Annotated in this window: 40 protein-coding genes and 1 tRNA gene (2 of these 41 cut by a window edge); 40 read left to right on the top strand and 1 reads right to left on the bottom strand. The window is 45.2% G+C overall.

Annotated features, from left to right (window positions below; translation table 11 throughout):
- The 3 genes from BMW94_RS30540 to BMW94_RS15995 all read left to right on the top strand — a co-directional run.
- Positions 1-207: the 3' portion of a hypothetical protein gene (locus tag BMW94_RS30540; RefSeq protein WP_090999881.1), read on the top strand. It extends 87 nt beyond the left edge of the window; only the last 207 of its 294 coding nucleotides appear in the window; the start codon falls outside the window, past its left edge; the stop codon is at positions 205-207.
- Between the two features lie 937 nt (positions 208-1144).
- On the top strand, positions 1145-1717 hold the full coding sequence (locus BMW94_RS16000; RefSeq protein ID WP_090999879.1) for a hypothetical protein: 573 nt from the start codon (positions 1145-1147) through the stop codon (positions 1715-1717).
- 62 nt (positions 1718-1779) lie between these two features.
- On the top strand, positions 1780-3174 hold the full coding sequence (locus BMW94_RS15995) for an AlbA family DNA-binding domain-containing protein (protein WP_175480725.1): 1395 nt from the start codon (positions 1780-1782) through the stop codon (positions 3172-3174).
- A gap of 473 nt (positions 3175-3647) precedes the next feature.
- Here BMW94_RS15995 and BMW94_RS15990 read toward each other — a convergent pair.
- A tRNA-Pro gene (locus tag BMW94_RS15990) sits at positions 3648-3725 on the bottom strand.
- Positions 3726-4335: 610 nt separating this feature from the next.
- Here BMW94_RS15990 and BMW94_RS15980 point away from each other — a divergent pair.
- From BMW94_RS15980 to BMW94_RS15795, 37 genes are all read left to right on the top strand, one after another.
- The gene (locus tag BMW94_RS15980; protein WP_090999872.1) at positions 4336-4863 is read left to right on the top strand and encodes a hypothetical protein; all 528 of its coding nucleotides are present in this window, start codon (positions 4336-4338) and stop codon (positions 4861-4863) included.
- 244 nt (positions 4864-5107) lie between these two features.
- On the top strand, positions 5108-5260 hold the full coding sequence (locus BMW94_RS30535; protein ID WP_167434657.1) for a hypothetical protein: 153 nt from the start codon (positions 5108-5110) through the stop codon (positions 5258-5260).
- Positions 5261-6231: 971 nt separating this feature from the next.
- Positions 6232-6570: a hypothetical protein gene (locus BMW94_RS15970; protein ID WP_090999867.1), complete on the top strand. Its 339-nt coding sequence runs from the start codon at positions 6232-6234 to the stop codon at positions 6568-6570.
- 294 nt (positions 6571-6864) lie between these two features.
- Positions 6865-7326, top strand: coding sequence for a hypothetical protein (locus tag BMW94_RS15965; RefSeq protein ID WP_090999865.1), 462 nt, complete (start codon positions 6865-6867; stop codon positions 7324-7326).
- Positions 7327-8385 carry a hypothetical protein gene (locus BMW94_RS15960; RefSeq protein ID WP_090999863.1) on the top strand — a complete coding sequence of 353 codons (1059 nt, stop codon included), beginning with the start codon at positions 7327-7329 and terminating at the stop codon, positions 8383-8385.
- 159 nt (positions 8386-8544) lie between these two features.
- Entirely contained in the window at positions 8545-9003 is a 459-nt protein-coding gene (locus tag BMW94_RS15955; RefSeq protein WP_254790253.1) for a DNA polymerase III subunit gamma/tau, read from the top strand.
- Positions 8964-9332, top strand: a complete 369-nt coding sequence (locus tag BMW94_RS15950) for a hypothetical protein (RefSeq protein ID WP_090999861.1) — start codon at positions 8964-8966, stop codon at positions 9330-9332. Before BMW94_RS15955 ends, BMW94_RS15950 begins: the two co-directional genes overlap by 40 nt.
- A 64-nt stretch (positions 9333-9396) precedes the next feature.
- Positions 9397-14649, top strand: a complete 5253-nt coding sequence (locus tag BMW94_RS15945; RefSeq protein WP_090999859.1) for a coiled-coil domain-containing protein — start codon at positions 9397-9399, stop codon at positions 14647-14649.
- 57 nt (positions 14650-14706) lie between these two features.
- Positions 14707-15327: an S-layer homology domain-containing protein gene (locus BMW94_RS15940; protein ID WP_090999857.1), complete on the top strand. Its 621-nt coding sequence runs from the start codon at positions 14707-14709 to the stop codon at positions 15325-15327.
- A 3-nt stretch (positions 15328-15330) separates the two neighbouring features.
- Positions 15331-16374 carry an S-layer homology domain-containing protein gene (locus BMW94_RS15935; protein WP_090999855.1) on the top strand — a complete coding sequence of 348 codons (1044 nt, stop codon included), beginning with the start codon at positions 15331-15333 and terminating at the stop codon, positions 16372-16374.
- A 14-nt stretch (positions 16375-16388) separates the two neighbouring features.
- Positions 16389-19877, top strand: coding sequence for a peptidoglycan DD-metalloendopeptidase family protein (locus tag BMW94_RS15930; RefSeq protein WP_090999853.1), 3489 nt, complete (start codon positions 16389-16391; stop codon positions 19875-19877).
- Positions 19878-19962: 85 nt separating this feature from the next.
- Positions 19963-20379, top strand: a complete 417-nt coding sequence (locus tag BMW94_RS15925) for a hypothetical protein (protein ID WP_090999850.1) — start codon at positions 19963-19965, stop codon at positions 20377-20379.
- A gap of 3 nt (positions 20380-20382) precedes the next feature.
- Complete coding sequence (locus tag BMW94_RS15920; protein WP_090999847.1) at positions 20383-20769, top strand: Low copy number virion structural protein; 387 nt, start codon at positions 20383-20385, stop codon at positions 20767-20769.
- A 15-nt stretch (positions 20770-20784) separates the two neighbouring features.
- Positions 20785-23445, top strand: a complete 2661-nt coding sequence (locus BMW94_RS15915) for a PKD domain-containing protein (protein ID WP_090999844.1) — start codon at positions 20785-20787, stop codon at positions 23443-23445.
- A gap of 48 nt (positions 23446-23493) precedes the next feature.
- On the top strand, positions 23494-24972 hold the full coding sequence (locus BMW94_RS15910; RefSeq protein WP_090999841.1) for a hypothetical protein: 1479 nt from the start codon (positions 23494-23496) through the stop codon (positions 24970-24972).
- A gap of 88 nt (positions 24973-25060) precedes the next feature.
- A complete protein-coding gene (locus BMW94_RS15905) occupies positions 25061-26881 on the top strand; it encodes a hypothetical protein (RefSeq protein WP_090999839.1) in 1821 nt (606 codons plus the stop codon).
- A gap of 26 nt (positions 26882-26907) precedes the next feature.
- Positions 26908-30777: a hypothetical protein gene (locus BMW94_RS15900; RefSeq protein ID WP_090999837.1), complete on the top strand. Its 3870-nt coding sequence runs from the start codon at positions 26908-26910 to the stop codon at positions 30775-30777.
- 139 nt (positions 30778-30916) lie between these two features.
- Positions 30917-31870, top strand: a complete 954-nt coding sequence (locus BMW94_RS15895) for a cell adhesion protein (RefSeq protein ID WP_254790252.1) — start codon at positions 30917-30919, stop codon at positions 31868-31870.
- A 13-nt stretch (positions 31871-31883) separates the two neighbouring features.
- Positions 31884-32723, top strand: a complete 840-nt coding sequence (locus BMW94_RS15890; RefSeq protein WP_090999833.1) for a hypothetical protein — start codon at positions 31884-31886, stop codon at positions 32721-32723.
- Between the two features lie 103 nt (positions 32724-32826).
- A complete protein-coding gene (locus BMW94_RS15885; RefSeq protein ID WP_091000174.1) occupies positions 32827-34059 on the top strand; it encodes a hypothetical protein in 1233 nt (410 codons plus the stop codon).
- A gap of 174 nt (positions 34060-34233) precedes the next feature.
- Positions 34234-34707, top strand: coding sequence for a hypothetical protein (locus BMW94_RS15880; RefSeq protein WP_024630443.1), 474 nt, complete (start codon positions 34234-34236; stop codon positions 34705-34707).
- A gap of 38 nt (positions 34708-34745) precedes the next feature.
- On the top strand, positions 34746-35360 hold the full coding sequence (locus tag BMW94_RS15875; protein ID WP_254790251.1) for a hypothetical protein: 615 nt from the start codon (positions 34746-34748) through the stop codon (positions 35358-35360).
- 32 nt (positions 35361-35392) lie between these two features.
- Complete coding sequence (locus BMW94_RS15870) at positions 35393-37432, top strand: hypothetical protein (RefSeq protein WP_090999831.1); 2040 nt, start codon at positions 35393-35395, stop codon at positions 37430-37432.
- 17 nt (positions 37433-37449) lie between these two features.
- Positions 37450-40368 (top strand): LamG domain-containing protein, encoded by a 2919-nt coding sequence (locus tag BMW94_RS15865; RefSeq protein ID WP_090999829.1) that lies wholly within the window; start codon positions 37450-37452, stop codon positions 40366-40368.
- A 24-nt stretch (positions 40369-40392) separates the two neighbouring features.
- Positions 40393-42711, top strand: coding sequence for an RCC1 domain-containing protein (locus BMW94_RS15860; RefSeq protein WP_090999827.1), 2319 nt, complete (start codon positions 40393-40395; stop codon positions 42709-42711).
- Positions 42712-43125: 414 nt separating this feature from the next.
- On the top strand, positions 43126-43278 hold the full coding sequence (locus BMW94_RS30530) for a hypothetical protein (protein WP_175480724.1): 153 nt from the start codon (positions 43126-43128) through the stop codon (positions 43276-43278).
- A gap of 159 nt (positions 43279-43437) precedes the next feature.
- Complete coding sequence (locus BMW94_RS31150; protein WP_302848002.1) at positions 43438-43563, top strand: hypothetical protein; 126 nt, start codon at positions 43438-43440, stop codon at positions 43561-43563.
- A 707-nt stretch (positions 43564-44270) separates the two neighbouring features.
- Positions 44271-49496 (top strand): DNRLRE domain-containing protein, encoded by a 5226-nt coding sequence (locus BMW94_RS15850; protein WP_175480723.1) that lies wholly within the window; start codon positions 44271-44273, stop codon positions 49494-49496.
- A gap of 410 nt (positions 49497-49906) precedes the next feature.
- Complete coding sequence (locus BMW94_RS15840) at positions 49907-50218, top strand: hypothetical protein (RefSeq protein WP_090807185.1); 312 nt, start codon at positions 49907-49909, stop codon at positions 50216-50218.
- Position 50219: 1 nt separating this feature from the next.
- On the top strand, positions 50220-50561 hold the full coding sequence (locus BMW94_RS15835) for a hypothetical protein (protein ID WP_090999821.1): 342 nt from the start codon (positions 50220-50222) through the stop codon (positions 50559-50561).
- 17 nt (positions 50562-50578) lie between these two features.
- On the top strand, positions 50579-51358 hold the full coding sequence (locus BMW94_RS15830) for a peptidoglycan recognition protein family protein (RefSeq protein WP_090999819.1): 780 nt from the start codon (positions 50579-50581) through the stop codon (positions 51356-51358).
- Positions 51358-51660, top strand: coding sequence for a hypothetical protein (locus BMW94_RS15825; protein WP_175480722.1), 303 nt, complete (start codon positions 51358-51360; stop codon positions 51658-51660). Before BMW94_RS15830 ends, BMW94_RS15825 begins: the two co-directional genes overlap by 1 nt.
- A gap of 454 nt (positions 51661-52114) precedes the next feature.
- On the top strand, positions 52115-53197 hold the full coding sequence (locus BMW94_RS15820; RefSeq protein WP_175480721.1) for a helix-turn-helix domain-containing protein: 1083 nt from the start codon (positions 52115-52117) through the stop codon (positions 53195-53197).
- Positions 53197-53973, top strand: a complete 777-nt coding sequence (locus BMW94_RS15815; RefSeq protein WP_090999814.1) for an ATP-binding protein — start codon at positions 53197-53199, stop codon at positions 53971-53973. Before BMW94_RS15820 ends, BMW94_RS15815 begins: the two co-directional genes overlap by 1 nt.
- Positions 53974-54496: 523 nt before the next feature.
- The gene (locus tag BMW94_RS15810; protein ID WP_090999812.1) at positions 54497-55780 is read left to right on the top strand and encodes a DnaB-like helicase C-terminal domain-containing protein; all 1284 of its coding nucleotides are present in this window, start codon (positions 54497-54499) and stop codon (positions 55778-55780) included.
- A 191-nt stretch (positions 55781-55971) separates the two neighbouring features.
- Positions 55972-57060 carry a toprim domain-containing protein gene (locus BMW94_RS15800; protein ID WP_254790250.1) on the top strand — a complete coding sequence of 363 codons (1089 nt, stop codon included), beginning with the start codon at positions 55972-55974 and terminating at the stop codon, positions 57058-57060.
- 104 nt (positions 57061-57164) lie between these two features.
- Positions 57165-57671: the 5' portion of a sigma-70 family RNA polymerase sigma factor gene (locus BMW94_RS15795; protein ID WP_090999808.1), read on the top strand. It continues 24 nt past the right edge of the window; only the first 507 of its 531 coding nucleotides appear in the window; it begins with the start codon at positions 57165-57167; its stop codon lies beyond the right edge, outside the window.

Genomic DNA, 57671 nt, shown 5'->3' with positions numbered 1-57671 from the left:
ACGGTTAAGACAGGGAAGCTTAATCCAGATGTCATGGCTGCTTTAGACGCCCTTATTGCCGCCGAATACATATATTGGGATGACAAGTCAGACACATCTAACATCGCCATTCTTGAGGGTTGGGAGCGCGAATCTGAGAAACCACAACTTCCCAAGGTACAATCGACGCTTAAACCTGCGAACACGGATTACTGGACACAATATTGAGAAGAAACGAATTGTGACAAGCGAATTGACGGGGAACGGAGTTTTCGAGGGATCTCGAGTAATTCTTCCAGAACATCGTAAGGCGTATCTTCAGGCAATGAGTGTTAATCACGGCTATAACATCTTTCATCTCTTCACCTCAAACGAATTGAATACTGTTAACGTAACAAAGCAACGTTCCTGAGGCGATGAGGATTACTGTTGGATTTCATTATCTGAGGTTATAGCTGCGAATAACTGATGATATATAAACTGCGGATTTTCGTTTATAAAATTTGTGTTGTTGGGGTGAAGAAAAACTACTACGATCCTATAATTTTGATGGTCTTTGATGAATATCCAAATTGAGTTTCTTCATTAGAATAGGTAAAGAAGGTGTCGAGGGACAAGAACATAAGCCCATGAACCAACTAGCCTGTCATCATTACATCCGAACAGCGGCAATAATTTGAAATAATGAGGACTAGAGCGCTTCTGTGTTTTGGGACAAAAACTTTCATGAGGCACGGTAATTTTTAAAAAGGATAAACACAGGAATTGATCAAAATCTCTCGAATAATACAAAAAGAATTAGTTACAGTAGACCTAGAACTACTAACAACTACAGGAGCTATTCTCAGTAATGATGCATCGACTAGCACTTTTGTGGGATGGGATGTAGCTAGTTCCCAATTTGAAGCAACCACATCTGGTGAGAACAGAATCATGGGTATCCTTACACCACCAAGCGGATAATAATCCAACGGGGCATACACAAAAGGTAAAAGTTATCGTGCGCCTTGCCAACAATTATGGCAATTGATACGATAAAAGATCTTGAGGTAGCCAATGAAACGGCTACAGAGGATTTGAAATCAATGTGGAACGAGGGGGTGAAACTAAGTAGTGGTTTAACAGGTATCGTAAGTGTAGAATATATATTCATGGAGGAATAAATTTGGCAAAATTAATCGATATTTTAACAAGGGCATTAGCTAGGTCGACAGCAAGAGAGCTTGTAAGAGCATATGATAAAAATAAAAGAAACTCTCATCGACCTTCTTTAACTGAAAAGTTAAAGAATAAAAGTGAAGAACCGAAGTTAAAACAAATACTTCAGGAAAGAAGAGAGCGATACAGTGATAAGGTCAATATTGCTGATTGTTACTTGAGAAAAGATTGGAGTATAATTAGTATTTTTAGTGAACATGAACATGAGATATCTGAGTATTTTGAAAAGTTTTGGTGGAGTCGTACTCAACAAGAACGATGTCAATCTGCTATTAGATATTCAAGAATCTATATGACCACACCACAAAGGTTAGATTTGTACGGGAGATTAAATATCTCCTATTCTGAATATATATCGAGAGATGGTAGATCAAGACCTAGTTTAGCTGAAACAACCGAGTTTATAGTGATTAATACCGATACATTTAAAATTTTGAATGAGATGATGAATAGTAAGGGGTACATATTAGATTTTCATGCTAATACGCCTAATCCTTTTTTCTCTTTAGCTATTGAGTAGACAGGGGTAAATTGTAAACAATTATTAATAAAGAAAACTATATCTATAGGATGAGTGATAGCATGTATAATTCTCAAGATAAATTTTTTGAGTTGGTTGGATTAGGAACAGAGAATAATAAATGGGATTACAAAAGAGACATACATATAAGTCCTAATATTGCGTTTGCAAATATGCTGAAAGATATATTAGCCTTCTCAAATAGTGGAGGTGGCTGGCTAGTACTAGGTGTTGATGATAATTCTGGAATTGTAGGAGTAGATAAAAAAATTGATCCTACATCACTAGGTGAAAAAATTATAAGTGTGTTAGGTGAACAAATTATATTTGACTTGAACTATTATAGTATTCATGATGAGGGCGAAAAGGTTGTAGGTTTATTGTATGTACATGATTCTGACAAAGTAATGGTATCACCAATAAACTTATTTAACGAAAAAGGTAAAGCAATTATAAGTGAATATACCATTTATTTCCGTCGAAATGCTAGCTCTATAAAAGCTAACATTGATGATATTAATATGTTGATTCACAAAGTTAGCCTTATAGGAAAATACAATCTAAAAACTGAGGATATACAGTTCTTAAAAGATAAAAAATCAGAATGCTTTATGTTTAAAGAGGAAGATGAGTTCTACAGAGGTGAATTCCAGTTTACTGTTTCTAAATTTGCTGATAAGTTGAACACCATTTATCGATTCCATCAATCAAGATATACTAAGTATGAAATAGGAATCTTATTGGGCTTTGAAATCAGTGCTATTGATGATTATTTTGAAGGAAGAAGGTTTCCTAAAATTGAACACTTATTACGTGCAGTAGAAATTTTTGAACTCCCGCATGATTATTTTTTTCAAACCACTATGGGCATGGAAATGCCATTTATTAAAAATCCATTAATAACTTATATAATTTTAGATAAGACTGATCGTAAAGTTGACTTATATGAGTATGGATTCGGGAGTGCGTTCAACGTTATTATTAGTGATTTAGCTAGAAATTTCTCATATTTTAAGAAGTGGCTTTACAGTGATAGGGGAGAATATAAGCCTAATGAGCGAGATTTTGATAGTTTAATTAGCCAAAATGTCAGAATTTATGAAACTTATGAAAAATATCTTTTAGATTTAAATGATTTTCAATATAATAAATTTAAGCAACATTTGAAGATTCAATACTATAAAGAAATAGAGAAAACCCCAGATGAAAGTGAAAAATTTCTCAATGAAAAAATTAAAACTAGACTTATTTATAGTGATACCGAATTTGTATGTAAATTCATTTCAGAATTAATTAAGAACATTAGAATCTCAGAGAGTAAATTACACATTGAATATAACTTTATATTTGAAGTACAAAATAGGATAATTCGTTATAGAGATTATGATCGTCAAAATATGAAGGTAGCCTTTTGTAACCAAGAAACATTTGACGAATTTATAGGCAACGAGAAATAGATATACTAAACTCAAACAGACTTTTTTTATTTGTACAAAATGGGTTTAGATAATATTTGAAAATGGTATGGGCGCCCACAAAAGCGCCCACAAAATGCCCACAAAACTATAATAAAATAAGAAATCCTTTGAAAAATGAACAGGAGAAAAAGCTGATTTACACGGATTTGGTACAGTAAATGATTCCATTTGAAAGCTAGGAACATAAACCGTACACAAGTCCACCAATGGGAACGCGATCAATATATCACGTTGTACTAATCCCCAAATCCCTTGCGCCACATGGCGTGAGGGATTTTTCTTTATGCACTAATCTTTACTTCACAAAATAAATGAAGTTAAGATTAGTGCATAACTTAAAAATGAACATAAAATTCCATTAAATTAAGAGAGCATACGGTCGAAAAGGTTGGTAACGCACCAATATCTACGGTATTTCACACCGCCGCTAATCTATTTCAGCTACTTCCCGATGGTCGGAATGGCAGGACTTGAACCTGCGTTCTCTTGCTTCCAAGGCAAGCGAGAACTCCAAACTTTTCCACATCCCGATATGCTGGTCTTGACGGGAATTGAACCCTTGAGAAGCGGCGTATGAGACCGCTCTGAGAATCAACACGCGCCCCCGCATTGGCACGGGTCCGTCTGTTCTCACCGCATATTTAACTCTAGCAACCCCCACACAAGTTTACTATTTCGCCACGAACACCAAGTCTTTCACACTAGTCAATTTCGAGAATGGTCAGTTGGCTTGCACATGATTGATATGTACGTCTAGGATTGTACTTTCTAGTTAATAAAACTTTTTCAATTATCTCACTAGGTTGCTCTATACATTTTCAGCAGTCGAGCCATCTACGTGAAAGGTTGCGTCTAGTACGTACAAAAAGTTTAAGTACGAACAAACCTACCTATATTGGTAAATGAGGTGGTCATATTGAAATGCGGTTGCGGAAGGTTTATTACGCAGAATGCAAAGGCTCTAGCCACTATCTATGAGACGGAAGGCAGTAAATGTATCCACTGTCTATCGGATACCTTGAATGTTCCTTATCAAGAGTTAGTGGATAGGTACATGGGAATTTACGAGTGCCGACCTTGTGCTAAAGATAAGAAGAAAGCGGAGATACGGAGAAAATTACTTGGACTAGGAGGATAACAATGAAATACCTGAAATCAGGTTTTAACGCCCCATTGGTGAAGAACTTGAATGTACTATTACTTAATGATTCGCATATCGGGCCTGAAGCCGCTGATATTAGGTTGCTTGATAGAGCGATTGACTTCGCCAAGACTAATGAACATAACATTCGTAATCTACTGAACGGTGACTATATTGAAGGAGTCATAAAACTCGGTAAAGGTGGAATATATATACAATATATGTATCCAAGAGAACCAATTTATTTTGTAATGGACAAGCTTGAGCCTGTAAAACCTTTAAACGTTACATATTGTAGGCATTGGCACAAGGAATTTAGTAAGCCAATCAAGAGATCCGCTATTGACACGTACAATGGATTGTTGGTTCGAGAAGAGAAGCCTTGGCTGGTTTGCCGAAATACGATTGTTAACACTGCGGAGTACGCGGAGCGTGATGGCTTTGAAGAATCGTTCCCATCTCAAGCACACTTGACTCTTTCCGGTAAGAAGTCGAACAAAGGGATTGACGTAAAGTGGATAAGCTAGTCAAGTGCATTAAGTGCGAGTTCAGGTACGTCACAGATAAAGCAAGGGAGAACTTTGTTGCCGAAGGGCTTCAAGGAGAACCCCTGCTTTGTCTCCATTGTATCGGTAAAATTACAGGAAAAGTCATGAACCGATATGGCTACTTGGTCTTGCCTGAAGAGTTAGATGATTCTAACCAGCGGATGCAAGTTCTGCCAAAAACACTCACTGGCTGTAGACCGTGTATGAAGGAGAGAGGGTTATCGTGATGAAAACAGAGAGGATCTACTTGAGAACAACTCCAGAGAATAAAAAGTATTTGCAGGAGGTAGCTGACCACTATTTTGAGGGAAACCTGTCTGCCGTTTTCGAGTTTATGATTGAACGTTTTGATATGCACTTAGAAGGGATGGATTGATATAGCTGAATTTGCCGATTCGGAAGAGATGTACAAGTACAAGCAGGGACAAGACCCTGAGTTTCCAGAGATAATGTCATCGGGCATCGAGGGAAATCAACCCGAACATCAAATGGGAAGACTTGAACATGGACTTTGCAAAAGACCCTGAAGAACTGGAACACTGGCCAATGCCTTCCCTCATGGGGGGGATCCAGAAACTAAAGACAAAGCCACAGGCAACTTACGCCGTGGCTCTGTTTCTTTTGGTATAAACGTAGACCAGTAGTCCGCAATCCTCCAAAGCCTGTAACGATATGACAACTGTTTTCCTGCTCAGTTTAGTCAGCTTTACGATTTCATCTTGCAACGGGAACTCCTTCCTACCATCGCTCAGAAGCTTAGTCACCCAAGGTATGTGGTAATAGCCGAAGCATTCAACCCTCTCTCGAATAGGTCAGCCGCCAGATACTTACTGCATGTTATGTCTGAAGTGTACAGTTTACCATTCAGGTCTGAAGTGTATGTTTTACCATACAGACCCCTATGAAGTGTAAAAAGTGCATTTGTTGTGAGTTCTGTATTGTAAAGTTTACACCGTATAAAGAGATATAAAAGATTAAGAGATATAAAAGAAAGATATATAGAATAATAAAACATAGGCAAGGGGTAGTGAAAATACTCACTGAGTAAAACTATGGCAAAGCTTGGCGTTACCCTGCGGGTCACGCTATTTGTTTTTAAAAGCTTTCGGTTAAAGCGAGACTCCACCTACCTATAATGTACTTACAGCAGGTAAATACGACCTACTTTAAGTTAACGAAAGGTCTACACCCTATAATGACTTGTGACAAAGATAGAAAGGTGTAAGGAGTTTGGGATGCTGAAAGAACATGTTTACCCGTCTGAACACAAGTCTGGTCAGAAATTAGTGGACGACTTTTTACTTGGTTTGAATTATTACATATCACAATGAGGGGAGCGTTTTAAAAATGGCAGGAACAACAAACAAACGGAAGAGGACTTCTAAAGCCCCTGAGAAAGAGACTGAAACGGTTAGCCTAGATGGATTGAAGGGCGACGTAGTAGCAGAGTTTACCCAACAACTTTCTATCATGGGTCAGTTCATTTATAACGCTCAAGAAGAAGATACCACCTTGATTGTCGAGAACTTGGGCTTCGGAGATATCTATGTCAGTGACAAACCGAATCTCCGAGTGGGCAATGAAGATCAACGTTTGCTTTTCAAGGAGCAAAAGGCGTTCAAGGCTCGGAAGCTATTTATGACTTCGGGTAGCCAGCCTGTGGCATCCATTATCGAAATCAAGTAAAGAAGTACGCTTGGGATGGAAGGTCCTCGATAGAACACACACCAGCCACTTAGCTTCTAAAAACCCTATGGGCAGTGGGTAGACTTGGCGACAACATCCATGAGTTCAACGTCAGGAGCCCTCCTAATAGAATGAAAAAGAACCATTTAGGTAGAGATTCCACCGTCTCACTGTTCGAATATAGCCTTAATGAATTCATTTCAATGGTGGACAACGCAGTACGCAGGGCGGTTAGAAATATACCCATTTCAACTTATATTGGTATACGAAGCATTCATAAGAGGATGTGATGATGTGGGAAAGATCAGCGTCTCTGATGTTTACGCCTGTATTCATTCCAAGCTTCGTCAAGATCCTGAGATTTTTGCCATGCTAGGGCTTGCGGCAGACGCATCTCTGGAGGAATTGGGAACGAAGATTCAGAAGAGAAAGAAGCCGCAGAACTTCGTTCAGCACAACTTGCCCTTGATGACGTTCTACAAAAATCCCGGCGCAAGAGGCGAGAATCACCTTGAGTATAGGTTCATCGTTGACTTCGATATCTATACACAGGATGACGTGGAACTGGCAGTGAACATCGCTGACCGTATTTGCCAGATTTTCGACGATCATTACTTCTGGATGCCGAAAGGAAGTGTGTTCAAAGGTGAGTATGTCACTAGTGCTGAAGATGACATCGATCTAGAGAACACCTACAAGTATTTCACCCAAATATGCTTCACCATTGGGATAGATGAATATAAGGAGGTTTTCTGAATGAGTAAGGTTACTAAGAACAAAAAAATGTTGATTAAGGGCGCTGGTAAGTTCATGGCGAAAATCCCGAACTGTGACGACCTCGTTACAATCGGTACGCTGAACAACATGCGTCTGGATATTCAGCTGGACATGCAGGACATTGAGGGCGGCGACTCTAGCGTAGCACTGGATACGTTGCTTCGTAAGAAGACAATTGATATCACAGCGGAATCCGCTAAGTTCGACCTTAACCTTGTACGTTTGGCTACTGGCTCGAAACTCCGTGAAGGTATTTCTGGTTCGGCCTACAGCATGGTCACTGAGACCTTTGTAGTCCCTTCCGCTTCTCCGTATCAAGCGAAACTTACCCAAGTCGCTCTCGCTTCTCCAAAACCTAAGTCTTTCGAGGGTGCTGTGGGCGGCGCTGACCTGAGTGCAGACGTTACGGTAACGGGTCAGGATGTCGTATTCGATATGGCGCTGGCAGGTAAAACGGTTGTTATCGTTTATGCTGCGGCACTGGCTGGGATTACACCAGACCCTGACGGCTTCGTGTGGGTGCTGGAAGAAAAGCACACGGTTAAACAGAACGGCTCAGACTTTACTGTTGATCTTGTGTACGGAGCATCCTTGAACGTTGACCCTCAGATTTCTGTTCGTACTCTGCAAGGTAACAAATTGCTGAAGAAAACGACTAGCTCTACGCCTACTGAAGACCAGTACGTAGTAAGTGGCGGCATTCTGAAGTTCAACTCGGCCCTCAAGGACGTAAACATTTACGTCAACTACAAGCGGAACGAAGTTGTTGATATCCTCGATATCACAAACAAGGACATGCCGTTGACAGTACACGTTGTTCACGATGGTCAGTTCGAGCAGAAGGACGGTACAATCCAAGGTTATCAAACCGAATTGTTCCAATGCCGTGTGAAGTCCAACTTCACGCTTGACGCACAACGTCAACAAGCGTCCACGCATAGCGTAACGCTAACTGTAATCGACCCTGAACGTCCGGACGGTAAGCTTGGTTCTATCAAGCGCTACGAAGTTGGTTCTGTTTCTGCGGAAGATTGCTAATCACTAGACTCCCTTCGGGGAGTCTTTTTACATACCTAATGTTAGAGTCTAGGTTTACTTCCTTAGAATGTTCTGTGAGTTGATTGCAGGGACTTCCCCCGCTCTGTGGTCAATTCGATTCACTTTTCTTGGGGGAGAATTATAAAGGGGGCTATTAAAATGAGTGAACGAGATTTAGTTATTCCAAAAGCTGGTGGCATCGCTGAAGAAGTGGCCAGTCAAGTAGAAGAGCAGACTCCACAGGTAACAGCTGAAGAAGAGAAGAAGCCACTGACCCAAGAGGAAGCTGACATTCGTGAGAAAGTATTCTTCGAGACAGATGAACAGGTTCGCTTACGTGACGGTAAGACCTATTACATCCCACCACTAGGGTTGCTTGATGCTCGAAGATTGATGAAGAGACTTAATACGATTGATTCCGGTGTAATCATCGCTAACCTTATCCCTGAAGATGAGGAAGATAGATTTGAAGAATTGCTTGAAGTGCTCCTTATGGCATTTAAGCCATATTACAAACACATGACGGTCGAGCATCTTGGAGAGTACGTTGATTTGGAGACGGCTAAACAGATTATCGATTGCATGATTGGTCTCAATGGGCTAAAAAAGTCCATGTAACCACTCTGGAAGAGGAAGAAGACTATGACAGTCAGCCGCCTGTCGATTGGGCTAACATCTTCTTCAAACTTGCCCACTACTGCCACTTGAAAAAGCATGATGTGTGGCAGTTAACCTTACCTCAGTTAGGTTACTACTTGGAACAATGCAACGAACACATTCAGTTTACGATCAAGGTTTCTACCATGTCGCTTGGCGGCCTGTTCGGCGGAAGCGTTCCTGCTGGTGATTCAACCAGTGAAGAGGAAGTAACAACTGACGGTAAATACGTGAATGGTTATAAAGTAGCCGATGCGGAAGATATGAATTACCTTGCACAGCTATTATAAATCCTCCTGCTCTGCTTCCTTCTAGGGAGGGGCAGGAGTTTTATTTTATGAGGGTGGTGAGACTATGAACAACAAAATCCAAACTGACGTGATTTTAGAGTTGCAGAAATCCATAGATCATATGGCTCGATATGGGCAGGAGATGGAAACTCTCGATTCTCGTTTTGGTAGATTGGAGCAGCGGATTGACGCAATGCGTTCGTCTCTGTCCGGTTTGCAATCGCAGGTATCACGTGGGGCTGGAAGCAATCTCCGTCAGTCGTTGACAAATGAACTCAACAATTTCATCACAGGGAACGGGATTGTTCTTGAGCAGTTAGGTTCTGCTGGGCTCACGGTTAAACCTGAGACTTTTCAAGGTATCTTGGGCAAAGTTGAAAATGAAATTAATGAAGAGTTGCGGACGTACGTTCGTAACATGCACATTGAGATCGACCCTAACTACGCCGGCGGGCAACAGCTTCCTATCAGTAAAGATGGATTTAACGAGATTAATAAAGAAGTAGCCAAGGTCATCAATCTACAAATTCGAAACCTTGTCAGTGCTATCCAGAAGCAAAAATCCAATCTGATGAAATCGGAAACTCTTGACCGTTTACAGATTACGATTGGCAAGGAAACGGTCATCGCTTTCGTCAATAAAATCAAACAAAAGATTGTGAGTATGCTTCAGAACCTTGACGTAGCCGATGCCAGCGACATGAAAATTTCCAAGGCAGACTTGAACAAGGTAATCAAGGAAGCTAAGGAAAAATTGTTGAAGGCAATAGATGTTGAAGTTCCTGACATGAGCGGAATGGAAGTTGCGGACAAGGTAAAGAGAATCCCTAACGAACTTGAACAAAGCCTGAATGAATACGTCAACAAAACCGTTGCAGGAATTAACACTGCAATGGCGGGCAAGATGCAGATTCCGTTAGGCGACCTGAGCAAGAAGGTCAAGAAGATTCTTGCTCAGGAACTTGACACTACGGTGGACAAGCTGGAAGCGCTCGGCACGGTCGATTTAGGCTCTATTCGTGGCGCTGGATTGAAGGCTCAACTTGAACGAGTGGCAAAGACTCTTGACAAGAAATTGAGCAACAATGTTCAGGAAGAGATTGACCAATTAATAACGGCAATAAATGATGTGCAAATCACCCCTGAAACTAAGCTGAAGCATCACCTCGTGAATCAGATTAACCGCCTCAACAAAGCGTTAATTAACAAAATCCGTGAGCAGGTAAACGTTCAGGTGCAGTCGATCATCCAAGAGATTAATAAGGTTCAATCCGGACCAGGTGGACTTAACAGTGATACTCAGATTCGGAATGCAGGAGGACTTGGCCTTTCTACTCCTCGTTCTGGTTCGTCTTCTTCTGACAGTCACAGCGACGGTGGAGGAACTGCATCCAAAGGAAGCAGTAACAGTGAAAAGGATAGTGGATCGGGAGCGGTTAACGCCGAAGCTGTACAAGGGGCAATCATCAACATCATGCGTCAAAGAATTTCGGGAGCCTTCGATAATGCTCTAATGATGGCGATGTCTAAAGCGGTTGAGGCGTTTAAGAATATTCAGCCTGAAAAGCTTAAAATGATGCAGAACTTGAAGCAGAAGGACGAATATAACCAAGACAAAGACGGCAACTCTCTTGAAAAGACGAACATGGCTGGCGTGGAGAGTACGGTCAGCGATCTGCAAAACTTTATCAGACAGCAGTCTATGTTTTATGGCACGGATTACAAACAGCTTTATCAAGTAGGGGGCATGGCTTCTGGTTTGCTTGATGACCCTGTAGAGATGAAGGAGTTTGTCCGCGTAACTGCACAGTTGAATGCACTAGCCCCTGGAAGTAGCCCTGGCAATATTGCCAATGGTCTTGCCTCAACGAAGGCTCAGTTTGGACTTGGGGTGGCTGACCTGGAGGATAGAATCGCACAACCTTTGGCGGTTGTATCTGACGTGACTAAAACAAGTATTGAGCAAATTATTGATGCACTGAAAAGTTCAAGTTCCAAAGTTGACCCTGAAACGGCAATCGTTATGGCGGGTACGACTCTCCAAGCAAAATCACTTGAAGGGGCGAATGTCAGTAACTTCTACAACTCCATTCTGAGCAGGTTACGGTCTCCTAATGCACTGAACAAAATGGATAAATCACAGGTTGATCCATACTACGGCGACGACGGTGCAGAAGTAGCCAACAGACTTCAATCTCCTGAGGCTATGAAAAAATTGCAGGAACTTGGTCTAGCGAAAGTTGATGACACAGGAGCAAAGATTCTTGTTCCAGAGGAAGAACTGTTTAAGGCCATTGCTCAGAAGTTGTCCGGTGCAGACAGCCCTACCGTTCGCGATACCAATGATGCTTTGTTTGGCACGTATCAATCTTCCAAAGGTGCGGCTACGATGCACGAAATTATGAACACGTTCGTTAAGGTCATGGAAGTTAGTGGAAACTTTGATAAATCTAAATATGAGAACATGGTTAAGTCATCTGTAGACAACCCACTCGTCAACACTAAACGGGCAGGGCAAAGCATAACGATTGCCTTTGATGCTCTTGTTCAGGAGATGACCCCTACCATCAATAAAGTGTCCTACGCACTTATGAACATGGCAGAAAACGTGACAAAGAATGCCCAATTGTTCGTCAAGTTAGGAGACGTGCTAACTAACGTATTGATTGGGATGATGCTGCTTAAGGGAGTTAAGTGGGGCGCTGGGAAGATTGGTGCAAACTTCGAGAGGGAGTCTGCACGTACTTCATTTCTGGAGAACGTATCGGGCATGAATGTTGATAATTCTATCAAGAACATGACGCGTAAAGAGGTCGGGGAGATGCAGAAAGACCCATTACTTGGTGGTTATTTACGTGATTTGAACGGATTGACGGAAAAGCAACGCAAGCACTATGAGAACTACCTGGATTCTAATAAGGTAGAGGTTAAAGACTTGCCGACTCTATTTAGCACGATGGACGAAGCTAAAAATTGGAATCCGGGCAAGGAGTTGACGGATGATGAAAAATTCGACCGGACGAAGCAGTACAACAGCCGCCTAAGTACCCGAACTGAATTGGCTTCCGTCCTTACCCCTAGCCTCCTGACCACCCTGAACAGCAGTACCGCTAATCAAGGAGTGTTTAATACACATAGAGCAAGCGATAGCAATTACTCTAAATTGTCCGATAGGATGTCCCAAATGTCTCAAGGAGATTTCCAGGGATTTGAAGACCACTTGGTGGACAGACAGCGAAACGGCTTACCTCCGATTGACGATATCCAAAAACTGAGTACTGCGATGGATGATTACGAGAAGACCCAGCGGGAAGCCGCTGCTTCTGCTCGACAAGCCTCCCCTGCCTTCGGAGATCTGTCCAATGCTGTACGAGGCATGAACTCTGGAATGTCTTCTACGGCATCCCTCAAGAATGGGTTCAAACAGTTCTTGAAGGATATTCCAGACTTAAGCAAGGGGGCTCTGGTTTCTGTTAAAAACTTGGCGGGAGGTTTCGCTAAGATGGCTATGGAGATTGCTGGGGCAATCGGTCTCGCTCAAGCGGCTAAAGGATTGACAGAGTCCTACCTGTCAACAGATGACGAAAGGTTACTTGCTCAGGCTGACGACCGTGACAACGACCTGAAAGGCATGGCTAACACGTTTAACGCGCTTGCTGAAGGCGGTTGGGCTAAGAATCGGAATAACTTGATGGGGCTTTTCTACTCTGCAAAGAACGGAATATCATCCTTTTTCGGTGGAACTCCATCCGACCTCGGTGTCTTTGAAGCCCAAGGTGGACCTTCCAATCCTTTCAAGACTAAAGGATACAAACCGGAGGAACTTGGCATTATGGGCGAGATAATGAATTATTACAATTTCTCAGGAACTGGTGAAGAATTTTCAAAATGGCTCAAACAACGGGAAGCCAGCGGTGGACAGACAGTAGAGGAAGCCGTTGCTGAGTTCAATGCAAAGTCTGGGCGTGCTGCAGAAACAGAAAAGATGCGACAGAAAGCCATAAACAAGCAGTACGAAGCAACAAAACTTAAAGAGGCAGAGGACAAGAGACTCCAAGAGAATGCGGAGAAGGAATATGACGAGAAGTACAAGGAAGGTGCAGCCGAGTTCTCTTCCATCGACTCTGGCTCTGTTCTAAGCCGTGTCTCTGACCGTATCAATGAGATTAAGGACACCAGTCAAATTGACACGCTTCGTGCCCTAATGAGCGGAATGAAGACTGATTCCGACGAGTACATTGCACTTCGTAAGAATCAGACCGAATCCATGCGACAGGTATTGAATGAAGAACTGGATATCATTGACAAGTATATCGCCAACGCCAAGGCGGTCATGGACAGCGCTGACCCTGAGTCGCAAGAGTACGCCGATGCCAAAACTGCTTATGATAACCTTACTTCGACAAGAGATAAAGTGGCATCCGAAGGGGAAGTTGACATTCTTCAGCAAGAGTGGAACACAAAACAAGAAACGTATCAAGGTCAGGTCCGTAAGGTTAACAACAGCTTGTCTCGCATTGACCTTATTGCTCAAGCAAAAGAATTGGCGGCTGCGTACAACATGGACACTCAGTCTCAAGAATACTTGGACACCATGAAGAAGATTACACTGAATAAGCTATCTCAGATGAAAAATGAGCTGGCAAACCTTCAAGCAATCCAAGCCATCGGAGACCTTTCCGAAGACCAGGCAACGCAGGTTTTACAGCTACAGAATACAATTGCCAATGAGCAAGCCCTGATTAAAGAGTACAACCTTGCTTCCATCGGAATTGGCAGGGCTAAGATTCAGGACAACAGTTCTGACCGTGAGAATGAGTTGCTGGAACTCAAGCTACGAACTGGAAACCCTGATGACTCCTCGCCGATCCTTCGTAACAAGCGGATTGCCAATGCCAAGGAAGAGGTATCTGAAATCAACCAGGTCATTGCCGATCTGAGAGCTAAACTTCCTGCAGCGGGAGCGGACGAAACAACTAAGATTAACGCCGAAATCCGTGACTTGCAAAAGCAATCTTTACAGGCTCAGTTGGGCATCTTGGATGAAATGAAATCCACAGCGGGAACGTTCAACATGCCTAATGGAGTAAGTGCTATGAGCCGCTACGAGTACCTTACCCGTGGCAACACTCATAACACGACAACGATCGGTACAGGAGATGTCACCGTCAACATCACTCTTCCTAACATCACCAACGGCATGACAAACCGCCAGTTGCAACAAGTCGGACAGTCCATTGGACAAGGCTTGTCTGTAGGGCGGGTAGGAAGCCTTCGTAGCCAACAGGCGATGAATCCTAGCAACTACCGAAGTTAGTGAAACCACTCCCCGTCTTATAATGAGATGGGGAGTTATTTTATAGGAGGTAAGGTCATGACACAACAAAATAACCTCTTGTCAGAGGATTCGGTGTATAAGAAGAAACTGTTTTACGACAACGGAGTCCAGTTTAATCAGGTCAAGGCAAAGCTGATTACGGAGTACAAACCGCCAACGCCTTACCTGAAGACCCATGTCAACCAGACCTTGGCCTCTTCGGCCGGGCTTGTGCAAAACGGAACGTCTCATTATAACGCTACCCTAACCATGCTGTTTTATTCTAAGAAGGAATATGCCGACTGGCTTCAGTTCATCGGCTCTCAACATAAGTATTACGACGAGAAAGGTACAGTTTACATCGGCATCGTAACTGGAGAACCCGATATTAAAACCGCTGAGATGGAAACGAAGTACATCGTAACCATCGGCATGTCTCTCGTCCGCAAGCAAGATTTTGAGTACAAGTACATGACAGAGTTCATTGATATCGAAAATCATTGGGCAAACAAGTATATCGACAATATGCAGCAGCTTGGACTTATCGCCACGAACTGGGAAGCAGACGGGGAGTCTGTGGTTTACTTCCGTCCGGACGAAGCGGCTACAAGAGCAGAATCCATTACGTTTCTTATGCGGACGTACCGACACGTAGACAAGTTGCTGAGGGGGTACTAAGAAATGAAAAGATGGATTGACGTAGATCCGCTGGATTGGTATTACCGTGACACACTTGAGATTACCCGTATGAGAACGGATTTGACAGGTGACGTAGAAGTCTTAAGCGGCATGACGTACAACGTGTTCAAAGAAGGGTACGAGCGAATGGTCAAGCGCTTCGTGACCGTAAGCGGACAGCAAGAGTTTCTTGTACCTGATTACAAATACCACTTGAGTAATCCGGTGTTCGTTATCGTGAACGGAGTGGAGGTTCTTCCTGAGAAGGTAGAGAACGGAAAAGTAACCATGACCAACCCGCTGTCGGCGGGCATCGAAGTCGTGGTCATTGCTTATGGCATCCCTGACCGGAAAGATATCGGGTGTGTCAATACCCCTTACAATGGAGTAGGCGACTACCGGATGCCACACGCAACCCTGAAGTATGCTTCAACATACCATTTCAGCTACAGCAACCAACCGGAGTCTTGTACAGTCCTTGGGGTGAAGCTGAAGAGACTTCTCGTCACCGTTGGCGCAGGAAGTGATGCAGGCGTGGTCATCCGGAACACGATCGGATTTCAGCGTGACGTGTTTGTCATTCATAAGGGTGAAGTTTACTTGCCATACATGTACAATGGCTTCCCTGCTGTCATAGGGTATAACGCCGTAATTAAAGGGGTGAGTAGACGTACAAGTGAAACGGTCGTCGTGGAATCAGGGCGAGTGACGTACAACGACAGATTTTTCGGAGACGTTCGTATTCGTCGCGGAGACTTCTTCTCACTTATGAGCCGTATTTACGAGAATCTGCATAATCGGTACACCGATCGTGCGTTCACATACAATGATACGCCGCTGAGACCGATTCTGGATAAGGATGTTATCCTTTCCAGATGGTACTCGAACGACGTACTGACCCTGTTGGATGAAAAATTCCATGACGGGTGTTATGTGTTCCCGCTTTATGAAGATGGTCAGTTTGAACCGGAAGCGTGTATTACAAGAGCGGAAGCCGTAACCTTCCTCAACAGATTTATAGAGTGGATTACGGAGAAATATAGATAAGGCAGGTGGCTGAAGTGGTTTATGTATCTAACGTTAACTACCCTTCAAGGCAGTTGCTACAAGGCATCATGGAGCGTGTAAACGCGCTAGGGAACGAGCCGAAGGTAATCGTAGAGTTGGACAAAACATCATACGTGCGGGGCTTCCGTAGAAAATACGATGCAGTCCAGTATGTGGTAGACAGTGCAGTGAATGATATGCTATCCATCGACAAAGCGGAGAAGATTACGAACTACGTTGACGGTACGCTGATTGATACCAGCACCGACCTGAGAAACGCAGACTTCTCCATGCCAATAAAAGCAAGTTCAACGATGCACGGGAAGGAGAATGGGGAGCGAACCATCAACGGGATGTATATCACCGATTGGTTCGAGACAGACCCTCGCTGTTCCCGTAAAAAGCATAAAGGGATTGACCTTGACCTTGCGATGAACGACCCTGTTTACGCTGTGTGGGCAGGTACAGTAGCCATCGCCAGCACCTTAAGAGGGTACGGTAAAGTCGTCTACGTTAATCACGGAAACGGGTGGCAGACAAGGTATGCCCACTTAAACAAAATCAGTGTCAGTGTGGGGGATAAGGTTAACGCAGGTGGTATTGTAGGTCTTGGAGGTAATACCGGACACTCCATCTCCAGCGGTGGTGGTGACGGAACACACTTGCACTTTGAAGTACGATTTAACGACGTAGCACAGAATCCTGAACCGTACCTTCGGGGCAAGAAAACTATTCAGACAGCAAGCAAGAAAATTGACCCAAGGAACATTCAGGATGCTTCTGTTCTAATGGACGCTCCAGAAGTAATGGCAGACTCGACCTCCTACGTGGAATACAACATGGAAGCAACGGCATATGTAGCAGACTGCCCTGGCTGTATTGGAATCACACGGGGCGGTACAGACGTACGGACATGGAAGAACTGGAAGATTATTGCGGTAGATCCCTCTGTCATCCCTTTGAAGAGCAAAGTGGAACTGATTGTGAATGGAACGAGTTGGGGAGAGTATCTTGCGGATGACACGGGCGGGGATATCAAAGGCAACCGAATTGACATTCTTTATGATACGAAGGCGAATGCCCTCAAGTTTGGAAGGCAGCCCGTTGTTGTACGAGTCAAGTCTTGGGGCGATGGTAAACCAAGAACGGCAGACTCGACTGGAGATGCCAGCATCGACAAGGAAATCGTCACGTACCAATACAACAGGACAACCACTAAACAAACTTACTTCAAGGAATTTACAACCAAGAAGACTGCACTTGATGTCAAGAAGTACACAGAGACAAACGGTGCAGTGCAAATGACTGTTGTTGATGACAAGACTTCGATGAACGTCCTCGGATTTAACGGAACGGGCGGGGCGGGCCAGGCAAAGACGCTGATTTTCGAGCACGATTGGTTTAAGGCAGGAAACCTTGGCTGGGCATACTTCTCTGACCTTGAACTGGATGACACGATTATCGTCACAGTTAATGATTACGAAGTAGTGCGTATCAACGGGGTGAGCGCTAAAAACGGAGTGGCATACCCACCTTCCATACCGATGCCAAAAGGACATAACGTGGTGAAATTCACTTTCGCCAATTCCTCGAAAGCGTCGAGAGGAAAGTTCGGTATCTTGTGGCTCAGAGCGAAAGAGTTTGATGTAGAAACCGTTGAATCGAAGGCAATGTGGGACTTTGAAGATGGAATGAATAGTGCCAACAACTGGACTCCGTACAGCACGGTTGTACAGAAGGACAAAGGAGATTACCAAGCAATCTCGACCAGCGGAGGTGAAGCAGGTATCGAGCGGCTAGGTAAAATCAAGAAGTTTCCGTTTACGATTAACTTTAGCCTGAAGACAGCGGCGGGTACCAGCGGTAAGTTAGTTATTAGTGATGGAACGAAGGGGTTTCTTCTGAACATCAAGGATGACCAAATTTATACATCTGGTGGCGGCACGTTTAAGCTAAACACGACTTCTGATTTTATCGAGTACACTGTAGTCTGCCATGACCAAACGGATATCGATGTATATGTGAAGATAAATGATGTCTGGGTTAACACCGGAATTCGTGGGGCGGCATTCGACTATCCGTACCAAAGCAGAATTCTGTTTGCAGTGACGGATGGAACGATGTATCTCGACAGTGTGAAGTACGCTGCCAACGACTATGCCATCGAGCAACTAGCTACTGCCATCGGTGACACGTATGACGAGAAGTGGTATGAAGTTGGGGACTTCGTTTATGAAGACATGTACACCATTGAGAAAGATGTAATGAGTTGGGAAATCAACACCCACCTTGATACGACTATTAGTACCGCACGGCTAACGCTGGACAACTCTTCGGGTATTTATTCTCCATCTTGGGAGCGTAGACCAGAGTTCCCTGACTCATTTAAGACGGACAAGTCTCCGTTGAGCTATTACGAAGAAGGAGAACTGCGACATGTTATTAGCGAGTACACTCCAATCAGGATTTATGCGGGATATGGGGAAGAAGTTGTCCGTGTATTCACTGGAATGATTAAAGGGGAGATTACGGAGAACTCCGAAGAGAAAACCGTCTCGTTTAGTTGCGTGGACAGGTACGACATGCTTGAGGAATTTATCTTCTACAAGCCTATGCAGTACCCACCGGAAGAAGCTTATGCAGGAGATAGCGGGGCGTTCTCCTGGATTAAATCAAGCATTGTAGAAGACATTGTTGTCCATGCAGGCATGAGCACTTGGAAATTTCATTCGGAGGATATGAGCAATCCTGACTACGTAATCGAGGATACAGTTTACATTGACGTGAACAAAGGGAAGAACACCTTCATGAAATTCAACAAGGAGAGCGGAGAACTTGAAGCCGTGACTCAACAAAATATTATGGAAGTGGGCGGCTGGCAGAATCCGTTCGTGGCAAGTGTATCCTTCTCAATAGGTACAAACGCTTCAGATGCCGTACAGTCCATTATTCAAGATATTCCTTACCGTGCCTACTGCGACAGGTATGGGACGTTCCGAATGGAGAAGATGGACTTCCTCGATTCACCAGACTGGGCTATGGTAGCGGGTATGAAGTGGGAGTTCATTGATGGAGAGAATCTACTGGAAGTTACTTCTTCTACGGATTACTCTCGTGTCAGAAACCACTTGATGATTTCCGGTACAGCGGGTATCGTGGAACACTTCTTCGACAAGTCTCTGATTATCGCAACCAAGGGGAATATCCGCACGGCGGGTGCTCAGTTGGATTGGATTGAAGAGATCGACGGAAACTCCATGAGAGACTTGAAGGAGGATGTAGCCAATAAGATTTTCTTCGATTACAAACGTCAGGCAAGAACGAAGAACGTCGTAGTCAAAGGTAATCCGTTAATCGAACTGCTGGACTCTGTCTACGTATACGATTCCAAGACGTTCACTGCCAATTACTTCTTGGTTAAAGGGAACAGAATCGTCGGTAACAGCGATGGCATCGTCAACTACCTAGAGTTGACGTGGCAGTCTATATCAGAAGTAGGATAACCACATAGGCAGGGAGCACTTACGCTTAAGGCGCTAATTGTTCCCTGCTTTTTCTTATAATGCTATGGAAGGTGAGGTGTATGCTATGGACACTAGGAACTTTGTAAACGCGAATGAAATCTATCCCATACTCGATTTAATCCGTAGGGAGATGAAGAAGTCCGGTCTGTACACTGGCGGCGATGATTTAACTGTCATGGATGCACTTGAAGAACCGAATGTAATTAACGTGGAAGCCCGCAGAGAATTGGCAGGTTATACTGCTCTTGTAACCTCTGTGGTATACACATACGATAACGGTGTAATCGAAGTTCTGACCCTTGAGAGGGATGCAAATTTAATTGTGGAAGGCTTCCTGATAGAGATTACATATCCTGCCTTGGTCAATGAGGAATTAGAAGAGGAAACGGATATCGCATCTTTCAGCACAGTTAGAGCGACTATTATTAGAGAGAACGGATTATTTAAGAATCTGGAGCTCGAATATATTAAGGCGGTGTAGTGAATGTCTAGCGGAGCAAATTTTGCAAGTTATTTGGTAGGCGGTAGACTCGACCCTCCTTTTATGCCTACCAAAACGAACCCGTACATTGAAGGGATTATGATAGAGTCCCAAATGTCGGGCAAAGTTGAACACAAGCTGACCATTCAAGAGGATTGTGAGCTGCTTTCCGTTGCAGTCGGCGTATCCAACTATGAAGCAAGAGACTATTGGAATTTGTACGTAGGGGAACGGCTGGTATGTAAGAACATTTACACGAAGGATTTACCGGAGGGTATGTACCTGACGGCGATTATCCCGTGTAAACAGGGAACGCAACTTCACTTTGAGTTCTTTAATGAAGGCGGCAAGCCTAAGGTAGTATGGGCAAACTACCAAACTCTCAAATAGAAAGGAGGTGATGAAATGGCAGATACGTCATATCAGCCAACGCCGTGGCTCGACACGACCATAAACGAAGAGTTCCTGCTAGAAGGACTTGCTGGAATTATGACAACCAACGGCTGGTCAAAGGTAACAGAGTTTACTAAAGTAGCCTACTCTAACAAGCTGACCAAGCCAACAATCAAGCGTTTCTACCTTCCGTTGGCTAACCCTGAAATAGACTTGCCGAAGGTACTTAACGATGATTACTACATCTACCTTGATGGGGAGATTGCTCCAACATCCTATTACACGGCGGTCAAGAACACTGATGAAACCACCACGATTACTTTTGAAGCAGGGGTATCCGGCCAGGTAGCGATTTACTACAGTACAGTCGGGTCAGCGGACACCTTCGACTTTTATGTGACCAAGCACATCGTCGTCAAAAATATATCCGGAAACCTGTTCGGCATGGCGATGCTGGCTCACATTAATGAGCAGATCGGACGGACGGACTGTAAAGTACCATTCGCAATCTATGACAAAAATGCCGATTACGGTACTCAGTTGACACCGCAGGACAGCGGCGTATTTTCTTGGGCAATTCAGAAAGCTAACGAAGAGGCCCTCTTTGAGCGGCATACGCTTTACTTCTACCAGCTTGAGAAGTGGATTGGAAACGGGAAGATGTTGGTTGGGTGGGAGAACGTCAATGAATTGAAACGGGTGGCTTTGGATGTTGAGGTTCAGACAAGCATGTGGGGTCTGGACGACAATACAAACGCTCTTCAGTCACGGATTACTGATTCTTTCCCTCAGATGTATCAGTCGCCAATAGTCACGTCCCGTACAAGAATCCCTCAGCTTGAGCACACAGAGAAAATTGCCTTCGTTGACGTAAAATTTACGAACTGGTGGGACGACAGTAAGGTGTTCGTCAAAGGATTCGTGGACGGTAAGTCGCTCATGCTGATTATCGTTGCGGACACTGCTCCTGTCTGGGATGACAACGCCGTACCTGCGATTCCTCTTTACATGGGAGACTTCGATGTGAACGGTTTGACTGAAGAGGTTATTAATCGGGATATCACGTTTGACTTCTACCGGAAACAAACGAAAACGTCCACCATTATCTCAGGTAAACCGATGGTCAATGCAGGGTCGTATGTAAAGGTATGGCTAATGGGTGACACGGATGGCGACATGCCTGACGAAGCTGTCACACTGACCATCGCAGGACAGGAAATTGGGAAATTCAATACCATCGGGGCGGTAGAGCCGACAAGTAACAGGAACGATGCTCAGTTGATGGGGCAGTTCAATATCACTGGAATTGAGGGCATGTCCTCTGTGACCATTGAAGCAGTGAGTGGAGATGGAGTGAGTGGCTACACTCCGGTATCCGGTCGGATGTTCCTTGAAATTCATATCGAGACCAATCGGAACGCAGAAGGCACACCGTCTGCCTTATTCTCAGGGACCGCATACAACAAGAACGGGGCTACCGTAGAAGCCGCTCTCAAGCAGTCCGGTCAATTCGATTATGACGATGCAAGCATCAAGCAAGAGGTTCTACTTCCTGTTATGAAGGAGTATCCGTACTACCCAAGTAACGGTATTGACTCCATTATGGTCAAGCGAAATAAGTTCGGTGCAAGGTATCAAGCGCATTATCTGTCTTGGAATGTCCCTTCTAATTCTATGCCACCGCTAAGGGAAGATGATGACAATCATAAGCACCCAAGGGCCTGGAAAGATTACATGAACGAGCAATACAAGTACCAGTTTAGTCCATCAAGGTACAGCGGGAAAGCTCATTCATCCCGTGCGCTTCTAGTTCATCCTGAAGATGGTACGTTCGGAACACTGCGCAACGTTATTTTAACCTCGCCCTTAACTATAATGAATGGTGACGAGTTAAAGGCTGTGAGAGATTACTGTGACGACGAGAACAGGTATGAGGTTTACTCTTACTACTTGGTCGAAGGGATTTCGCCACTGACAAAGAGACCTGCAACGCCATACAGACCTGCCGCTCTCGGCATTCTAAAGGCGGGGTACACTCTCCCTGAGATTCCTCCTTCACCGCCTGAACCTCCTGCTCTTATTCTGTCAATCGACCCTGCTTACTCAAGCATAGAAGAGGACACGTCGATCAAGTTCACATCGCTGTACAGCAAGCACTCCCCTATTACGAATTACAAGTGGGAAGTGGCGAGTGACGTGAAAAAGGGCTTGTATACAGTCGATAATGCAACGTTTACATTCAGCAATGTCGGCACGTATTCGGTCAAGCTTACGGTGTGGAATGAAGTAGGTCAGCAGGCAACGGCCACGGCAACCATAATGGTAACTGCCAAGTACGTGCCCCCACCACCTCCACCACCCCCACCGGCTAATACATTGCAGTGCGGTAAGCTGAACGATTCTGGCGGCGGGGCTTATACGGAGAAACTGCATGAGATGGGCAATTCGTCTGGACGAGTCGTTATCACCTACAACATGTATGGGGTAGCTGACCGTATGGATGTTTACTATCAGAACCAGTTGCTTGCCAGCACCAACATGGAAGTATCTAACGGAGGTTCACTCCAATTCCAATACAGTCCTGTTGGCGGCGTAACACAAATAAAGGTGGTCATGTCCTCCAGTTCGGGGTCGGGTTCGTCTTGGGAATACCTGGTAAACTGTCCTGTGTAACAGCAGGACTTGCTATATAAAGCTAATAAGTGAAGGGGTGCTATTTAAATGCCATTTATCGACACAACTCCTGCTTCGTTTACCCCGAAAGTAACGGAACAGGATATTCAACCTCGGTTAGGAGACCTACTTGCTACTCAAGGATGGGAAACAGTCGCTAACTTTAAGAAAGTGGTTTTTGACGCAGGTATTATGCGAAGCACGTACACTGGTCAAGATACGGTCGACATTCCAATCTACGTGGCGGAGCACTTCATTTACAAGAACACTACGGATAAGATGTTTGGCGTTGCTGTTCTTGGTACATGGAATCAGAACCTTGGTCAACTTCGGAAGCTAAACAAGTCACCTGATTCTAAAGCTCCGGCTCCTGCAACACTTGCGGTGTTCTCAGAATGGGCTACAAACGAGTTCCGTAAGTATCGTTCCCCTCAGACTCTGTACTTCTATATGGTCGAGAATTTGGCGGGACTTATGCCTAACTACTCTGACGTAACACTGCCTTGGATTAACTCGGGCGACCTTAAACGGGCGGCTCTGGATATCGAAGTAGAAGCTGCAGGTTGGGTAGGCACAGGCTCGACGGCTACCTTCACTGTATCTAAAGCTGAAGGGAATCGGATGCAATCTCCAATCATGCAAGCTGGTCTTCGCACCAACCTTTTGGAAAAATACCACGACGACGATATCAACTATGCGATTCAAAATACGAACTGGTGGGCTGACTCAGAAATCTCTATTAAAGGTCACTTGAACGGAGATAGTCTGTTTTTCATCATCCAATGTGACAACGTACCTGCACCGGAAGGAAACCTTGTTCCAATCATTCCTCTCTACTTCGGTAAGCTGGATGCCATTGAAGAAGGTGATGATGCCTACGCAATGTTCGCAGGTAGTGTACCTATCGTGACACAGACAGGTTCAGCGGGGTTGACTGCTATCGCTGAGTACGACTTCGATGATACGACGAAGAGACAACCGAACATCATGCCGCTGATGAAAACCTACCCTAAGAATCCTGCGAACGGATTGGACAACGTTATGGTCAGCCGTGGTAAACTCGGTGCTCGATATCAGGCGTACTACCTGTCTTGGAACGCACCAGCCAATGCCATCCCTCCAATGCGTACTTCGCAGGATGGCAAGCGAGACTATCCGCGGGCTTGGAACAACGCTGAGAATCCTCTTTACAAGTATTCCTTTAACCCTTCCCGATACAGCGGTAAGGTTCACACTTCCAAGCTGTACGTGGTTCATCCAGAAGAAGGGGTGCGGGGAGCACTGAAAGACACCATCGCATTATCGGCGCTGTCCTTTAACGCAAACAAACTGCGTGTGAAGAAGGATCACTGCCCAGATGAATTCGATGTATTCCGTTACTTCTTGGTTGAGGGTGTGTCCCCACTGACAAGTAAGCCGGGAACTCAGTACCGTCCAGCGGGTATTGGATTGTACTTAAATACTGTAGATGATGAAGGCGTGGAGGTCACTCCGACACCTACACCGACACAGCCTACAACCCCATAACAATATAGCCCTGGCATTAATTCCTATTAAATAAGTATATTTAGTCAGGATAACCAGCAGGGTAATTCCAAACGAGAGGTGATTTATCGTGAGTTGGTTTGATGGAGATTCCACGATTCAGCTATTCCCTAAAGACCTTGAAGCACTGTTTAACTCCAAGGGATGGGATACATTCATAAAGTACCGCTCCGTATCTCAAGACGGTCAGAAGTTCGCAGATGTCCGCTTGTTCCGGTCTCTCGGCTCGGACAACCAAATGCGGAACTTCGGCATGGTTTACGGATACGGCAAGAAAAGCAATCCAACCTTGGGCGAGCAAGAGTTTATTTCTCAGAACTCCGTACTTGGTGCGTTGATTGAAAACGAGACATTAAACACGAAGTTCCACTTCCAAGTGTTCCCTGTACTCAGAGATTCTGTCATCGTCTATAAGAACGGTAACGCTGTTGCTTCGACAGACTACGTTCTTGATGAAACGAACGGTATCATCACATTCACGTCCGCACCATTGCCGACTGACGCAATTACAGCAAACTACTCCCCATCTCCAATTGCACCTCAGCCAGTGAAGCGCATGTACTTCTTCACATTCGATGATGTGCGGGGCGAACGAATCGTACAAGGTGTTAGCGGTTCTGTAGTCGTTGGAGACCCTGAATCCATTTTACCGGATGGTGATGGAACTCGTAAGTTGTTCCAAATCCCAACGGTGGCGACGATTAAAGCGGATACTGTAAGGGTTTATGTGAATCAGGTTGAACAGGATTCAACGTTATACACAGTTGACTACACTAATAATAGTGTAACGTTCGTTGGCAAAGCACCAGACGCAGGAGCAGAATTACATGCATCCTACATCAGAATTCTGAATGCCACTGGAAACCAAACGCTGAATTACGGTGACATCACAGTCAAGAACTTTGACCCCGATAAACCGAATGATCTAATGAATGCTGTTTACTCATCCATTTATTACATCTATCCATCCCTGCCAACGGCTCTGTCCTTCACTCCGTTGCAGAACTTTGATAGAGGATGGCAACGTGATAGTACGATGTACTACTGGGGGAATGTAACCAAAGACCGAATCGTAATGTTTTTCCGTCCAGATCCTACTCCGGGCGCTGAGAATACTTACTTCGCTCCATTGTACATCGGGCGGCTAACGACTCTTGGTAAGTCCCCTCGCAAAAACAATGTCATTATCTCTGGTTGTCGGGAAGCAGACGAAGTTGTATGGAAGAAAGACATGAAGTTGGGTGCGATTTACGTCGACTACGGTAACAACACATCCAACGGAAACCGTGGTGTACAGCTTCAACAGTCCATCGGTGGTACATACTACCAACAGCATTACCTCGCGTTCATAACGCACGATAAGAACGTTGATGCGGGTGAGTCCCGATTTAATCCATCGGTTTATAGTGGTAAGTATCACATCTCCCCGATGTACATTGTTCACCCGAATGATGGTTTTGTAGGTAAGCTGGATGAATGTTACGCCGTACACCCTAAGAACATTTCCCAACTCGATGAACTTGAAGTAGTGGAGACATCCGACCATGAAGAAGTGGGCAAGGGCACAGGCGTAAACAAAGTCTTCCATATGGCGCACTCGCCTTCTCTGAAGGATGACGGAACTCCGTTTAAGTTGGAAGTTCAGGTGGATTGCGTAGACCAAGTGCTCGGCACAGACTACACAGTTGATATCGAGACGAAGACAATCAACTTCCTTGACGGAAAAGAACCTGTGTCTGAATCGGAAGTCCTTGCTACTTACGAGTACAAGCAACTTTACCGCTACACGTTGGCAGACACACCTGTCAGTCCGTTCACATTGGCTAACATGTCGCCGTTTGCCCCAATTGGTCTCGGCATCCTGAAAGAAACGTTGAAGAAGAACTCTTAATAAATAGCAAGGGAGGTTGGCGGTGAATGATGAACGGTAAGAAATCTTACCTGATCAGCTTCACCGCCCTTTTTTCTAAAAAGGGCTATGAACTGACAATTGGGTTTGAGCAGATTATCAATGCAAACAATCAATATCACCTGACCGCTCCCGTTAACAGTACCTATCGAACACTGATTGAAGATACCATGAAGGGCGCAAATAAAGTGCCTCACTCGGCTACTGGATTATTCGGGCGGCTAGAGAGTGCTGAGTACGTCACTCAGTATGACGGTTTTGAGGTGGAGACTGTAGTCGCATCTATCGTATCGTATTTGTCGGGCATACATAAGTATTTTAACGGCGAAACAGTCACGGACGTAACAACTGGAGAGCAACAGAGCGTACGCAGGCTAGAGCAGGTACTTGATGCTGAAGGTGCGGCGGTGAGAGAAGGCAGTAGAACAGACCATCTGGCACTTCTTGACGAATTATCCTCCGGTGATCTTTATGACGTGAAGGTCTCCATTGAGGAAGGGAACAGAGTATCCATTTCACTATCTAACAAGCAGAGTGTTATTCATGCCTTGGAGTCCAATACCTCAGGAATATCAGCGGACGCTCAAATGTCAGGCTTCGACACGGCTGAGAATGGGGTTCGCCTTAATGCGGAAAAAGGTCGGGCGGTTTTGTCGAACATTGTAAGAAACATCTTGGACGGGGAGATTGCTTTACTGAGCACTGCTACCCATGACCCTTACATCACGATGCAAGGAGAAACTGCCCGTTTCAAGTCAGCAGAGGTTGGTATGTACAGGGCAGACGGGGAATCCTATCCGGTTGAGTATGCAATCATTGTGAGTGAAAGTAAGGAGTTCGGTTACGAACTTGCTGAGATTAGTACCAAGGATTCTTCCCTTAAAGGGTACGAATTGGCTGATACAAGGCATGAGGGACCTCTTGAAAATATCGAAGAAGCACGGCGGCTGGAAGTCACGGAGGACGCATTTCTGTCACAGACAGAGAACGCAGTATCCGACATGGCTTTTGATGCACAAGACGTAGCGTATATTTATGCAGAGAAGCAGAATGAAGCAGACCTGACGCTAACTACGCTGACAGATACTTACGGCGGCGGGGATGCAGAGGTAAACGAGAGCATTGTAGCAGAAACGGTTTACCATGACCCGACGATGCTGAGTGAATTTATCATAGTAGATACATGTAAGGATACTCACCTTGAGACTTTTACCCAAGTGTACACCTATCAGAATGTTGACGTGCAGGAGTTCGTGCAGACAGATACGATCATGCAAGCCAGCCAGCAGGATACGATGACAGGCGACCTCATTCACCCCGTACATGAAGGGGGTATTGATGGGGTGCTCACTCAAGGCGAGACCGTACACGATTCTAATTTACATGAGAGCATTGCCTACGAGACGTTGGTTCATGAGCCTGCACACCTTGACTTGTATACCGAATCGACAACCCGTGAGGATGTTTACATCATTGCGTCATCCAGTCAAGCTACCAAGCATGTCAAGGATGCTAGAATCGAAACCACGCGGACCGTGGACAAAAGGGTAACAGCAGAACTTCAGGAGTTCCTTACGTATGAGACAAGGCGGGACGGGCAGTTTGAGACCATTGAAGTAACTTACAGCCAGCCAGGTTCGTTTCTGACAATTGACCGGACAAGCACTGCTGACACTCGGCAGGAAGGCGGAGTCATCCCCGCATTGGAGAGTGGCAAGGTAGAGATGGACTACGATGCAAGAATAGATGGATTAGAGCAATCTTATTACTTCAACAAGGGCGGTATAATCTCTTTCTTTACAGGGGTAGAGAGCATTTCAAACGGCGCTGAGAATCGTCTTGAGTCGGCAGAGTACACTTCGGACGCTTGGGGAAATGAGAGTCTTACAGACGCTTCTAGCGACTCTGAAGCGAAAGGTAGAATAGAGTTCTCTTCACAGGCAGTAGTCAATCAGGAGTACGCCGCTGACGTAGGGAAAGCATCAGATGCCGAATACTTTATAAGTAGCAATAGTGATATCCAGATTGTGACCAACGCTGAGATTTATGTGGGCGGCGACCCGCTGGTAGATAGATTCATGGGCGCAGATAATATCAGCGATCGGACGGATGCAGAAGTAGAAGAGATGACGGAAGCAGAAGTCACGGAGCATATGCAAGCCGAAGTCCAATCCTTGGTTACGTTCGAGCAGATACAGGGCGTGATTGCAGAATCTCCTGAGATTCTTAAGGCTGTACGTCTCATGGAGATTATGTATGGCTCGAAAGCTGTCGATTTAATCGAAGCTGGCATGGAGAACATCATCCAAGACAGCATCACTCAAGGCTTTACTCAAGCCGACTTCCCTGCCATCACACAAGCTGTGATTGAAAGAATGAAACAGGCGGGCGCAGGTGTGACAGTCGTCGCCATCAATCAGGATGAAGTACAGGCAGAGCATAACAAAGGGGCAGAACTTGCTGTAGAAAATCCTTCTACTGGACTGTACATCAACGAACCGGAAGGAACGATGCCGCAGGAAATGTCAGGAGCATCTTTATTCGACTTCCACCGGACAGCAGACGTGTCTGAGATTGGTCGGGCTATCTCTGAAGCGAACAAGCTCATCGGCATTATGCAGACGATTGAATCGGCAGAGCAGACCACATTCGGAGAAGGGCTGAGACCGAACACGTTGACTGCCGCAGAGTCCGACATTACCAAGGACGGCGTAGTACATTTCCCTGAGACAGCAGTATCCGACCCAACCGCTGAAGGCGTAGTCGTAGGGATTGAGACAGGTTCGGTGGGCATGAAGTATGACGGGGTGATGGAAAGACCGGAAACGGCTGACCATATGACCAATGCTGAAGGTGTCATGCAGGAGACGGTGACAGCAGAGCAGTCAGATGCCAAGCAGGTCGGCTATGAGCACAAACCGGAGACTGCAGTCAATGAAACAGGCAGAGACGGAGTATGGTTCGGCATTGAGTTAGCTGAACAGCGGGCGGACAAAGAAGGCGTGACCCATGAAATCGAAGGCGCTCGAATTAGTGACGGAAACTCTCCATCGATCCTCCATGAAATTGAAGGTGCTTGGCAGAGCGATGCGCCAAGAGAGTCCGTTTTACACGAACTGGAATTAGTAACCTACGGTGACAGAGAGTACGAGATGGAAGAGACCAAACTGGAAGGGGCAACGCAGAACAAGTCTGCAGATGCAGTGCTGTCTGAGATTGAAGGGGCAACATCCTTTACTTCAGAGGAAGCTGTCGTTCTGGGGTTAGAATCCGCAGATTACTTTGACGGCTCTACAGAAGGGGTTATTTCTGGGGGGGAGTCGGCTTATCTTGATGATAGCAGTAAAGTCGGAACGATCTCCGAAATGGAGACAGCAACGTTAACAACCAATGCTGAAGCCATCGTCCATGGATCTGAGCAAGCTACGAGCGGCAAGGAGATAAACCCAGTTGTTCAGGAAGAAGAACTCGCTGACTACAGTTCGTATCAAAACGAATCGGTCATTGATGAACTCGATTCTGCCACACGGAAGAGGAAACGGCTTGTGACCGATATTCATGACGACACTGAATCTGTGAATAACCGTGAACCTATCGAGACACACATCGCTGAACCTGAAGACGCCACTAGACCAACCAGGGCTGTGGAGGTAGGTATTGAGATGTCAGAAGAAGCCGACAGACCTAAGCGTGTCTTTGAAGTCGATATTAATCAAGCGGAAGGCGCAACACGACCTAAACGTGAAATTGAGACGACGATTGAGAGAGCGGAGGGCGGCATCCTGAAGACTCCGGAAGAACCGAAAAAACCTCGCATTTGGCTCATTCTCGGAAAGATCGCTTCGTGGAGTATCTGGAACTGGAAGAAAACAAGGTAGGTGATAATAATTGGGAATCTATAAAAAGTCGAGTGGCTTGATCTTCGATGATAGGTTCGATAGCGGGAGTATTCATTCCCGCTATACCCTTTCACCTAGTGATGCTATTTCAATCGACAATACTTTGGGTCAGGTCATTATGCCGCACACAGACAACGACACTTCTATCATGTTTGACGTTCCTGAAGAGCAGACCGTTTTAATGGAAGTGACAGCAGACTATGTACCCACGGAACTTCTCGATGAAGGCGGTATTATCATCTGGCAGGATGGATACCACCGCTTGGAGTTTCTTGAAAGTATAGACACGACCACCAGAGAGTACAGCAAATGGCGGGCACTGAAAAAAGGGAATAAATGGACGTTCTATGCAGACCGAGGTAGTGGGTGGGAGATATTCGACACCGCTCCTATGGTAGCTGAGAAGATGGGAGTAATCCTAAAGAACCGTGAAGAGACGAACTTTGATACCCTGAACCTCGATAGAGTCATAGTTTGCAAGAGTGACAAGATTACAGTAGGTAATCTACCAATGGGGTACTCCGTTTACCTCTGTGACCCTGATGGTAATTCGGTGGCTTCGGCTGTAGTCGAACCCAACTGGACGGGGTGCGAGATTGAACTACCCACTGTCCCGTACAACGGCATTATTAGAGTCTATGATACGCAAGGGACGCTCCTGTCCAGCCTTGGTGCTTTTGATATCTATGGTGGCGACATTTACCTGTTCGGTACAGAACTGAAGGTCGTCTGGAATGGTAAAGAACTTAACAAGGAGAACGATACGTATCTTGGAACTATGTACGACAATCAGATTCTTGTTCAGATGGTACTACAGAACCCTTCCAAGGAGAAGCCTGCACATACTATATCCCTTGGCATCCTAAAGTATATGGAGACGTTTGGATACGAGTGGGCAGATATTTGCCATGATGATGGAGCAGATATTCCGACAGGGGATTTCTCAAAGCTTCTGGACATGGACAGTTTGCCACCTCTTGGGGAACGAAAGTTCTGGATGAAAGTCGAGAAGATGGAAGACCGTTTCCAGATTAAACCTCTACACTTTATTCTGGACATTAACCATACGTAAGGAGGTGACGTGAATGGCAGGAACTAAGATGACCCTTCGGCGCTATGGTGGTGGGGAGTTTCAGTATTGGGACGAACAGGAAATCATTGTAGACGAGCAGTACCTTGCGTTAGAGCGTGGGCTGTTTCTTCACCTTGACCATGAATACCGGATGGGTACAAAGCAGTTGGATGTTTACTTTAACGGCGCACACTTGCTGGAAGGCGGCGGCTACGAAGAGATTGACTCGACAACTATCCGCCTGGATCTAGGCAAGTATCAAGTAGACACGCCGTATGCTGGACAGACTGTACAGCTACAGGTTGGCGATGAAATCCTTATTAGGACTTGGAAATCGGAATACCGCCAAGGAAATGACAACATTGATGGACTCAGGTTCTTGGATCTGGAAAAAGAGGTACATAAGGCTAGGCAATACAAGGACGGACATAGTCCCTTCAATAGCCTTGACGAGCGTCTCGATTCTATTGAGCAGCGGGCAGAATCAAAGACCATGGTGTTCGTCCTAAGTCGGGTATTCGATGGCATAGCCAAGCTGGTCATGAGATTCCCGTATGAGGGAGATATCACTGAGGTTTATGCTTCTACATCACGTGAAGGTATAGCGGACACGGCATTCCAGATTGAAAAGTGTTCTCAGGAAAGCTACGACAGCGCAACCCCTGTGTGGGAGACAATTTTCCATACCAACCTTGTTGTGGATGGGGATGAGCGTTCTAGTCGCACCTCAAGTAGACCTTATGCTGTATCCGTTCCTCGAATTAACAAGGATGACCATTTTCGCGTTAACGTGGTCGAACGGGGCGAAGGCATTGAAGGCGTCACTATAGAACTAGTGATTCGGCTGAGGTAGTACCTTAGTCTACCATCTATCAATAAAATGTGGGATTACTTGCTTATAATGTATCTGCGGTAAAGGAAGACACCGCAAAATGATAATAAGAGAGGTGAAAGATATGGCAGGAACTAGAGGTATTGCAAGATTCCGTGGAGAGCAGTTGAACAACAAGTTGATGCGTAACAACCACTTCGATGTTGCCAACAAAATCAATGAGAAGTACTTGGATATTGATTTCCACGCTCACCGTGAATCCCTTGAAGATACCAAAATCGACGTGTTCGTTCAAAAGAATGATGTTACAGTAGGTGCGGGTCTCAACTCCATCACAATCACGTCTGACATTCTGAACACTGTCGTAGCGGTAGATTCCAACACCGAAGGAACTGTGATCGGTAGGGAACTCCAAATACGTAAGAATGGGACGCAAGACTTCCCGTTCATTGATGAGGACGGCGATCGCGTTTACGCTAAAGTTCGTGAGGATGCAGGAGAGTTCTACCTCGACTTCTTCAGTGAGGTCGCAGGAGCAGAAGCCCCTTACACGTTCGTTGAAGCTGTAACAATCGATTACAAGTACATCACTCGTACTAACTTGTCTGTAATCCCTGTTGACGCTATTGTTAGCGGCGGAGCAGGTCTTGTAGCCGATGCTGTTGACGCTAAAGCCTACATGAACCTTAACCAGTTGATGAAGGATATTTACGGCGGCTCTGGAACACTGGACAATGATGGTAATGCTAATCTTGCGACTAACATCGTACAACAAATTGCCAACGAGATTCAAGCACGTAACGATGCTGATACAGCTATCCGTAACGACTTGGCATCCACAGCGGCGACTAAAGGCGCAAGCCTTGTCGGTGTAGTCGTTGACCCTAACTACGATGGCGCTAATGTACAAGCTGTCCTAGCTGACCTTGCACAGCGTGTGGTTGACGTTGAATCACTGACTGCTGGTATTGCTGACCGTGACGCTGACTCGTCTAATGGTTACTTTAAAGCAGGAGACTTCGGCACTGCTGAGGGGCGTATTGTTAACCTTGAGACTGTCGCTGATGCTGAGTTTAAGGCTCAAAACGACCGCTTGGTGAAACTTGAAACTGAGGATGAAGAAGAAGTGTTTGAAGCGACGGGTGGCGAGACTGAGTACGTTTTCGTAAACGGTTTGGCTAAACCCAAGACTGTCCTTCTGTTCATTAACGGTCAAGTACAAGCACCTAGCATCAACTTTGATTACCTTTTAGACGGTAACGGAGCAGTCCGTGGTGTCAACTTCGCACCTGAAACTCTCAAGGTTACTGACGGAATCCCTGATGTTCTGTACGTCAAGTACAGGAAAATTCTCTAGTATTTAGACCCCCTTAATCGGGGTCTTTTTATTTGCATCATACTTGGCTATAAAACGACCAATATAGAAGTGATACTTTACAAGGCAATTGTTAAGGTTTCACCTGCCCAACTTATATTGTTTATAGCTTGATAAGAACAATTCTAAAACTAAGCAATTAAGGGAGGAAATACAATGCCAGCACCAATAGTTTCTTGGTATACATCCGATAACTCTTCGCAAGTAACTCAGTGGGATATCGGTACGGTTGACGCAGGTTCGTTGTCCACTACCTTTACGGTACTGATTTGGAATAACCGTGGCGGTTCGACGGCAGTCTCCGACATGCAGAACTGCACACTTACAACTAAGGATAGTTCGGGCGGTAACACAGGCGAACTTGTTACCAACACTTGGATTGAGGTTAAAGTTGACTCGCTATCCGAATCATCGTTTACGGCTGTAGGTGGGACGGTTACAAAAGATATCCGTGCTACGAAGTCCGACACTCCTGCGAAAACAATCAAAGGGCCAGCTAATGACGGAAACGTTAATACAGCTAACACAACCGCAAATTTTTCGAAGGTCACTCTTCGTGCAAACGTACCACCAACGGCTACAGCAGGTTTGGTAACATTCCTGACACGTGTGTCCTACCAGTACGTGTAAGAAATTGACTTCAATACAATGAAGGAGGAAATTGTATCATGCTTTCGATTTTCAATGAGCACAACGGGGTCTCTCCTGTAGGACAAGACTTTATATGGGTGGGTGAGTACGATGACGGTACTTACCTATCCGAATTTAACTTTGACACAAAAGAAGAAAACAGCTTCTACGATATTCAACGGGACAGGCTGGTTCGATTTGGTGTCATGGGTCATGGTAGCAAGTTTTTCTTCGAGAGGGACGGGGTATTCAACCTTGGCGGCATCGGCATAGAAGTTATTTACAAGGACGGAGACAAGGGGTATAACCTTACGGGTCACTCAGGAAAGTTTAGTGATGTCATCACCTACAAAGATGCTGAATCAACTGTAAACTTTGCAAGTGGTCGGGGCGGCACAATCGCTGATACTACTATAACTCAATATAACTTCGGGTATAAGTCTGTTATTGAAATTGACGGAGTAACATTCCAGTTCAAGGCTACTTGTAAAATCCCATTCGGTCAGCCAATACACATTAACTTCTGGCTAGTCGCAGACCAAAAGATGGACGGTGTGCTCCTGATTAAGAAGAATAATCGCATTGCTACAGAACTCAAAGCACCACTCAGAAAAGGTGTGGGCGGCGAAGTCAATTTCGGACTGTCTTCCTAAGACAGTCTTTTTTTATATAAGGAGGAACGTTCATGCCATATCAAATTGGTGACTTAGCTTTTACAGGTCAGGCTGATTCCCAAACACTTGTGGGGAACATTGCTGACGTTATGGTTGGAGATAAATACATATACGTTGCATACCAAAACTTGAACACTGTATATGTTTACAATAAAAACTCTGACGGGACTATCGGTTCATATGTCAGAAGCCGAAATTGGGTCAGCGATGACAGTTATATTTCGTACATCTGTAGAAATGGAAGTTCTGTCCCTTACGGATACGCCGTATTCACCGAGGTTGGTCAGGACTACATTGTTGGGTGGTCGAGTAGCCACAACCTTTTGTTTATGTGGACTATTAGACAGAGTGACCAAACAGTTGTTAACCGTGTTCAGTACAACGCCCCCACATCTATGGCTAGTTATGGTCGTGGTGGTTGGGATGGCGGGCAGTACGTATGGTTCTGGAACAGGAACGATTATGGTCTTTATAAGTGGGACTTAAACAACAAGACAGCGGCTATGGTAAGAACATGCACCATCGCAGGTAGCGGTTACTCGTTAGACTCAAGCTATACAGGGAGCGGTCTGTACGTTGCGGGAGACAAGGCTTATTGGGGTTCAGGCTCAAACGAAACCGATGGTCTCCTTGGTTGCTTTGATGTGAATACAGGGGCACTCGTAGGAAGCAAGATGACATACTCCAACCTACCCTCGTTCGGAGTAACAGCAATAAACGGGGCTGTGGGATGTATTCAGCCTAACCCTACACAACCCGGCATAGCTTACTACTTTACCTTCGGGACTACACTCAAGACACTATTCCTCACGACTCTAGACGTGGCTAATACACTCATCCCTACTACGGCTCACGCGAACGACCTTGCCATAATGTTCGATATTACTAGTGACTCAAGGGGAAGTACCACTTCTGCGACGTTCCGTGCCTTAATAAACGGGACTGAGCTAAATCCCTTTGCACCTTTACTACCACTTCCAGTGACTAATAATAGTGTGACAGTTCCAATCTCACTCATGAACATTGGGGGGAACCCATTCACCTTAGAGTTGAAGGATAACTACGGCGGCATAAACAGAAAGGTATTTACTATCACCGTAACCAATGACCAGCCTAGTATAGTGACTTCCGTATCCAGTGCCACTACCCACAAAGAGAACGTTGTTTTTGAAGCCATAGTGACGGATGAACCAACAGACTTAATGACTTACAGGGTTCTATTGAACGACGTTCCTCTGGACGATTGGACAGTATCGGGGTACAACTCCCCGCTTATTGTCAGACGTTCGTTCAGGTCTGACCAATTAAACATGGGTGCTAACGAAGTCAAGATTGAAGTGAAAGATAACTTTAAGACCAACACTACCGTAGTGTCCGGTCAAAGCACAATCACAAAACTTAACAAGAAGCCAGTAGTCGATGTAGTCATGAAAGGTAACACGCTATACATGGACTTTAATGACCCTGACGGAGACCAAGTAAGATTCAGAGTGTTACTGAATGGGAAGCAGGTGCTTCCAGAATCAGGGTACTCCATTCCCTTCCCTTCTCCAACGTCAATTATGTACACATTACCCAAGAAAGAAGTAATCACTAATCAATCCAACACGGTTGTTGTGGAGGTGGTTGATTCGGCGGGCGACACAGACATGTGGGCAAGCACAGGAGCACTAGGGTACAGCGGATTGATGTTTAAAGACACGGAAAGTAACTTCTACACGACCGACTTCGGTACTCTTCTTAAGTACCTGAACGTTGGAGTTCTTTACGCAAGAGAGCAGTCAGGAATCTATGAAATTACTGTAGAGAACACCTTGGGATATCCTGTGAAGAACATTAAGCTGACACCCATTCAAGGAGACCTTGATCCTGTATCAGAGAAAGTTGAAATAAGCCGAAGTAATGCACCGTTTTCTCCTGAGAGTGAGCTTCTTTACCCTGACTCATACGACACAGGAGACACACTGAAGTTTTACGTTCGATTGACTATGAACGATGATGCGGTTGGCGGCGGCAACTTCAAGATTAAAGTGACAGGCAATGCCCTGTAGGAAGAGAGGTCAATATAATGGCTAATCTAAAAGGTCAACGTGTCCAGATTGATGCGACAGGGGTTAACCTGGCGGCGGGGGCGCAAAACACAGTTGAATTTTGGATGTACTGGCGTGGAGTAGAAGGCGTTATGCCGTTTGGCTGGAGTAACTATGACCTCTATTTTTCTGGTGGCGGTTTTGGATTTAACACAAACAACAGCGATGTATTGGGAATCCCTAGCGCTTCCCTGGCCAACAGATGGGTACACGTAGCGGGAGTATTCTACAATGGAGTACCCGACCCAACGAACGTGGAACTATACATCGACGGAGTGAAGCAAGTCATATCCAACCGAAACGCATCCAACGCTAACCGTTCAGTCACTAATGTTGCTTGGATTGGTGGCTTTGGGGCAAGTGGTGGTTACTTGTTTAATGGCTATATACGCAATTTTCGTATTTGGAACAGAAAGTTATCTGCGGCAGAAGTCTCGTTAGCAATGACCACGCCAGAAGGACTGCCCGCAGGTAATGGAATTATCGGGCAATGGTACACGGATTCTATTGAGAATGTTGCCCCTCAGTACGACTATGCATTTGCCAGTGGGTACAGTGGGTGGAATCCTACCGCTTTAATGACTGGAAGTACCTCTTACCCGTTTGACGACAACGGAGACCTGTACGCAGGTTTCATGTTCCAGTGGGACACGCCAATTAGGTTTACTCAACTGAAGTTCAGGTCTCACGTAAACTTCCCTATGTATAATACTTCCATATATATAGATAACCTCAGGGTAGCGGACAACATCACTATTACAGGGACTTACACTACGTTAAATGGTAATTGGTATGGAAAGAGTGTAACCCTTGTTAGGAAGGGGGCAAGTAAAGACCAAACGATTCAGCAAGTGGAGTTCTACGGAGACGTTCTAAGCAAGGGGTTTGACAGCTCTATAAAAAGTGTGGGGAGTATCCCTGCTTGGTATACGTACAATATGCAATTGGTTCAGATTGACAATACGCTGGACGTGATCGGGGATACGGGTCACGGCGGTAATGATATCTGGCATATGACTAGGGCTACCAACATCCGTGGCGCTGTTCAGAGCGTAAGGTCTTACCAAGTAACGGGGTGGCAACAAACCACATCTCACCCTGACTGCTTTGATTACAATCCCTTTAATGGACACATCTACGCCGTCCATAATGAAGACCCGTTCACGATGCACAAGTACCTAATCAATAAGAGCGGCATGTCTTGGAGTGTTTCCCTTGTTAAGTCGTATACCATCGCTAATAAGGTAGCTAGTGGCGATACGTTAAATAGTTGGGCGGGCGTAAAGTTTGCCTTCAATAAGCAGACAAATGACGGGTACGCATACGTATTAGCTAACTACCAATCTGCGGGGAGTATCGCCAAGCTGTACAGGATTAAACTCGATATGAACAATGTTGTACCTGAGTTCGTTACAGATATTCCTTGGTATTACCCAAACAATCTAGGTAGCTTTGCGGTGACAGATGACTATGTGTTTCTTCCTACCTCAACAGGGGCGCACGTAGGAGCATTTGGTGTTAGAGATGGGCATTTAGCTAATGCCTACCCGATTGCAAATAACGTTAACAGCTACTTCAACGCTTCAAGTTATAACTATGACGGGGAAACGTTTGTAACGGCTAACGGCTACCAGTACGCTCTGACCCAACTGAAAATTGGAAACAGGAAGCCATATTTCAACGACATGAAGGTAACTCCTGCTACTGTGGCTAGGCAAGACTATACTCTTACAGGTAGTATATCCCATATCGACAATAAGCCAATGTCTTATAAAGTCTTCGTGAATGGTGTGGAAAAGGTATCGGTAACTACACTGCCTTCTCCAATCGCAGTAAATCATCTACTAATGAACAAAGATTTAGAAATCGGAATCAACACCGTGACCGTAGAAGCACTTGATTCTAGCGGGAGCATTTCTGTTTTTGTATTAAACATCGCCAAGGTAAACACAGATACTAACCTTAACCTGACGGCTTCGACTCTGACTTGCCACAAGGAAAATGTGACCCTGGAGGTTGCTGTGTTTGACGCTGAGAGGGATATGACAAAGTTCCGGATTTTGATAAACGGGGCGGCTGAATATCCAGAGTCAGGGTTCACAGAAAACCTCAAGACTCCTTACACTTATGTCCACACCATTAGGAACAGCAGACTCTCTATTGGAGACAACTCAGTAACGGTCAATGTCGTGGATGAGTTTGGCTCTACTGTGACAAAATCCTTTACGATCAAGAAGTTCAACGCAGAAGCCAAAGCTGAAGAAGCATCGGTCAGGGGGCAGATGTTATATGCCAATATTACTGACCGTGACGGAGATGCTGTAAGGTACAAGATTCTAGTGAACGGGAATCAAGTGCACCCTCCTACACTTGGGACAATGACTCAATACCTCCCAACACCAATCAATGTCCAGTATAGACTGCCAAAAGAATCAATTATTTTGGGTAACGTGCATGAGGTAAAGATTGTCATGGAAGACGACATGGGAGTCACGTCTAGTTGGGTGACTAATCCTTTGATTGAATACGCAGGGCTGATGTTTGTCTCTGAGAGTAACCAATTCTACTCTACCGATATCGGAGAGGTTCTTCGTTATCTTGAAGTCGGTACTGTCGTGGCGGGTAACACCTCAGGTACTTTCAAGATATTCCTAAAGAATACGGTAGGGTACAAGGTCAAGAATATTATACTGACCACGGCACAGAAGGACTTAGACCCCGTAGACGAAGAAGTGCAGTTGAGCCTGACAGACAAACCGTTCACACCAACGCATATGCTGGAATTAGGTTCTCTTGAGCACAGTGAACAAGCTACGTTTTACGTAAGAATAAGCACTTCAAGAAAAGCCATTGGCGGCGGCTTCTTCGATGTCAGAGTCGTAGGAGACCCTGCTTAATAGGAAGTCATGGGAGGTTAAATAATGAGTACACAGTCGGCTTTCCATTCATCGTATATCAAGAACAACGGTGATGTTTATACCTTCGGGTATAACAGCCACGGTCAGCTAGGATTCAGTAGTTCTTCCGTCTACCCTACGCAGACAAGATTAACTTCACTGTCCAACGTGAAGATGGTCGCTGAAGGGTACTACCATACAGCAGTACTTCTAATGAACGGCGACTTGTATACGTTCGGATACGGTTACTATGGGCAGTTAGGGGATGCCAGAGGTTGGAGGAACAATAACTCTAATTATACGCCTGTAAAGGTCATGTCAGATGTTAAAGAAGTCGCTTGTGGCTACCTGCACACCGTTGCCCTAAAGAACAACGGTGATGTACACACATTCGGGTACAACGCTCACGGGGAGTTAGGCAATGGTGGTACTTCAGACACATACACCCCTCAGAAGGTCGCAACGGGTATTCGGAGGGTAGGGGCAGGATACACCCACTCGTTTATCATAAACCAACAAAATAAGCTATACGCAACAGGGTACAATGGGTACGGTGGTTTGGGGATTAATAACTCAAGCAATAAGCTTTCGTTCACATTTGTAATGGATGACGTTCGACAGGCAGATGGCGGCATATACCACTCGCTATTCCTGAAAACTGACGGTTCTGTGTGGGGTACGGGGTATAACTACCACGGGCAGACAGGTAGAAGTCTAGGAAATGGTACAAACAACTTCTATGGAGTTCCGCACAAGATTATGGATAACTGCCGCTCTGTCGTCTGCGGCGGCTACTTCTCAGGCGTGATAACAAACGATTCAAAGCTGTACACATTCGGAAACGATGACTATGCGCAGTTAGGGATGGGGTATGTATCTGGAAGTATAAACTACACTCCAAGGCTTGCCACAACCAACGTTAGGCAAGTAGCTATGGGTTACTACTATACTCTTGTACTGGACAACGATGGTAAAGTAAGGGGCGTAGGGTACAACTATTACGGTATGTTGGGAACTGCTACGAACAACAACAGTAGCACAGGTGTAGTGGCTTGGCAGAATGTAGCTAGTGACGTTCGTAGGCTTATGGGCGGCGGTGAGGTTTCATTCACTTTCTCAGACTCAAGTATCACACCGTCATTTCATAAGGAAGACTGTCAGCTTGTTACTACCATCGGACATATAGCCAATGACCTGGTGTCGTATCGGGTTTTGGTTAACGGTACACAGAGATTCCCTTCATCTGGATGGACTTCTTCGCAGTTGACGGACTTCATTCTTACTAAGGATTTATCGCATACGTACTTTAATCTCGGAAGTAACATGGTAATGTTAGAGGTGCAGGACTCACAAGGGCTTACAGACTCCATTGCTTGGACTACAACGAAGACTAATGTTGCCCCTGTAGCTTCTCCTGAATTATCTGCGGCTCAGATTCACAAAGATAACGTCATGATTGGCGGTACAGTATCCGACCCTGAAGGGGATAGAGTACAGTACCGTGTGCTACTGAATAACATACAGAAGTATCCGATTACAGGATTCACAGAACTAACCCCTCCACCTGTTGACATTGGGCTAGTAATCAACAACGCAGACTTCAACGTGGGGGCGAACACTCTCAAGATTGAAGTGCAGGACGACTTAGGCTCACTAACCACGTGGACGCAGATAATCATCAAGACAAACACTGCACCTACAATCACAGGCACAGTTCTTGGTAACTTTATCAACGCTCAGGTCACAGATCCCGACTCAGATAAGGTGCAGTATCGAATCCTCCTGAACGGAGCACAGCTTTACCCTGAGAATGGATACACGGGCTACAATCCTGTACCATTGACAATCCAGTACGTCATCCCGAAAACGAAAGTAAATAAGGGCAAGAACAACACTGTCCGCATTGAAACGTTGGATGAATTGGGCGGCTCGAATTCGAGGGATATGATCTTCATGGGTGTGTATTCAGGGCTGTTGTTCTGCGATGCGGCAGAGTCGTTCTATTCAGACGACTTCGGAGATGTGCTAAAGTACCTTGACTTCGGGACTATGGTGGCGGGGCAGACGACAGCGGCAGAGAGGGTATTCGTAAAGAACACTCTAGGCTACCCTGTAGAGAATGTCAGGCTGTGGGTTGACCAAAGAGAACTCGATGGAATCAATGCCAAGGCCGAAGTGAGTAAGCTAGATGCTCCCTTCGAGCCACGTCCTCAGCTTGTCTACGTAGAGCAATTAGACCACAATGCAAAGATTAGTTTCTATGTTCGCATAGCGACTAATCGACAGGCGATGTGGGGCGGTATGTTCGATATCCTAGTCAAAGCTGACCCAAGAAAAAGCTAGGAATAGCCCTTACTATCTTATATTGGTGGTAAGGGCTTTTCTATGTCTCAATACAATGGGCAGGTAACTTCTCAATACAATGGGAACGGATGTGATAAAATTTGGCAGTCGTCGGTGATAAATTTAATTTTACGTCCACTTCTACGTCATCTTGGACAGTACCTAATGGCGGACGCTATCTAATAGAGTTAAGCGGAGCAGGTAGTACGAATGGCGGGAGCGGCGGCTACGTAAAAGGGGAAATAAACCTCACCAAAGGTGAAGTATTAGCTATTACAGTAGGCGGTCAATCTAATGGTGGTAGCGGCGGTAGTGGCGGCTCGGGTAAATCTAATGGCGGTACTTCTAGTTCCGGGAGTAGCGGTACTAACGGAGCAGGCGGCACTTATGTCAAAAGAGGAAGTTCCATCATAATTGCCGCAGGTGGCGGTGGCGGGCGTGGAGGTAACGGAGGATCGGCAGGACACAATGGAGGAACTGCAGCAGGTGGTACTGGCGGCTCGGGAGGTAATGCCGGCTCTGGTGGGGCAAACGGAGTCGGCGGTAGCATATCATACAGAGGTTTAGCAGGTTCAGGCGGAGCAAGTGGCGTATTTCCTCATGGTGGCGGTTCTGGCGGTATCGGTGGTTCTGAATCCTACTACAACGGCAAGGGCGGTACAGGTTCGGTTGGAAACAGCGGTGCGACTGATTATGATGGCGGCGGTGGTGCAGGTGGAGGTGGCGGTGCTTCTGCTACTCCCGGAGACTGGTACGCCGCATCAGGCGGTGGCGGAGGTGGCGGTGCAGGTGGCCGGAACTACATTGACCTTACGCTTTTTGGCAGTACATCAACAACAGGAAGTAACTTAGCTAGCGGTAAGGCAGTTCTTACATTCCTGAAACTCCCACCTGCTGTGTCATCGACAACAGACAACGAAGGTAACGTAAGTGGCTTAGTAACAGACCCCGCTAATGGTAACTCCAAATACAGGATTTCTGTTAATGGTGTGGTAGAAATGGATTGGAGCAAACTGCAAACAACGCCTTACAGTTTTTCATACACTGTACCTGAGAATAAATACACTTCCCTTATTAATTCCATCACTATTGATGTAATGGATAGTAGCGGTTTGAGTGGCGATACATGGGAAGGTATAATCCCCGTAAGTAACTTAGCAAGTTTTATAAACGTCAAGCAGGTATCCGACGTTACGTCTTCACTTAACGTACCTTACCGGAATGAATTTAGTGCCTTTTTTACAGTCAGTGAGAGCGGTAGCAGTGAGATAGCAGGGGTTATACAGCCTGTCGTAAGCTCTAGCCTGGAGAGTACATTAGCAGTACCTAGTCATTCCTATCTACCTTCTAAGATTTCCGTAACTGAGAATAACACCATGGACGGTACATCGTTTATATGGGGCGTAAGGGATGGTGACCTAGAGAGTATATTAGCCGTGCCCAGTCATTCCTATCTACCTTCTAAGATTTCCGTAACTGAGAACAACACCATGGACGGTACGTCGTTTATATGGGGTGTGAGGGAAGCTGACCTCGACTCGAAAATAAGCATCAAGAGGATGAGTGACAGCTACCTTAAATCTAAGATTGCCGTTCGAGAGTTGAACTCAATGGAAGGCACGGTCGATATCTTCGGTCAGGGAACAGAGGAAATTGGCGGCAGTATTTTCGCAATGGGTATCAGCGAGTCCACTATTGACGGCAGAATTGGTGTACGCTTACGGAACTCGATGACAGGCCAAACTGACATTTGGGGAACGGGGGATAGTGACGTAACCTCTGAGGTGAACGTAAAGCAAGTCTCTGACCTTCCGATGACCTTGGGTGTAACTCCTTCCAATAAGATGACCGCAATCGTAGACATTCAACAGCCTACGAGAGTTACAGACACACTAACTGCGAAACGAGACGCATTTATTCGTGAAACGTACCCTAAGCTGAACTATGGCGGAGAACAGACGTTGGTCGCAGGGTACAGTGCCGCTCGTACAGAGATATTCCGAAGCCTTGTAGGTTTTGATATCACGAATATCTTGGGCATGTCCAATGACTACAAGATTGAAAAAGTCACATTGAAGCTTAAGCATTCCATCGGGCGTACTCCAACGTACCCACTTGAACTAAGAGCCGTAACAGGTGATTGGGCAGAGTTAGGAGTAACTTGGAACAACCAACCCAATGCGGGCGATGTAGTAAGCCAAGGAGACTTTACAGCAGACGTTGAGAAAGGTTTCATCACCTTCGATATCACCGAATACATCCTGAAAGCTAAGCTTGAAGGTAAAAACATCGTAGACTTCTACGTTCGGGCGGTAAACGAAGCTGACGAATCGTCTCAGTTCTTCTCAATGGACGCAGGTGTATCTTTAGCACCGTCCATCGAATACACTTACTTTGATGAAGTAATCCGAAGCACTGGACGTTCTGGAATTGATACAAGCATCTTGGTAATGTACCCACGTACAAAGGATTGGTCGTCCAAAATTAATGTGTTCAAGAAATCCGATAAGAACGACATGTCCTCGAAAATAACGGTCACACCTTCAGGCAATCGGTTCGAGAACCTTCCTTCCCGTTTGATGATTTCCAGACCAAACCTGCAAGGTAAAGGTATCGTCAGAGGAGGGACTTGGAGCGACCTTACTTCCAAAGTGGCGGTACGAGAAGCAGAACTGAACGACCTTGAGAACTGTAGTATTACGGTATCCAGACCAAACCTGAAACAGACTCTTTACGTAGCCAACAGAAAAGACACTCCGTCGAAGCTAGGTGTTCGAGTATGGGGTGACGACAACCTTTACGGGTGGGCAATTGTAACCGTTAAAGAGCGTCCTGCCACCGTCTACGTAAGACCGTACATCGACAAAGTTGGTACAATCAAGGTAGTGCGTACAGTGGACGAAGACCTGACAGCGCAGTTCATTGTAAGTGAGCGTAATAAACTTGGTACGATTGAAGTCCTGAATCGTAGTGACCTAGACTCTGTGATGATTGCAAGGGGCGGCGAAGACACTGACATTGTTTCAAGCATCGTTGCCAACCAGTACCAGTTACTCGGCACGATTGAGGTCAACCCTTACATCGACTACAAGGGTAGCATCTCTGTAAGGCACACGAACGACAGCACAAAGGAATCTAGCCTGACGGTATCCAGACCTGACCTTAACTCTTCAGTTTACGTCAGATTCCGCAGTGATTTGGATGGCACAGTTACAGCAAGACGGGCTGACAGAAGTGAACTAACAGGACAGGCGGCAGTATCCAGACCTGACTTGAAAGGGTTAATCTTCCCGATTATCCACAGCGATATCACAGGAAGTATCACAGTCAGACGTACCGTTATTAAAGAACTTAAATCCAAAATCATCGTACCGTTCAGAAAAGACATCTTGGGTGAGATGGACATTGTAGGGGCAAGTATGTTGCCGTCCAGCATTCAAGTAAACTCTGGATACCTGTTTAGCAGGATTGAAGTCCCTGCCTACGGGAACGTCGATATTGACGGTGAGTTTACCGTTAGGGTGCGTATGGCAAGTGACGTTGACTCTGCCATCGAAGTTGTCCAATACGACACGATTGACGGAAGTATTACAGTACGCCAGTTCTTTGAAAAGTCCATAGAATCTAAGATTACGGTAAAGAGAACCGAAAAAGAAGAACTGACAGGTAAGGTCAATGTTTGGATTGTAAGAAACCTGAACGGTAGAATCTCCGTCCGTAGAGAAGCACAGTCCGGTATTGATTCTAGCATGTTCATTTTGTGGCACGATGACCTAGCGGGTAGCTTTATTGTCCCAAGTCGCACAGACCTGAACAGTAAAATCAAAGTCATGTACCCTGCACAAAGCGAAATCCCTTCTAAAATCCTTGCTAAGATTCGTGTTCACAGCGACCTCGAATCCGAAATCGACGTAGCGAAGGGCGGGGCTAGAGACCTCCTTAGTATCATGGGAGTCACATCTACGAACAAAATGACAGGTATTGTGGATATCACTTTACCAATCCGTGAAGAGGTTATTCTGGATACTGTCAAAGACGCTTATGTAAGGGAAGACGTTCCGACTCTCAACTACGGTGAAGAGACAACTTTCGCAGTAGGTAGTTACAAGGACAAGGTGCTTCGCTCCCTGTTAGGATTTGATATCTCTAGCCTGAAAGCAAGCTATGATATCGACAAGGTTGAACTCCGTATGGTTTACGGTCAAGTACCGACTAAGAATCTGAAGCTGTTCGCAGTAGACGGAAGCTGGTCGGAAACAGGCGTGACATGGGACAACCGTCCGAACATTGGGACTGAAATCTCCAACTCCTACACGGTAAACACTGTAGACGGACACGTAACATTCGATGTGACAGACTTCATTGAACAGCAGTATACAGTAGTAAACAACTTAGTTGACTTCTACTTGGTGGCGGCTGAAGAATCCGAACCTAACTACGAGTACTTCTTCTCCAAAGAAGCAAGCCTAGCCCCTCAGTTAGTGGTCACATACTTTGACCCTGCTGTATGGAGTTTTGGACGTTCTAATATCGACTCTAGCGTTCGAGTACCTTCCCGTAAGAACTTGTCGTCTAGGATTAGAGTTAGAAAACCAGCTTGGTTGGAAGTAGGCATTCCTGCATCCCTTGAGGTAACTCGTAACAATGAGTTTACAGGCGTAGCTAACGTGAGCAGACCTGATATGCTTTCGAGTATCACTGCCATGTACCGTGACCAACTTGATATCCCGTCTAGCTTGGGAGTATCTAACAAGTCTCTTAGTAAGGTTGACGGCAGAATGTCAGTAAGCAAGCCTGACCTACCAATCAGCTTCTACGTTAAAAACAGAGTAGACCTTCCTTCGACGGTCGGCGTAAAAGTTTGGACGGAGCAAGACTTCTTCTCTTGGCTGGTAGTCAATGTAAAAGAGAGACCTGCATCCCTGACTGTCCTCCCGCACAACGATATCGAATTGCGCTTTACGGTTCGTGGGGAGAATGCTGAAGACTTAACCACTCAGGTAACGGTTTCCAGACCGAACTTGGGCGGCTCGATAACAGCCAAACCTTCTGAGAATGGTGACCTGCCTTCCAGCATCACAGTTCGTCACAACGTGGAAGAGGGCATAGACGGAAGCGTTACGGTCAACGTAGGGGTCAACAGAGACATTTACTCTGAAGTAATGGTAATGGGTGTAGGGCAAGCTGAAATCCCTTCTGCGCTCGTCGTAGTAGGTTACAGCTTGGGCAGTACGCTTTACGTATCCAATGCGGAAGTACTGCCATCGAAACTAACTGTCAATCCGACTTGGTTCGAGTTCCTGCCTGTGACTCTCGAAGTAAGCAGACCTGATTTACCTTCTAGCCTTGAAGTTACTCTCCCTGCCGACATTGACGCTTCTATTACGGTCAACGCATTCGGTCAAGGTGAACTAGCGTCGAGTATTACGGTAAGTAGGGACGTACTTCAGTCAAGCATTAAAGTCACTGACCGCTCAGACGTTACTTCTATTGTTAAGGTCAAAGTCGATGCAGAGCAATCCCTTGGCGGCGGCTTGATTGTAAGCAGACCTGAACTTGCGGGCGTAGTTAACGTAGTGCTTAACAAAGACCTACGGTCAACCATTAACGTAATGTTCAAGGATAGCAAAGACTTAGGTTCTAAGATATTCGTTAAGTACATGAATGAAATCGTTGCGACCCTAGATGTAGTAGGGGCAAGCATGATTCCTTCGAGCATTCAAGTAATATCGGGTAACTTGGCTTCGGTAATCGCCGTACCTGCTTACGGAAACAAAGACCTGAAAGGTACAATCGGAGTAAAGAATCGTTTCATCTCTGAGATTCCAACTACTCTGCAAGTACAAGAATGGTCACAGTTCGTCGGAACTATCGGAGTAAGGAATTGGGCAGACCACGATCTGGGCGGTAGCCTGACGGTCGTTAGACACGGAGTTAGTGACCTAGTGTCCGTCATTGTCCCTGTAATGAGATATACGATCCCTTCGAGAATTGGTGTACGATTCGACAACACGATGACAGGTCACGTTGACTTCATCCCTGTTGGACAGACCGACCTTGACGGAAGTATTGAAATCTCACCTGCATCTGATATCGTGGGAAGCATCCAAATTGTACTGAACGCTGAGTACAACATTCCTTCTAGCCTGAAAGTACGGGCTAAAGGGAAGAGTGACCTTCCTGCGAACGCAAGCATCGTCTACAGAAAGAGCGAAGACCTGCCGACTACGTTAGGTGTACCTGCATTAAATAAAATGACAGGCAAGGTATTCATTATTCCTGTTGCTGATGCTGACCATGATTCCAGCATTTACGTTCTCTTCAGTTCTGACCTGAACTCGCAACTAGCCGTAAGGCGTTTAAGCATGTCCGAAAAGACCTGCAAGATTACGGTACGGAGAAGAGACAACAGTGACATTGGAGGTAGCATCAACACTATCCAGTGGAAGGTCCTTAATTCCAAAATCACTGTACGCAGAAGTGGTTTCTCTGAAATCCCTATGCGTCTTGAAGTCTTGGAAAAGAGTGACTTACTAGATTGTACAATCACCGTAAAGAGGACTGAAAAGGCTGACCTGAAGGCTACAATTACTATCAGAAGAAGTGCTGACAAAGACCTCAACGGTAGAATCTTAGCAAGACGGAGCGATAAATCAGACCTCCCTTCCTTCATTGAGACATGGCAATTCCGTACAGTCCCATCGAAACTTTATGTATTGTACCGTAACGACCTTGAATCCACAATTGATGTAGTTGCTGACTACGGATATTGCTTCATTATGTAATTATGAAGCCCCTACCTTACTTGGTAGGGGTTATTTTTTGCCCAAAATTACCTATATTGTAGTTGCAAGAGGATGAAACTTTCTTGTTTTTCCTACCCATTTTTCTGAGATACCTTGGCATAAATCTTGGTTGCGGCTATTTCTGTGTGAACGAGATAATTCCGAACAGAAGCCATGTCACAACTAGTGTTATACATGTGGGTGGCGAAATTTGTGAAGGAAGATGTGGTAGCAGAGGTTTCTATGGTCAATTCGGACGAGTTCTTATCTGTTTGCAGGTAGAGTAGGAACGTTCCAACATCATTCATTATTCCATCACATCCCGTTGTCTATAGTCACACAATATACACCGGATTATTATGTGACTTATTAACGTGCCACAAACAGAATGAAAAGGTCAGGTGATCGATATGGACGTAGGTGTAATTACAGCAATCGCTGGCCTCGTTGGTACTGCTGTATCCGGTGTAATCGGCTACGCCAGCGGCAAAAACAATAACAAGGTAACGGATAGAGAATTGCTCTCCAAGGACGAACAGGCCTTCCGTGAAAAGTTGATTGAACGTCTCACAGCTTCGGAAGAAAAGATTGAGAGACTAAGCAACGAAGTCATCACGCTTCGACAGGAAAACATGGAATTGATTAGTGAGAACAGGCTGCTGAATATCAAGGTAGAGCAATTAGTGGCTCAACTCTCAAGACGGAGGGGAGACGTGCGCTAAGATGGTGAAGTTTGTGAAGAACGCATTCTGGAACGACAATGACGGCTTCTCCGCTAAGGATTTTCTAATGGTACTGTTTGGCGGTCTATTTGCACTGTTCCTGCTTATTATATTCTTTGCACCTTTCTTCGGGGTAGCGGTCAGCTCCGTCTCGATTGAGATGATAGGAAGCCTTAGCCCTGTCGTTATGACCATCGTGGGCGGGGTATTCGCAGTACAGACAGTGAGGGAGTTCAAAACTACCAATACAGAAACTACCATGACCGTTCCTGGTAATTCTCAAGTAGAAAGTGTCTATAGTATCGCGGAGGAAAAGCTAGGGGATAGCACCCCGAAGATTTAATAGAAAGGGTGAACTAGATGGCTTTCAAGATGAAGTATTCCATTGTACAGAAATACATACCAGTCAATACGAAGAGACGTTCAGGCATCAAGAACCGAGGAATTGACTTTATCGTGGCGCATGACACTGGCAATGACGGCAGTACAGCGGTAGGTAACGTGAATTACTATACGAACTCTGCCAACGTCGAGAGTGCTTCGGCACATACCTTTATTGATGATGAGGTCATCATTGAGTGTGTGCCACTCACTGAGAAGGCTTGGCACGTGTTGTATAACGTCACTACAGACAATGACCTTTACGGCTTTGACTCCAATGACCACGCAATCGGCGTAGAACTGTGTTACTCCAATAAGAAGGGGAGCATTAATAATCAAGAAGCTTACAAACGGTTCGTGTGGTATAGCGCGTATTTATGTAACAAGTACGGATTGAATCCCTTGAAACGGATTTCAGGCCACAACGAGCTTGATCCGAACCGCAAGTCTGACCCGTACAAGAACGCTTTGAAAATTATGGGAATCAGTAAGGCTCAATTCCTAAACGATGTGGCGGCTGAACTGAAGGATTGCAGTACGCCTGAATCACCAACTAAAACTGAAGTATCGGAGGACGATGAACCTATGAAGCTTGATAAGTGGGCATTAGACATGCTTGTAAAGAACCTGACAGACTTTAAGGATAAAGGGTTCTTTACGGACGAAGCTTGGATTACCAAAGCCAAGAATGGTACGCTGACTGCTTCTGAACTGGCGTTCCTGAACACAATCCTGATTGCTAGGGCGGTGAAGAAATAATGGTAACATTAACTGGAGTATTGGCTACAGCAGTAGGTGCATTCGGTCTGTGGATGCTTGTGGCAGGCTTAACAGAAGCATTCACGGAAGTCATCAAGAAAGTAATGCCTATTAAGGATACAGGCACGTATGCAGTTTCTATTATAGTAGGCGTGGGACTGGCATTTGCATTCGGACTTAATCCATTCGGACTTACCGGAATTGCCGCATACTCATCTAAAGTAGCCGCTGGCTTACTAGCGTCCCGTGGGGATAACTATCTGAGTGATTGGCTGAAGAAATTAGGAATTAAAAGGGAATAGGATTGGCAGCTCTCTTTGCATCGTCTGGAGGAACCGAACTCTTTACCTTCACTAACACAACGTACTCCAAATTCATTAAAGAACTTCGAGCAATAGGAGTACACGTAATCGGTTAATAAAGTCCCGCCTTCAAGCGAACATCTATTTCGATAGTTTTAGATCGACTATTGATAACAGAGGGGTTGAGACATATGCGACATACAGCTATATGCCTTATCCACTGTGCTATCAACGGAGTCATACACGTGAACAACGTGACATCCCCTTCTCTAAAGGAAGCCAGGTGAGATGGTCAATATGTCCAATCTTATTACTGAATACCACAAGTATTATCAGTAAGTTTACGCCTAAGGGTCGCACGCCGAAGTCATTCAGGGAAGGGGCTGGACGTAACATCTCCCGCAACTTTGTTAATACTTGCGCCGACCACTTAGAGCAGGGAGATGATTTAACAATGGGGCAATACAAAGGACAGGTGATAGTATCTAGCGAAAAGCAATTCGTTTACCGTGACTCTGAAAACAGAGGGCATGTGCAACTGCCGAACATGGTGGTTTCTTGTTTGGAATTATCGGACACGTCTAAGATAGCCTACGGCGTGATATCCAAGTACGTTTTTGAGAACGGAAGAGAAGCATTTCCTGCCGTATCACGAATTGCTATGGCTTGCAACTGCACCAAGAAAACGGCAATCAAGTACATTGACGAACTCTGCGAGAAGGGGTTCATCCTGAAGGAACGTAACGGTAATCGGAAGACGAACTCCTACTATCTGATGGACATAGACAAGATTGACCATCTACATGTATCCGAAATGTTCTGGCGGACTGTAAATTCAGTGTACAAAGAAGTTGAGGTATGCCTATACGAAGATGTATACGAATGCTTCATTAAGATGCTTGAGAAGCTTGACAAAGAGGGAATCATCTTTCGGGAGATTCCTGTCGATGCTGAGACTGAATCACATATACGTGAGACCCTTTTAAGCAGGGTGAAGAAGGAAGGTGACGATCTGTTCAACCGACCGTACGCTGGAAAGGCGAAGCCTGATATCTCCGACCAACCTGCGACAAAGGAAGTAATGAGAAACGTTCTAGGTGGCACTGTTGAAAAAGCGGGCAACTTTGGGGAAGGGAAAAGCAGGTTCTCCCTGCCTGATGACATTGACCGATGGAAGAACGACAACTTCGTTCAATACTTCTACGAGAAGTTTATTGACGCTACAGGCAGAACACACGAAACCGCCCGAAGTAAACACCGTGGAATGATTGGGCGCTTGCTCAAGAATGTTGACGGCAACAAGGCGCTAATTAAGCTAAGAATTAATGCCTTTTTCCAAATTGGATACGACAATCAATCCCTTGAGTGGTTCTGTACCTCAGGACGGGCGGCAGAGATTGATTTGTTCGTCGAGAAAGGCAAGAAACCGTTCTATATCGAGGCGCAAGAGAAGAAGGAAATGGTTGAAACTACCGTACAGGCAAAGAGCGGCATGTCTGCTGAAGACTTCCTGAAGAGGATTAAAGGAGGTAACTAATGAGTATATTGACTGAAGCAAAGACAGAACTGTTTAGCACATGTGAAACCTGTGTGGTAAAGGACTGGTGCAAACTTCGTAGCGGTGAAGTGAAGTTGCCGCCCGAGCATACGCTCACCTATTGTGTGGGCTACGATAAACTGGAAAAGGCTATCGGCTTGGCTAAAATCCCCAAGGAGTACCGTACTGCCAACCTGCACAACTACGTTGAGGATTCGGACAACGCTGACTTTGCAACCATCCTGAAGGACTTGCTATCTAATTCAGTAGGTTTTGTCACTTCAGGTACGAACCTTGCCTTGATTAACAGGGGCAAAGGTACAGGTAAATCATGGACAGCCAATGCCGTTCTTAATGAATTTATTTACAAAGTTTGTCGTGACCCACAATGGTTTGATTATGAAACCCCTGTGGGAATGTATGTAAAATTTGGAGCTTGGGCTAACCGTCAGCGGGATATTTACACTCGTAATGACGAGAAGTTTACCTACGAAGCTCACCGAGAACTCAACCACATGAATGACGTTCCGCTACTAATACTAGATGATATCGGGAGCGGTCGAATCACCCCAATCATTCGAGACCTGATCTATGATGTTATTGACTTCCGTAAAGAAGAACAGAAAAGTACAATCTTTACAAGCAATTTCCCTGATTCCATATTACGTCAAGATGACATGCTTGGAGACATGGTTGTATCTCGAATGCTTTACAATACGATGGTCATTCCATTGGGCGGTAGAGACAGAAGAGAAGATAATACCTACAAATACTAAATTTAAGTGGAGCGTTTGTTGACGTGTTTAGTGAAGATATACCTATTGTCGAGCTATTTGTGAACAACATAGTTGAAAGAGACTCTATATATGTTGTGATACAGCTCATAACAGCTCGATACGAACTTAGAGAGGCAAGCGAAAACAGTCCAAAGGAGCATTGATCAGACAACTTAGTTGCGCTGATCGCATGACCTACCTCAAGCACTGTCACTACATGAAAACCCGTAAGGACTCACCGAATACAATTACTTCTCTAATTGTATTCGGTGAGTCCTTTCTATTTCCATAATATAGGATTAAATTTGCCGGCGGAAGAAATATTATGTTTTATCCTGAAATTAGGGGGGGAATCCCCATAAAGGGTGTTGTTATTGAAAATTGGTCAGGAGGACAAGTCTGACTTGTACATAATTGATGAGGGAAATGAAGTCACATAGAGCCTTAGCTGGAATCACGCCGCACCTTTTTCCGTAGATGACTCGACTACTAAGAGTGTAATCGGAAATTGGGAGGGAACACAATGGCGGCAATCGAAGAACTTCAGCTACTCAACCACATCCTAAACGTTAAAGAGTGGGGCGTTGTCGAGGATGCAGGTATTACTGAGGACTACTTTCAGGTACACAAAGAAACCTTCGAGTACGTCAAAGGCTTCAAAAAGAAAAACGCATACTTGCCAACGATAGAGACGGTAATGAACAAGTTTAATACGTTTGAGTTGGTGGAATTGGAGAACATCGACCACGTTGTGCGAGCGGTGAGGGAGGACTTTCTTTATAGGGAGTTCAAACCGATACTGGTATCTGCTTCGGAGACTTTCGCCAAAAAGGAAACGACAGCGGCTATTCAGCAACTTCAGATGGAAGCAGGAAGATTTCTGAAGTCTATCGGCTTAAGGGGTCAGGGCTACTCCTACATCGAAAATGCTCAACAACGTCTCGATGCTTATGACAAAATCCACGGTAGGGCAAAAGATGAAATCATAGGAATGACTACTGGATTCAAGCCGCTAGATTTAGCGACCAACGGACTTGAATACACAGATGGGGCGGTCGATTACTTTCTCGTGTTTGCGCCAACAAACATGGGGAAGACCCTCATATCATCCTTTATGATGTCAGCGGCATGGAACAGTACATTAGATAATGACTATCCAGCCTACTTCGCCTTGGAGCAAAGAGCGTCAGAAATTGCCCATAACTGGGACAATACACTTGCCAAAGTGTCACGGCTTGCTCTAACACGCGGTACGCTCTCTAACGAAAAGAGAGATGCTTATACGGAGTTTATTGACCGCCTTAAGCAGAAGAAGAAAGACATGGTAATTTACGACCTTAAGAGTAATGGAGGCAAACCTTACACGCTCGACGAAATCCACCGGATACTCGAACGAGAAGGACACAATCGTTGGACACTCGACCAATTATCAAAGTTACGACTTCCCTCACGGGGGAGCGGCGACCTTAGACAGCGCCTGTATGATGTTTCGGCAGGAGTTAGAGACTTAATTCTCGATACTGGTAAGCCCGCAATAGTTGTCGCTCAAGCGAACCGCGATGCCCTTAAGAAAGTAAAGAAGGACATTACGGAGAACGTTGATGCCGGAGATATTGGGGAAACCTTCGCCATCGTACAGGATGCTTCAAAGGGCATCTCTATAGTAAAAGTGAGTGACAACACCTTTAGAATCTTGGTCATAAAAAATCGTGAAAATGCAAGCGGACAATCGTTCCTTGTGCGCTACGACTTCGACTCTGGTATCGTCTCTATCCTGGATGATTCCATTAACGAACAATACTTCTAAGAGAGGGAGGGACTAGCCCATGTGGGTACAACTGTACCTTAACTCTATCAGCTTAGGAGCGTATAAGGAGAGTAAGGAGTTAACGGCTCACTGCCAATACTTCCCTAACTTTTTCAACGTTCACGTTGATGTTCATGAGGACGAGATAGAAACCCACTCTCCCGGTTTCGCCCAGATAGGGGGAAAGGGAAGTGATTAATCTCTCTCTCAAACAAGAGGGTCCCAATATTGAGATTCTTGAATCCTTGTACATTGATCCTGAAGAGTTGACAGATGAACTCAGGTTCTCTTATCAGCATCTCTCGAAGGTTCTAAGTAACCCTAAAGCATTCACAGGACTGAATGATACGGGGGAATGGGTCATGAGTTGCTGTCCATTACATTCCGAAACAAGGGCATCTTTTGGCATCTCTAAAGAACCGCCCTATCACTGTAACTGCTTTTTTTGTGGCTACTTAGGAACAATAGACACTTTAATAGAGAACGCTCTTGACCTGAATGAAGGAGAGGGCATTAAAGTTTTGCTTTCTACCTATATCATCGAGGAAGAAAAACGAAGAACGTTCGATATGGTTGACTTCATAGATAATCGCAGGAACAAGTACGTTATTCCCCACCTTGAAGAGAGCGTTCTTACTAGGATGAAAGATTCGAGGGCTAGTAATGAACTACTCTACCAGACTGGCATAAATTACATGCATTCTAGGGGATTTAATGACAGAACCCTCGAAACCTACGAAATCTGTGTTGACACTGCAACTGCGACAATTGTATTCCCTCAGAGGACGAGATCCGGAGAACTCCGTTTTGTACAGAAGAGAAAGATAGGCAACAGCTATCACGGTACTAAGTTCATTAATGAAGGCAGCGCAATAAAGAAAGATATTATTTTTGGTCTCCATTTCATTAACACACTTAGAACCACGAAACACCGAATTAGGCGAGTCAGGATGGTCGAATCACCTATTGACTGTATGTCCAACTATCAGGTGGATATCCCCGCAATCTCGATTAACGGACGTATTCTTTTCAGGAATCAAATTCGGGAGTTGCAGTTGGCTGGCATCGAGGAAATTGATTTGATGCTAGACAACGATAAAGCGGGCGAGAAGGGAATGCAAGACGCCGCAATCTTACTGGATAGGGCAGGGTTCGTTGTGAACCGTGTACGCTACCCTAGCTTTCCTGCGCTCAAAGACAGCAATGAACTGCTTAATGCTTGTTTACTAGACCGTCTCGACACCTACAACGTGAACCTAATCGGGTCAATGTTCCAGTAAGCAAAATTCTATACAAATTTAGTCGCATCTTACTCAGATGAAGCAACGACCTCTGATATTACTGGCAACACATTATACATGAAACCATTGGAGGAATATTAACCATGACAACTCAAACAACGATATCGAACTTCGATATCGAATCCTTAACACCTATCTTCAAATTTATACTGAAAGGCGTGAGAAGTGAAGACCGTGAAGAAGTTCAATCAGAAGCCGTGCTTCGTATTCTTACAGCCATCGACAAAGGAAAAGTTAAGAAAGATATCTTCACATTCTCTCACACTGTCGTTCAACGTGCAGTATTTGACTACTACCGCAAAAACAACCGTATGATTAGCAAAAACAGCACCTCTGTTAATTTTTGCGATGGGGCAGATGAAGAATATGGTTCAACTATCGATTACTTCTCGTACGCAACTGAAGAGATAGGCTATGGACTGTCTGACGTAAAAACGGATTACTTGAACAACCTCTGTATGTTTACACCGCAACAACGTCGAATCATTGATTTCATGCTCTTCACAGAGGAAGGGATAGATATGAAGCCAACAGAGATTTCTAACTTACTTGGCTTGAACAAGTCCCATGCTTCCCGTGCGATGAAAACG

This window comes from Paenibacillus sp. OK003, assembly GCF_900109515.1.
GTDB classification, from domain to species: domain Bacteria; phylum Bacillota; class Bacilli; order Paenibacillales; family Paenibacillaceae; genus Paenibacillus; species Paenibacillus marchantiae.
Note: the sequence above shows the minus strand (reverse complement) of the source record. Positions and strands in the feature narration are given on the sequence as shown.

Coding starts and splice junctions, on each gene's coding strand:
- BMW94_RS15995 (WP_175480725.1), top strand. CDS start 1,780: ATGTATAATTCTCAAGATAAATTTTTTGAGTTGGTTGGATTAGGAACA.
- BMW94_RS15980 (WP_090999872.1), top strand. CDS start 4,336: ATGAAATACCTGAAATCAGGTTTTAACGCCCCATTGGTGAAGAACTTG.
- BMW94_RS15970 (WP_090999867.1), top strand. CDS start 6,232: ATGGCAGGAACAACAAACAAACGGAAGAGGACTTCTAAAGCCCCTGAG.
- BMW94_RS15960 (WP_090999863.1), top strand. CDS start 7,327: ATGAGTAAGGTTACTAAGAACAAAAAAATGTTGATTAAGGGCGCTGGT.
- BMW94_RS15955 (WP_254790253.1), top strand. CDS start 8,545: ATGAGTGAACGAGATTTAGTTATTCCAAAAGCTGGTGGCATCGCTGAA.
- BMW94_RS15945 (WP_090999859.1), top strand. CDS start 9,397: ATGAACAACAAAATCCAAACTGACGTGATTTTAGAGTTGCAGAAATCC.
- BMW94_RS15940 (WP_090999857.1), top strand. CDS start 14,707: ATGACACAACAAAATAACCTCTTGTCAGAGGATTCGGTGTATAAGAAG.
- BMW94_RS15935 (WP_090999855.1), top strand. CDS start 15,331: ATGAAAAGATGGATTGACGTAGATCCGCTGGATTGGTATTACCGTGAC.
- BMW94_RS15925 (WP_090999850.1), top strand. CDS start 19,963: ATGGACACTAGGAACTTTGTAAACGCGAATGAAATCTATCCCATACTC.
- BMW94_RS15920 (WP_090999847.1), top strand. CDS start 20,383: ATGTCTAGCGGAGCAAATTTTGCAAGTTATTTGGTAGGCGGTAGACTC.
- BMW94_RS15915 (WP_090999844.1), top strand. CDS start 20,785: ATGGCAGATACGTCATATCAGCCAACGCCGTGGCTCGACACGACCATA.
- BMW94_RS15910 (WP_090999841.1), top strand. CDS start 23,494: ATGCCATTTATCGACACAACTCCTGCTTCGTTTACCCCGAAAGTAACG.
- BMW94_RS15900 (WP_090999837.1), top strand. CDS start 26,908: ATGATGAACGGTAAGAAATCTTACCTGATCAGCTTCACCGCCCTTTTT.
- BMW94_RS15895 (WP_254790252.1), top strand. CDS start 30,917: ATGCCGCACACAGACAACGACACTTCTATCATGTTTGACGTTCCTGAA.
- BMW94_RS15890 (WP_090999833.1), top strand. CDS start 31,884: ATGGCAGGAACTAAGATGACCCTTCGGCGCTATGGTGGTGGGGAGTTT.
- BMW94_RS15885 (WP_091000174.1), top strand. CDS start 32,827: ATGGCAGGAACTAGAGGTATTGCAAGATTCCGTGGAGAGCAGTTGAAC.
- BMW94_RS15880 (WP_024630443.1), top strand. CDS start 34,234: ATGCCAGCACCAATAGTTTCTTGGTATACATCCGATAACTCTTCGCAA.
- BMW94_RS15875 (WP_254790251.1), top strand. CDS start 34,746: ATGCTTTCGATTTTCAATGAGCACAACGGGGTCTCTCCTGTAGGACAA.
- BMW94_RS15870 (WP_090999831.1), top strand. CDS start 35,393: ATGCCATATCAAATTGGTGACTTAGCTTTTACAGGTCAGGCTGATTCC.
- BMW94_RS15865 (WP_090999829.1), top strand. CDS start 37,450: ATGGCTAATCTAAAAGGTCAACGTGTCCAGATTGATGCGACAGGGGTT.
- BMW94_RS15860 (WP_090999827.1), top strand. CDS start 40,393: ATGAGTACACAGTCGGCTTTCCATTCATCGTATATCAAGAACAACGGT.
- BMW94_RS15850 (WP_175480723.1), top strand. CDS start 44,271: ATGAGTGACAGCTACCTTAAATCTAAGATTGCCGTTCGAGAGTTGAAC.
- BMW94_RS15840 (WP_090807185.1), top strand. CDS start 49,907: ATGGACGTAGGTGTAATTACAGCAATCGCTGGCCTCGTTGGTACTGCT.
- BMW94_RS15835 (WP_090999821.1), top strand. CDS start 50,220: ATGGTGAAGTTTGTGAAGAACGCATTCTGGAACGACAATGACGGCTTC.
- BMW94_RS15830 (WP_090999819.1), top strand. CDS start 50,579: ATGGCTTTCAAGATGAAGTATTCCATTGTACAGAAATACATACCAGTC.
- BMW94_RS15825 (WP_175480722.1), top strand. CDS start 51,358: ATGGTAACATTAACTGGAGTATTGGCTACAGCAGTAGGTGCATTCGGT.
- BMW94_RS15820 (WP_175480721.1), top strand. CDS start 52,115: ATGGGGCAATACAAAGGACAGGTGATAGTATCTAGCGAAAAGCAATTC.
- BMW94_RS15815 (WP_090999814.1), top strand. CDS start 53,197: ATGAGTATATTGACTGAAGCAAAGACAGAACTGTTTAGCACATGTGAA.
- BMW94_RS15810 (WP_090999812.1), top strand. CDS start 54,497: ATGGCGGCAATCGAAGAACTTCAGCTACTCAACCACATCCTAAACGTT.